The sequence below is a fragment of the Burkholderia sp. ZZQ-2 genome (assembly GCF_050768715.1).
GTDB classification, from domain to species: Bacteria; Pseudomonadota; Gammaproteobacteria; order Burkholderiales; family Burkholderiaceae; genus Burkholderia; species Burkholderia cepacia.
On the sequence record NZ_LDVA01000232.1, the window covers coordinates 1 to 40,606 of the forward strand.

The 40,606-nt window shown below is 68.7% G+C and carries 42 protein-coding genes; 22 read left to right on the plus strand and 20 right to left on the minus strand.

Features of this window, described 5'->3' with window-relative positions; translation table 11 throughout:
- Nucleotides 1–18 precede the first annotated feature (18 nt).
- From ABY44_RS15465 to ABY44_RS15500, 8 genes are all read left to right on the plus strand, one after another.
- The gene (locus ABY44_RS15465) at nucleotides 19–525 is read left to right on the plus strand and encodes an RDD family protein (protein ID WP_060086020.1); all 507 of its coding nucleotides are present in this window, start codon (nucleotides 19–21) and stop codon (nucleotides 523–525) included.
- A gap of 241 nt (nucleotides 526–766) precedes the next feature.
- Nucleotides 767–1,705, plus strand: a complete 939-nt coding sequence (locus tag ABY44_RS15470; protein ID WP_027786856.1) for a UDP-2,3-diacylglucosamine diphosphatase — start codon at nucleotides 767–769, stop codon at nucleotides 1,703–1,705.
- 31 nt (nucleotides 1,706–1,736) lie between these two features.
- Nucleotides 1,737–2,771 carry a glycosyltransferase family 4 protein gene (locus tag ABY44_RS15475; RefSeq protein WP_027786855.1) on the plus strand — a complete coding sequence of 345 codons (1,035 nt, stop codon included), beginning with the start codon at nucleotides 1,737–1,739 and terminating at the stop codon, nucleotides 2,769–2,771.
- Nucleotides 2,768–3,304, plus strand: a complete 537-nt coding sequence (locus ABY44_RS15480; protein ID WP_027786854.1) for a diacylglycerol kinase — start codon at nucleotides 2,768–2,770, stop codon at nucleotides 3,302–3,304. The genes ABY44_RS15475 and ABY44_RS15480 overlap by 4 nt, the downstream gene beginning before the upstream one ends.
- A gap of 206 nt (nucleotides 3,305–3,510) precedes the next feature.
- Nucleotides 3,511–4,269: a TetR/AcrR family transcriptional regulator gene (locus ABY44_RS15485; protein ID WP_021161119.1), complete on the plus strand. Its 759-nt coding sequence runs from the start codon at nucleotides 3,511–3,513 to the stop codon at nucleotides 4,267–4,269.
- Nucleotides 4,266–4,847 (plus strand): TIGR00730 family Rossman fold protein, encoded by a 582-nt coding sequence (locus tag ABY44_RS15490; protein ID WP_060172970.1) that lies wholly within the window; start codon nucleotides 4,266–4,268, stop codon nucleotides 4,845–4,847. Before ABY44_RS15485 ends, ABY44_RS15490 begins: the two co-directional genes overlap by 4 nt.
- A gap of 22 nt (nucleotides 4,848–4,869) precedes the next feature.
- Nucleotides 4,870–5,631, plus strand: coding sequence for an SDR family oxidoreductase (locus tag ABY44_RS15495; RefSeq protein WP_027786852.1), 762 nt, complete (start codon nucleotides 4,870–4,872; stop codon nucleotides 5,629–5,631).
- A gap of 229 nt (nucleotides 5,632–5,860) precedes the next feature.
- A complete protein-coding gene (locus ABY44_RS15500; protein WP_060172969.1) occupies nucleotides 5,861–7,753 on the plus strand; it encodes an ArnT family glycosyltransferase in 1,893 nt (630 codons plus the stop codon).
- A 186-nt stretch (nucleotides 7,754–7,939) separates the two neighbouring features.
- Here ABY44_RS15500 and ABY44_RS15505 read toward each other — a convergent pair whose 3' ends face one another.
- From ABY44_RS15505 to ABY44_RS15585, 17 genes are all read right to left on the minus strand, one after another.
- A complete protein-coding gene (locus ABY44_RS15505; protein ID WP_060172968.1) occupies nucleotides 7,940–8,554 on the minus strand; it encodes a DUF924 family protein in 615 nt (204 codons plus the stop codon).
- Nucleotides 8,551–9,282, minus strand: coding sequence for an alanyl-tRNA editing protein (locus ABY44_RS15510; RefSeq protein WP_060172967.1), 732 nt, complete (start codon nucleotides 9,280–9,282; stop codon nucleotides 8,551–8,553). Before ABY44_RS15510 ends, ABY44_RS15505 begins: the two co-directional genes overlap by 4 nt.
- A 105-nt stretch (nucleotides 9,283–9,387) precedes the next feature.
- A complete protein-coding gene (locus tag ABY44_RS15515; RefSeq protein ID WP_006398765.1) occupies nucleotides 9,388–9,798 on the minus strand; it encodes a group II truncated hemoglobin in 411 nt (136 codons plus the stop codon).
- A 42-nt stretch (nucleotides 9,799–9,840) separates the two neighbouring features.
- Nucleotides 9,841–12,402 (minus strand): ABC transporter permease, encoded by a 2,562-nt coding sequence (locus ABY44_RS15520; protein ID WP_431641385.1) that lies wholly within the window; start codon nucleotides 12,400–12,402, stop codon nucleotides 9,841–9,843.
- Between the two features lie 50 nt (nucleotides 12,403–12,452).
- Nucleotides 12,453–13,070 carry a DUF4126 domain-containing protein gene (locus ABY44_RS15525; protein WP_021161113.1) on the minus strand — a complete coding sequence of 206 codons (618 nt, stop codon included), beginning with the start codon at nucleotides 13,068–13,070 and terminating at the stop codon, nucleotides 12,453–12,455.
- A gap of 211 nt (nucleotides 13,071–13,281) precedes the next feature.
- Nucleotides 13,282–13,602, minus strand: a complete 321-nt coding sequence (sugE, locus tag ABY44_RS15530; protein WP_021161112.1) for a quaternary ammonium compound efflux SMR transporter SugE — start codon at nucleotides 13,600–13,602, stop codon at nucleotides 13,282–13,284.
- A gap of 137 nt (nucleotides 13,603–13,739) precedes the next feature.
- On the minus strand, nucleotides 13,740–14,024 hold the full coding sequence (locus tag ABY44_RS15535) for a putative hemolysin (RefSeq protein ID WP_027786845.1): 285 nt from the start codon (nucleotides 14,022–14,024) through the stop codon (nucleotides 13,740–13,742).
- Nucleotides 14,025–14,182: 158 nt separating this feature from the next.
- A complete protein-coding gene (gene kdpE, locus ABY44_RS15540; protein ID WP_027786844.1) occupies nucleotides 14,183–14,881 on the minus strand; it encodes a two-component system response regulator KdpE in 699 nt (232 codons plus the stop codon).
- Complete coding sequence (locus tag ABY44_RS15545; RefSeq protein ID WP_060193472.1) at nucleotides 14,874–17,717, minus strand: DUF4118 domain-containing protein; 2,844 nt, start codon at nucleotides 17,715–17,717, stop codon at nucleotides 14,874–14,876. Before ABY44_RS15545 ends, kdpE begins: the two co-directional genes overlap by 8 nt.
- A gap of 149 nt (nucleotides 17,718–17,866) precedes the next feature.
- Complete coding sequence (gene kdpC, locus ABY44_RS15550; protein WP_027786842.1) at nucleotides 17,867–18,448, minus strand: potassium-transporting ATPase subunit KdpC; 582 nt, start codon at nucleotides 18,446–18,448, stop codon at nucleotides 17,867–17,869.
- A 25-nt stretch (nucleotides 18,449–18,473) separates the two neighbouring features.
- Nucleotides 18,474–20,558, minus strand: coding sequence for a potassium-transporting ATPase subunit KdpB (kdpB, locus tag ABY44_RS15555; RefSeq protein ID WP_060172964.1), 2,085 nt, complete (start codon nucleotides 20,556–20,558; stop codon nucleotides 18,474–18,476).
- 46 nt (nucleotides 20,559–20,604) lie between these two features.
- Entirely contained in the window at nucleotides 20,605–22,410 is a 1,806-nt protein-coding gene (gene kdpA, locus ABY44_RS15560; RefSeq protein WP_027786840.1) for a potassium-transporting ATPase subunit KdpA, read from the minus strand.
- Nucleotides 22,407–22,499, minus strand: coding sequence for a K(+)-transporting ATPase subunit F (kdpF, locus tag ABY44_RS15565; protein WP_006752209.1), 93 nt, complete (start codon nucleotides 22,497–22,499; stop codon nucleotides 22,407–22,409). The genes kdpA and kdpF overlap by 4 nt, the downstream gene beginning before the upstream one ends.
- The gene (locus ABY44_RS15570) at nucleotides 22,496–22,618 is read right to left on the minus strand and encodes a hypothetical protein (RefSeq protein ID WP_255221841.1); all 123 of its coding nucleotides are present in this window, start codon (nucleotides 22,616–22,618) and stop codon (nucleotides 22,496–22,498) included. The genes kdpF and ABY44_RS15570 overlap by 4 nt, the downstream gene beginning before the upstream one ends.
- Nucleotides 22,619–22,808: 190 nt before the next feature.
- Nucleotides 22,809–23,783: a quinone oxidoreductase family protein gene (locus ABY44_RS15575; protein WP_059688483.1), complete on the minus strand. Its 975-nt coding sequence runs from the start codon at nucleotides 23,781–23,783 to the stop codon at nucleotides 22,809–22,811.
- 175 nt (nucleotides 23,784–23,958) lie between these two features.
- Nucleotides 23,959–24,351: a methylglyoxal synthase gene (locus ABY44_RS15580; protein ID WP_060172963.1), complete on the minus strand. Its 393-nt coding sequence runs from the start codon at nucleotides 24,349–24,351 to the stop codon at nucleotides 23,959–23,961.
- Nucleotides 24,352–24,403: 52 nt separating this feature from the next.
- Entirely contained in the window at nucleotides 24,404–25,183 is a 780-nt protein-coding gene (locus ABY44_RS15585) for an SDR family oxidoreductase (protein WP_027786835.1), read from the minus strand.
- Between the two features lie 229 nt (nucleotides 25,184–25,412).
- Here ABY44_RS15585 and upp point away from each other — a divergent pair, with 229 nt between their 5' ends.
- From upp to rng, 9 genes are all read left to right on the plus strand, one after another.
- On the plus strand, nucleotides 25,413–26,063 hold the full coding sequence (gene upp, locus ABY44_RS15590) for a uracil phosphoribosyltransferase (protein WP_011352740.1): 651 nt from the start codon (nucleotides 25,413–25,415) through the stop codon (nucleotides 26,061–26,063).
- A gap of 217 nt (nucleotides 26,064–26,280) precedes the next feature.
- Nucleotides 26,281–27,009: a YebC/PmpR family DNA-binding transcriptional regulator gene (locus ABY44_RS15595; RefSeq protein WP_011352741.1), complete on the plus strand. Its 729-nt coding sequence runs from the start codon at nucleotides 26,281–26,283 to the stop codon at nucleotides 27,007–27,009.
- Nucleotides 27,010–27,113: 104 nt separating this feature from the next.
- Nucleotides 27,114–28,391 (plus strand): phosphoribosylamine--glycine ligase, encoded by a 1,278-nt coding sequence (gene purD, locus ABY44_RS15600; RefSeq protein WP_021161100.1) that lies wholly within the window; start codon nucleotides 27,114–27,116, stop codon nucleotides 28,389–28,391.
- A 118-nt stretch (nucleotides 28,392–28,509) separates the two neighbouring features.
- Nucleotides 28,510–29,430, plus strand: a complete 921-nt coding sequence (gene hemF / locus ABY44_RS15605) for an oxygen-dependent coproporphyrinogen oxidase (protein WP_059697952.1) — start codon at nucleotides 28,510–28,512, stop codon at nucleotides 29,428–29,430.
- 41 nt (nucleotides 29,431–29,471) lie between these two features.
- Nucleotides 29,472–30,173: a nicotinate-nucleotide adenylyltransferase gene (locus ABY44_RS15610; protein ID WP_060193461.1), complete on the plus strand. Its 702-nt coding sequence runs from the start codon at nucleotides 29,472–29,474 to the stop codon at nucleotides 30,171–30,173.
- Between the two features lie 4 nt (nucleotides 30,174–30,177).
- Complete coding sequence (rsfS, locus tag ABY44_RS15615; protein ID WP_027786832.1) at nucleotides 30,178–30,624, plus strand: ribosome silencing factor; 447 nt, start codon at nucleotides 30,178–30,180, stop codon at nucleotides 30,622–30,624.
- Nucleotides 30,625–30,649: 25 nt separating this feature from the next.
- Entirely contained in the window at nucleotides 30,650–31,120 is a 471-nt protein-coding gene (rlmH, locus tag ABY44_RS15620) for a 23S rRNA (pseudouridine(1915)-N(3))-methyltransferase RlmH (protein WP_006484265.1), read from the plus strand.
- A 51-nt stretch (nucleotides 31,121–31,171) separates the two neighbouring features.
- Nucleotides 31,172–31,804 carry a Maf family protein gene (locus ABY44_RS15625; RefSeq protein ID WP_027786831.1) on the plus strand — a complete coding sequence of 211 codons (633 nt, stop codon included), beginning with the start codon at nucleotides 31,172–31,174 and terminating at the stop codon, nucleotides 31,802–31,804.
- A gap of 8 nt (nucleotides 31,805–31,812) precedes the next feature.
- On the plus strand, nucleotides 31,813–33,282 hold the full coding sequence (gene rng / locus ABY44_RS15630) for a ribonuclease G (protein WP_021161094.1): 1,470 nt from the start codon (nucleotides 31,813–31,815) through the stop codon (nucleotides 33,280–33,282).
- 17 nt (nucleotides 33,283–33,299) lie between these two features.
- On the opposite strand, the gene ABY44_RS15635 is transcribed toward rng, so the two are convergent.
- Nucleotides 33,300–33,680 (minus strand): DUF1493 family protein, encoded by a 381-nt coding sequence (locus ABY44_RS15635; RefSeq protein ID WP_060172976.1) that lies wholly within the window; start codon nucleotides 33,678–33,680, stop codon nucleotides 33,300–33,302.
- A 332-nt stretch (nucleotides 33,681–34,012) separates the two neighbouring features.
- Between ABY44_RS15635 and ABY44_RS15640 the strand changes: the two genes are divergently transcribed.
- The 4 genes from ABY44_RS15640 (at nucleotide 34,013) to ABY44_RS15655 (ending at nucleotide 37,472) form a co-directional block, all read left to right on the plus strand.
- Nucleotides 34,013–34,348, plus strand: a complete 336-nt coding sequence (locus ABY44_RS15640; protein WP_027786829.1) for a YggL family protein — start codon at nucleotides 34,013–34,015, stop codon at nucleotides 34,346–34,348.
- Between the two features lie 297 nt (nucleotides 34,349–34,645).
- On the plus strand, nucleotides 34,646–35,608 hold the full coding sequence (locus ABY44_RS15645) for a PRC-barrel domain-containing protein (RefSeq protein WP_027786828.1): 963 nt from the start codon (nucleotides 34,646–34,648) through the stop codon (nucleotides 35,606–35,608).
- Nucleotides 35,605–36,864, plus strand: coding sequence for an MFS transporter (locus ABY44_RS15650; protein WP_027786827.1), 1,260 nt, complete (start codon nucleotides 35,605–35,607; stop codon nucleotides 36,862–36,864). The genes ABY44_RS15645 and ABY44_RS15650 overlap by 4 nt, the downstream gene beginning before the upstream one ends.
- Before the next feature lie 41 nt (nucleotides 36,865–36,905).
- Complete coding sequence (locus ABY44_RS15655) at nucleotides 36,906–37,472, plus strand: FUSC family protein (protein ID WP_027786826.1); 567 nt, start codon at nucleotides 36,906–36,908, stop codon at nucleotides 37,470–37,472.
- A gap of 56 nt (nucleotides 37,473–37,528) precedes the next feature.
- Here ABY44_RS15655 and ABY44_RS15660 read toward each other — a convergent pair whose 3' ends face one another.
- Both ABY44_RS15660 and msbA read right to left on the minus strand, forming a co-directional pair.
- On the minus strand, nucleotides 37,529–37,909 hold the full coding sequence (locus ABY44_RS15660) for an RcnB family protein (RefSeq protein WP_060172962.1): 381 nt from the start codon (nucleotides 37,907–37,909) through the stop codon (nucleotides 37,529–37,531).
- A 94-nt stretch (nucleotides 37,910–38,003) separates the two neighbouring features.
- Complete coding sequence (msbA, locus tag ABY44_RS15665; RefSeq protein ID WP_060172961.1) at nucleotides 38,004–39,755, minus strand: lipid A export permease/ATP-binding protein MsbA; 1,752 nt, start codon at nucleotides 39,753–39,755, stop codon at nucleotides 38,004–38,006.
- 246 nt (nucleotides 39,756–40,001) lie between these two features.
- On the opposite strand from msbA, the gene ABY44_RS15670 reads away from it, so the two are divergent.
- On the plus strand, nucleotides 40,002–40,606 hold a 605-nt coding region (locus ABY44_RS15670; RefSeq protein WP_431641386.1), incomplete at its 3' end, for a glycosyltransferase family 2 protein.

A 40,606-nucleotide genomic window follows, 5' to 3' on the forward strand; every position in this document is an offset into this window, starting at 1 on the left:
AAGGGCTCCTGAGCGGCCGTGGCGAACGCCCGCGCCCCCGAAACCCCGGCCGCCGCGCCGTCCGTGCGGCGGCGTCTCGCCGCGCTGCTCTACGAAGGCGTGCTGCTGTTCGGTGTGGTGTTCTTCGCCGGACTCGCGTTCAGCCTCGCGACGCAGCAACGCAACGGCCTCGTCCATCACAACCTGCTCGCCGCCTGGATCGCGCTCGTGGTCGGCGCGTACTTCGTCTGGTTCTGGACCCACGGCGGCCAGACGCTGCCGATGAAGACATGGCGGCTGCGGCTCGAATCGTCGAGCGGCCGGCCGCTGAGCGCGGGCCACGCGCTCGTCCGCTATGCGCTCGGCTGGCTGTGGTTCCTGCCGCCGCTCGCGCTGCATCCGCTCCTCGGCCTGTCGGTACCCGTCACGCTCGCACTCACCGCCGCGTGGATCGTCGTGTGGGCCGGCGCGGCCCGGCTGCATGCCGGCCGCCAGTTTCCGCACGACCGGATCGCACGCACGCGCGTCGTCGCCATCCCGCGTTGACACGTTGAAGCGCTGACGCACCGCATTCTCCAGACGAAAGCACGTCGCCGAGGCGACTCCCGCCCGGCCCGACAGCCTTGCCGGACAAGCGCCTGACGTTCCGTACGGCAGGTCACACAACGTCCCGGCATTCACTGCTAAACACCTTGCAGCGGTCGTAATAAGAACGTCTCGTGACTGTCACGGCACAGTCACGCCCGCATGGCGGAATGCCGGTAATGTCAACCGGCGCGAGTCATGCATGGGCCAGAAAACGTCTGCGACCTCCCTGTTCCGTCACCCTCTCGGCGCCCGCGCCGCCACCGCATTCCTGTCCGGTTCCGCCGCAACCGACGGGCGGGTGTCGCAAGAACCGCCTGCCGGTCACGCCACGCGGCATGACGACCCCGACTCGTCCGCGCATCGCTACCGCACCATCTGGCTGTCCGACATCCACCTCGGTTCGAGCGGCTGCCAGGCGCCGTACCTGCTCGACTTCCTGCGCCACAACGATTCGGAGTACCTGTACCTCGTCGGCGACATCATCGACGGCTGGCAACTGAAAAAGGGCTGGTACTGGCCGCAGGCGCACAACGACGTCGTGCAGAAGATCCTGCGCAAGGCGCGCAAGGGGACGCAGGTCGTCTACATCCCGGGCAACCACGACGAAGGCGCGCGGCAGTTCTGCGACCTCGCGTTCGGCGACATCCAGGTGCGCGGCGAGGCGTTCCACACGACGCTCGCAGGCAAACGTTTGTGGATCGTGCACGGCGACCTGTTCGACGGCGTGATCCAGCACGCGAAATGGCTCGCGTACCTCGGCGACACGCTCTACACGCTGATCCTCGTGCTGAACCGCTGGTTCAACCGGATCCGCAGCCGGCTCGGCTTCCAGTACTGGTCGCTGTCGCAGTACCTGAAGCACCAGGTCAAGAACGCCGTCAACTTCATCTCGCAGTTCGAGACCGTGATGACCGACGAGGCGCGCCGCCGCGGTTGCGACGGCGTCGTGTGCGGGCACATTCACAAGGCGGAGATCCGCGACATCGACGGCGTGCTGTACTGCAACGACGGCGACTGGGTCGAGAGCCTGTCCGCACTCGTCGAAACGATGGAAGGCGAACTGAAGATCGTCTACTGGACGGTGATGCGCACCGCACCGTCGGAAACCACGTCGCGCAAGGCCAAGGCCACTGCCTGACACAACCCCGCACCTACAGGACATTGCCGCGATGAAGATCATGATCGTCACCGACGCGTGGGAACCGCAGGTCAACGGCGTCGTGCGCACGCTGAAGAGCACGTCGCGCGAACTCACCGCGCTCGGCCACCGCGTCGAACTGCTGACGCCGCTGGAATTCCGCACGGTGCCCTGCCCGACCTACCCCGAGATCCGCCTGTCGATCCTGCCGTACCGCAAGCTGCGCGCGCGGATCGACGCGTTCGCCCCCGACGCGCTGCACATCGCGACCGAAGGCCCGCTCGGCCTCGCCGCGCGGCGCTATGCACGTTCGCGCAAGCTGCCGTACACGACCGCGTATCACACGCGCTTTCCGGAGTACGTGCAGGCGCGCTTCGGCATCCCGCTCGCGGCGACCTACCGCTTCCTGCACTGGTTCCATGGCCCGTCGCTCGCGGTGATGGCGCCGACGCCGGTGGTCAAGCAGGACCTCGAGAAATTCGGCTTCACGAACGTCGTGCTGTGGACCCGCGGCGTCGACCTCGACGTGTTCCGGCCGATGGAATCGAAGGTGCTCAATACCGCGCGGCCGATCTTCCTCTATGTCGGCCGCGTCGCGATCGAGAAGAACGTCGAGGCGTTCCTGCGCCTCGACCTGCCCGGCTCGAAATGGGTCGCCGGCGAAGGCCCCGCGCTCGCGGAGCTGAAGTCGCGTTATCCGGAGGCAAACTATCTCGGCGTGCTGTCACAGGCCGAGCTCGCGAAGGTGTATGCTGCGGCCGACGTGTTCGTGTTCCCGAGTCGCACCGACACGTTCGGCCTCGTGCTGCTCGAGGCGCTCGCCTGCGGCACGCCGGTTGCCGCCTATCCCGTGACGGGCCCGATCGACGTGCTCGGCGAAGGCGACGCCGGCGCGATGCACGAGGACCTGCAGGAAGCCTGCCTCGAAGCGCTGAAGATCGAACGCGCGACTGCGCGCGCATGGGCCGAACGCTTTTCGTGGCGCGCGGCGTCCGAGCAGTTCGCGTCGCATCTGAAGCCGCTGCCGAAGACCGCGTACTCGCCAGCAGAAGGTGCAGCCGTTTGAAACGAGACCTGAACGACAAGTCCCCGCCCCCCGACGCCACGCCGCAACGGCACCGTCCGTTCGACGAGGAAGAGCCGCATGCCGATGCGGACGTGCACGCGCACGAGCCGCTCGGCCCCGACGATCGGCTGACGCCGCTGCCGCCGAACCCGTACAAGCGCCACCGCGGCATCACGCGCGCCTGGTATGCGCTCAAGCATTCGCTGAACGGCTTTCGCGTCGCGATCCGCGAGGAGAGCGCGTTTCGCCAGGAACTCACGCTCGCCGCGCTGATGCTCCCGATCGGCGCGTTTGCGCCGGTGCCGGCCGCCTCGCGCGCGCTGCTGATCGCATCGGTGCTGCTCGTGCTGATCGTCGAGCTGCTGAACTCGAGCGTCGAGGCCGCGATCGACCGCATCTCGCTCGAACGCCACGAACTCTCCAAACGTGCGAAGGACCTCGGCAGCGCGGCCGTGACGGTCGCGCTGTTCGCGTGCGTGACGACGTGGGCCTTCGTGCTCGGCCCGGTCGTCGCACACTGGCTGGGCTTCTAGACAAGCGCCGGGCGCACGCGCCGCGCACCGCCCGCGTGCGGCGCTGCACCATGCGCCGTGCGGGACCGCACACACGAAATGCGCCCGGTGTGGCGAAACCCCGGTTTATAATCGTCCGCTAGACATAGAACAGCAACCCGCGCCGGACGAATCACGCAGCATCGATTGCAGCGCCCGCCAGTCCGGCACACACAGGGCCGGACGACATGGAAGCGAAACCTCCCCGCCGCACCCGCGAACGGATTCTCGAGTTGTCGTTGAAACTCTTCAACGAGATCGGCGAGCCGAACGTCACGACCACGACGATCGCCGAGGAAATGGAAATCAGTCCAGGCAACCTGTACTACCATTTCCGCAACAAGGACGACATCATCAACAGCATCTTCGCGCAGTTCGAGCAGCAGATCGAACGGCGGCTGCGCTTTCCCGAAGATCACCGTCCGACGATCGACGAAACCTGGTCGTACCTGCAGTACATGGCCGATTTCATGTGGACCTACCGGTTCCTGTATCGCGACCTCAACGACCTGCTCGCGCGCAATCGCACGCTCGAGACGCACTTCAAGCAGATCATCAGTCACAAGGTGCGCTTCGCGCGCGACATGTGCGAGCTGCTCGTATCCGACGCCGAGATGGTCGCGACACCCGCCGAGATCGAGGTCATCGCCACCAACATGGCCGTCATTTCGACGTACTGGCTGTCGTATCAGTACGTGATGCATCCGCGCAAGTACAACGACCAGGACGCGATCCGCGAGGAACTGCACCAGGTCAGCATGCACGTGATCTCCGTGATGGCACCGTATCTGCGCGGCCGTTCGCGCCAGTTGTTCGACGACCTGGTCTCCGGCAAGCTGCCGAAGCGCCAGTTCACCGACTACCTGCCGCCGCGCGACGGCTCGCCGCGCCCGGCAGACAGCCCCGTCGTCACCGGGCAGGCCCCCGCCAAGGATTCCAAGCAATGAAGGCAGTCTGTGTTTACTGCGGCTCGTCGTCCGGCGTCCGGCCCATCTATGCCGACGCCGCGCGCGCATTCGGCCGCGCGCTCGTCGATGCGGGCCTCACGCTCGTCTACGGCGGCGGCCGCGTCGGCCTGATGGGCGTGATCGCCGACGAAGTGATGGCGGCCGGCGGCCGTGCGGTCGGCGTGATCCCCGAATTGCTCGTCGACAAGGAAGTCGGCCATACGGGGCTGTCGGAACTGCACGTCGTGCCCGACATGCACCACCGCAAGAAAATGATGGCCGACCTCTCCGACGCGTTCGTCGCGATGCCCGGCGGCGCCGGCACGCTCGAAGAGCTCTTCGAGGTCTACACGTGGGCGCAGCTCGGCTATCACCGCAAGCCCGTCGCGGTCTACAACATCGATTCGTTCTACGATCCGTTTATCGCGCTGCTGCGCCATACGGTCGACGAAGGCTTCATGCGTCCGGCCTATTTCGACGCGCTGTGCGTCGAATCCGAACCCGTCGAGCTGATCGAGCGACTGCGTCGCTACCAGCCGCCCGCCCGCGACAAGTGGGCGCCCGACGCAGCCAAGTAAGCGCCACCGGAACCCGCACGCGATGACCGCACCGTCCGACCGCAAGGCCGTCCTCATCACCGGCGCGAGCCGTGGCATCGGCCGCGCGACCGCCGTGCTCGCGGCCGGGCGCGGCTGGGACGTCGGCATCAACTACGCGCGCGACGCGGCGGCGGCCGAACTCACCGCGCAGGCCGTCCGCGACGCGGGCGGCCGTGCATGCGTCGTCGCGGGCGACGTCGCGAACGAAGCCGACGTCGTCGCGATGTTCGACACCGTCACGGCCGCATTCGGTCGCTTCGACGCGCTCGTCAACAACGCGGGCATCGTCGCGCCGTCGATGCCGCTGGCCGACATGCCGGCCGACCGGCTGCGGCGGATGTTCGACACCAACGTGCTCGGCGCGTACCTGTGCGCGCGCGAAGCGGCGCGCCGGCTGTCCACCGACCGTGGCGGTCGCGGCGGCGCGATCGTCAACGTATCGTCGATCGCCTCCCGGCTCGGCTCGCCGAACGAATACGTCGACTACGCGGGCTCGAAGGGCGCGGTCGATTCGCTGACGATCGGTCTTGCGAAGGAACTCGGCCCGCACGGCGTGCGCGTCAACGCGGTACGCCCCGGCCTGATCGAGACCGAAATTCACGCGAGCGGCGGCCAGCCGGGCCGTGCGGCCCGCCTCGGCGCAACGACGCCGCTCGGCCGCGCGGGCGAAGCGCAGGAGATCGCCGAAGCGATCGTCTGGCTGCTTGGCGACGCGGCGTCCTACACGACGGGTGCCCTGCTCGACGTCGGCGGCGGCCGATAATGCCGTACTGCGGCGCAGCAAAAACCGCCGCCCGAGAGGATCAGTCGTCACGACACCACAAATCTCCACAATTCCGTGACACTATCAGTAAACTCTCGTAACAATTCCATGGTCTACTAGCGGGCATTCAGACAGGCGTCATCAACACCTGTCCGTTATCCCTTGATGTGGCCCTAATCGGTCCTGCCCATGTCGCGGGACCGGCTCGACTCGACCCGAGATCTTTTCCATGCCCGGAACCGCAGCGCCCGGCCGGCGACGCACGTCTGTGCCCGCCCCGGCTCAGCACACCCGCTCGACCGCCGACACCGACCTCACTGCAACGCTCGACGTCGCCGGCACGCCCGACGCCGCCTCGACCGTCGCAACCAGCACCACGCACGCGCGCTCGTTCCTGCTCGGCTGGCGCGCATGGCTGTTCGTCGCCGCGCTGATCTGCGCGTACGTGCTGCCGGGCGTCCTCGGTCACGATCCCTGGAAACAGGACGAAACCTACACGTTCGGCATCATCCAGCACATGCTCGAGACGGGCGACTTCGTCGTGCCGACCAATGCCGGCCTGCCGTTCATGGAAAAGCCGCCGCTTTACGCGTGGGTCGCGACCAGCCTCGCATGGCTGCTGCAACGCGTGATGCCGCTGCACGACGCGGCGCGACTCGCGAGCGCGCTGTTCGCCGCGCTCGCGTTCGGCTTCATCGCGCGCACGGCGCGCGTCGCCAGCCGCGCGGACACCTGGTTCGACCTGCGCGTGATCGGTCCCGTCGTGTTGAGCGCGGGCACGCTCGTCGTCATCAAGCACGTGCACGACATGATGACCGACGTCGCGCTGTTCGCCGGCACGGCAATCGGCTTTAGCGGGCTGCTCGAACTCGTGATGCAGCACGTCGCGCGCGCGCAGCAGATGCGCCACGGGCTGCCGGTCCGGCCGTCGGGCCGCTGGGCCGCACCGATCTTCGGCGCGGGCGTCGGCATTGCGCTGATGGCGAAGGGGCTGTTCGTGCCGCTCGTGTTCGCGGCCTCGCTCGTCGGCGCGCTGGTGCTCTATCCGGCCTGCCGCACCCGCTCGTTCGCGCGCTCGATCGGCATCGCCGCGCTCGTGTTCGCGCCGTTCGCGCTCATCTGGCCGACCGCGCTGTTCATGCGCTCCGAGACGCTGTTCATGACGTGGTTCTGGGATAACAACGTCGGCCGCTTCTTCGGCTTCTCCGTCCCCGAACTGGGCGCGGAAAACGACAAGCCGTTCTTCATCCTCCGCGCGTTCCTGCTCGTCGGCTTCCCGGTCGCGCCGCTCGCGATCGTCGCGCTCGCGCGCGGCGTGTGGCGCGACTGGCGGACGCCGCGCGTCGCGCTGCCCGTCTTGTTCACCGGCATCGGTCTCGCCGTGCTGCAAGTGTCCGCGACGTCGCGCCAGCTCTACATCCTGCCGTTCTTCGCGCCGCTCGCGCTGGTCGCCGCGCAGGCCATCGAACGCCTGCCGCGTCGGCTGCATCTCGCGTGGGATTACCTGAGCCGCATCCTGTTCGGCGCGGCCGTGGCGCTCGCCTGGGCAATCTGGGCGGTGATGGCCGATCCGGCCGCGTCGCGCGCGGATCTGGCGCCGCTCGGCCGCTGGCTGCCGCTCGACTGGACGATGCCGATCGAACCCGCGCTCGTGACCGGCGCGCTCGTGCTGACGGTCGGCTGGCTCACGCTGCTGCCGAAACTGCGCGCGACGGGCCTCTGGCGCGGCGCCCTGTCGTGGGGCGCCGGCGCACTCGTCGCATGGGGGCTCATCTACACGCTGCTTCTGCCGTGGCTCGACGTCGCGAAGAGCTACCGCTCGGTGTTCGACGACCTGAACGCGCATCTCGCGCTCGAATGGAACGACGGCGACTGCATGGCGAGCCTGCACGGGCTCGGCGAATCGGAAGCGCCGATGCTGTACTACTTCTCCGGCATCCAGCACACGCCGATCGACGACGCGAAAACGACGCGCTGCACCTGGATGATCGTCCAGGGGGTGCGGGCCGTCGATCCGGCGCCGGGCAGCGAATGGAAATTGTTCTGGTCGGGCGCGCGCCCGGGCGACAACGACGAACTGCTGCGCGTGTACGTGCGCACGCCCGAGCAGCACCTGCAGTGACGGATGGCGGCACGGCGCACCGTCGTGCGTCCCCTCGTGCCATGCGGGGAACGGCGAACACCGCCGCCTGACACGCGAACAGCCTCCGGGAAACGCGCGCCGCCGACCGGCGCGCCAGGCTGACACGGGTGGCCGCGCGACGCCGCGGGGCGGCCCCCTCCCCTTATCGCGCGACTGCGCGAATCTTCAGAACGACGAACCGGGCTCGCGAAGAAACGCCGTTTCCTCGTCGCTCGACTCGCGTCCGAGAATCGCGTTCCGGTGCGGAAAGCGGCCGAAGCGCTCGACGACGGCCGCATGCAGCAACGCGAAGCGGTGGTAGCTTTCGCACCCCGCCTCGTCGCGGATACCCGCGCACAGGCGCACGGCCTCGCGCTGGCTCTCGACCGACTCGTCGTGCTCGAACGGCAGATACGCAAACGCGCGGTGATGTCCGCTCGGCAACTGCGCGTCCCAGCCGGCCGCGACCACGCGGCGTGCAAGCGCGAGCGCCTTCGGGTCGGCGGCAAACGCGCGCGGCGTACCGCGATGGATGTTGCGCGAGAACTGGTCGAGCACGACGATCAACGCAAGTGCACCCGACGGCGAACCTGCCCAGTGATCGCATCCGCCGTCGCACGCAGCGTCGAGCAAGGCGCCATAGCGTGTACGCAGCACGTCGTCGAACGCCGCCCCGCCGTTGAACCAGACCTTGCGCGCCTGCCCGAATTCGGCCGAGCCCGGCTCGCCGAACCAGAAATCCAGGATCTCCCGCGCATGCGGATCAAGCGCCGCGCCTGCGTGGGTGGTGTCGATCGTCATGCAAACTCCAGGACGAGGCGCCGGGTGCGCGCGCTCTTCTTTTCCAGTTTCGCGATTCGCAGCTCGCCGATTTCGGCCGTGTTGCGCACATGCGTGCCGCCGCACGGCTGCAGGTCGACATGCTCGATGCGCAGCAGCCGCACCCGGCCGAGGCCCATCGGCGGCTTCACGCTCATTGTGCGCACGAGGTCCGGCCGCCCGGCCATCTCGTCGTCGGTGATCCACTCGGTCGTGACCGGGTGCGCGCCGACCACCAGGCCGGCGAGGCGCCGCTCGACATCGTCGCGGTCGATCGGGTCGGACGTCGCGAAATCGAGGCGGACATAGTCGGCCGTCACGCTGCAGCCGTCGACCGCGTACGGCAGCACCGCGCACATCAGGTGCGCGGCCGTATGCAGGCGCATGTGGCGGTAGCGGCGCAGCCAGTCGATCTCCGCGGCGACGCGCGTGCCGGGCACGAGCGCCGCAACACGCGCCTCCTGCCCCGATGCGGGCACGTGCACGGCATCGTCGGGGGTCGCGCCGTCGAACTTCGCCTTGCGCGTATCGGCGATCGCGATCGTGCTGCCGTCGGGCAGCGTCAGCGTGCCGGTGTCGCCGGCCTGGCCGCCGCCGAGCGGATAGAACACGGTGCGGTCGAGCCGGATGCCGTCTTCACCGACGGCGAGAACGACCGCGTCGCATTGCGTGAGGTACGCGTCTTCGCGAAACAGCGCTTGTGTCGTCATCGGGCTAACCTCGTATCGATTGGGGAAAGCGGCCAGTGTCGCGCCACGCGGTGCGCGCGCCCAGACGCAGATCGCCCCGCGCGCGTGCAGCGGCGTACCGGTCGGTCAACCGGGCCGGTTGCGCATCCAGTCGGCCGTATCGTAGAACGAATGCATGAGCCGCTCGCGCAGCGGTTCGGGCAATCCGACATCCTCCATCGCCCACGCCATGCAGCGCAGCCACTGATCGCGCTCGACCGACGCGATCGGGAACGGCAGGTGCCGCGCGCGCAGCCGCGGATGGCCGAACCGGCTGATGTAGTGGTCGGGGCCGCCGAGCCACCCGCACAGGAACCAGAACAGCTTGTCGCGCGAACCGTCGAGCGACGCCGGGTGCAGCGCGCGAATCTGCGCGAACTCGGGCTCGAGGTCCATCAGGTCGTAAAAGCGGTCCACCATTTCGCGCACGCGGGCTTCACCGCCCACGAGTTCGAACGCCGTCGGCTGCGACGGCGCATCGTCATTCACATCGGTCATACGGATAGTCGGAAACGGGATCTTCGGGGCCGCCGGCGACGCTCATGCGTCGCGCAGCGACTGCAGCGCGGGGCGCCGCAGCACATTATGCAGGCTCAGCCAGCCGGCCGCACCGGCGCACGCGACGCCGGCCGCAATGCCGGCCGGCACGAGCCACGGATCGACGGCGAGCTGGAAGTCGAACACACGCGACACGAGCACCCAGCCGACCGCGATCGCGCCCGCCGACGCCAGCGCGCCGGCCAGCGCGCCGACCACGATGAATTCCGCGCGCTGCACCGCATTGACCTGCGCCCGCGATGCGCCCAGCGCGCGCAGCAGCGCAGCCTCGCGCACCCGCTCGTCGCGCGTGCCGGCCAGCGCCGTGTAGAGCACGAGCACACCGGCCGCGAGCGTGAACGCGAACAGGAACTGCACCGCACCGACCACCTGCAGCATCATCCGCTGCAACTGCGCGAGGATCGGCGCGACGTCGATCGCGGTCAGGTTCGGGTAGCGCGCGATCAGCGGATCGAGCAGCGCGGCGTCCGAGGCCGGCAGATGGAAACTCGTCAGGTATACGGCCGGGAAATCCTTCAGCACCGGCGGCGGCATCAGCACGAAGAAATTGACGCGGAACGAGCCCCAGTCGAGCTTGCGCACGCTCGTGATCGGCGCGTCGACCGTCAGCCCCGTCACGTCGAAGCGCAGTACGTCGCCCGGCTTCACGTTCAGCGTCTTCGCGAGGCCGGCCTCGATCGAGATCTGCGGCGTGGCCGCGGTGCCGAACCAGTCGCCTTCGACGATCCGGTTGTCGGACGGCAGCTCGGTCGTATAAGACAGGTTGAACTCGCGGTCGACGAGCCGGCGGGCCTCGTCGGACGGGTAGGCATCCGGATTCACCGGCTTGCCGTTGATCGCGACGAGGCGGCCGCGCACCATCGGCGCGGGCACCGCGTCGCGCACGCCGTGCGCGGCCAGATACGCCGCGACGTCGGCACGCTGGTCGGGCTGGATGTCGATCAGGAACTGGTTCGGCGCATCGGGCGGCGTCGACTGCCGCCAGCCCGCAACGAGGTCGTTGCGCGTGATCGCGATCAACAGCAGGCACATCAGGCCGAGCGCCAGCGCCGTGATCTGCAGCGCGCTGGCCGTGCCGCGCCGGTGCAGCGACGCGAGCGCGTAACGCCAGCCGACGCCCGCGGCCACACGCGCGTTGCGCACCGCCCGCGCGGCGGCGAACAGCACGAGCCGCGCGATCAGCGCGAAACCGACCAGCGCGCCGGCGAAACCGCCCGCGACGATCAGCCCGAGCTTCAGGTTGCCGGCGGCCACGATCAGCAGCCCCGCGAACAGCACGACGCCGATCGCATACGCGGCCCACGCGGTGCGCGACGCGTCGCCCCACTCGCGCCGCAGCACGCGCACCGGCGGCACGCGCGTGAGCGGCACGAGCGGCGGCAGCGCGAAGCCGAGCAGCAGCACGAGCGCGGCGCCCACGCCGATCAGCGCCGGCCACGGCGTGGGCGGCGGCAGCACCACGTCGATCAGTCCGCCGAGCGCGGCCAGCAACGCCCAGTGGCCGCCGTAGCCAAGCACCGCGCCTGCGGCGCCGGATACGATGCCGATGCCGGCGAATTCGAGCGCGAACAACGCGCCGAGCGTGCGGCGGCTCACGCCGAGACAGCGCATCGTCGCGCAGCCGTCGAGATGGCGCCGCATGTAGCGCTGCGCGGCCATAGCGATCGCGACCGCCGCGAGCAGCGCGGTGAGCAGCGCGACGAGCGTCAGGAAGTGGCGCGCGCGATCCAGCGTCTGCCGCACCTGCGGCTGGCCTTCCTGCAGCGACTCGAGACCGGCACCGCGCAGCTTCCCGCCGTCGACGCGTGCGTGCGCATACGCTTCGAAGCGCGCGACGGCCTGCTGGTCGCCGGCGACCAGCAGCCGGTACGTGACCCGGCTGCCGTAGCCCGTGAGCCCCGTCGCGGCGAGTTCGTCCGCGCGCATCATCAGCCGCGGCGAAAAATTGACGAACGAAAACCCGCGATCGAGTTCGCGGGAGATCGATGCGGCGACCTTGAACGTGCGCAACCCGACGCGCACCGTATCGCCCGCCTTCAGGTGCAGCGCATCGAGCAGCGCCGGATCGGCCCATACGGTGCCCGGCGCGGGAATCCCGGCCGCCTTCTGCGAGGCGGAGGCACCGGCCGGCAGGATCTCGACCGCGCCGCGCAACGGATAGCCGGGCGACACGGCCTTCACGGCCGCGAGGCGCGATGGCGCCGCGTCGGACGCCTGCCCGCCCGTGGCGGACGCGATCATGCTCGGGAAGATCGCGGTCGTCGCGGTACGCAGGCCGAGCGCGCGAGCCTGCCGGTCGAACGACGGATCGACGGGGCGGTCGGCCCGCACGACGAAATCGGCGCCGAGCATCTGGCGCGCGTCGCGCTCGAGCCCCTGGCGCAGCCGGTCGGCGAGGAAGCCGACGCTCGTCAGCGCCGCGACCGCGAGTACCAGCGCAAGGACGAGCAGCGTCAGTTCGCCCGCGCGCCAGTCGCGCGCGGTCATGCGGGCAGCCTGGCGGATCAGGTCGCGCAGGCCGAAGCGGCCGGCATGCGCACGCATCTCATGGCCGGGTTGCCCGGCGGGCGGCTGCGCCGTGTGTTGCCGCCCCTTCAATCGCGCTTCCCCCCGATCGAGTTCAGCCGCGACACCATGTGGTTCGCCATGCCGCGAAAGCCGCCCGAGACACCCCGCCACAGACGCGGAAGCGCCCACGCGGAAGCCGCGATGAAGGCGGCGAGCAGCACCAGGAAGGCGAGCGGAACGAAGAACGCGAGCACGAGCCCGCCGACCACGAGGCCGTCCTCGGTCGACGATGCGACCCAGTTCGAAATCGGTTCAGGAGACAGGTTGATCAGCGCGCGCGTGCCGGCCTTCGCCACGTGCGCGGCACCGGCGAGCGAACCGCCGGCGAGCCCCGCGACCGCGAGCACGGTCGGATCGGCATGGCCGAGCGCGCCGGCCGCGAGCACGGCGCCGGCCGGAATGCGGATGAAGGTGTGCACGGCATCCCACAGCGAGTCGAACGCGGGGATCTTGTCGGCAAGGAATTCGGTGACGGTGAGCACGGCCGCGGCGCCGATGACCCACGGCGACATCAGGACGGCCAGCGTGTCGGGCAGGTGCAGCCAGCCGAACCGCGCCAGCAGGCCGGCGATCAGCACCGTCAGGTACAGGCGCAGGCCGCTCGCCCACGCGAGCCCCGCGCCGAGCGAAATGGCTTCGATCATGGCCCTCTCCTTGCACTTTCCGTGCGCTTTGCCGATTGATCGGATCGGGTCGGACAGACCGGCCGCGTGGCGCGTGGCGACCGGCACCGCGTGCCGCGAGAAGCACGACGGTATTCAGGCCCGAATGCGTTCCATTATAGACAGGCCGGACGGGCGGCCGGCGCAATTCCGCGGCACGGCACCCGGGCGCGACCGCGCCCGGACGCGGTCGTCAGGCCGCCGACGACAGCTTGAGGCCGATCAGCCCCGCGACGATCAGCGCGGCACTCGCGACACGCGCGACGGTCAGCGCCTCGCCCATCATCACGATGCCGAACACGAACGCACCGACCGCGCCGATGCCCGTCCACACCGCGTATGCGGTGCCGAGCGGCAACTGGCGCATCGCGACCGCGAGCAGCCCGAAGCTGGCCAGCGCCGTCACGATCGTAAACACCGACGGACCGAGCTTCGTGAAGCCGTCCGACGATTTCAGGCCGGCCGCCCAGGCCACTTCCAGCAAACCGGCAATCAACAACCATACCCACGCCATCCCGACGTACTCCGTATCGGATGGGGCCGTCCCCGTTGAAGCGAATGTCCCGGGGTCGTCCCCGGGCGGCGCCGAGTATAACAAGATGCTTACGGACACGCCGGCGGCCGGCCGGGGGCGCGACCGGCCGGTCCCGGTCAGTTCGAGACGCGCTTCGGCGTCGCGCCGCCGACGCAGCGGTCGTCGCGGTACAGCGCCCACTCCTCGCACACGCGGCCGTCCTTGAACACGCACATGCCGACCTGCCCGCTCGACAGGTTGCGTACCGTGTGGTGGCCGCCGAGCTTGGTGCAATTGACCGATGCGGGATTGGCCGTCGCCTGCTGGGACGACGGCGGTTGCTGCCCGGGCGGCAGCGGTTGGGCGAACGCGCCAGACGCGGCAAGCGCCAGCGCACAGATGACGACCAGACGGACGGACATTGCACGCTCCTCGTTTTCGTTCGCGGAGCGGTCAGGATAACGGGGAATGAGCGCCGGGTGTGCAACGCGCGCGTCGGCCGCGGGACTGTCGCGCCGACGCAACCCTGCCGGCGCGCGACGTCACGCGCACGTGCGCCGCCGCGGCCCGGCCGGGCCCGTCATGCGGCGCCGACGAGCCGGTATCCGACGCCCGTCTCGGTGACGATGTACTCGGGCTGCGCCGGGTCGCGCTCGAGCTTCTGGCGCAGGTGCGCCATGTAGATGCGCAGGTAGTGGTGGCTTTCGACGTGCGACGGCCCCCACACGTCGCGCAGCAGTTGCCGGTGCGTGAGCACGCGCCCCGCGTGACGCACGAGCGTGGCGAGCAACCGGTACTCGAGCGGCGTCAGGTGCACGATCTCCCCGTCGCGCCACACCTGGCGCAGCGCGAGATCGACCGTCACGGTGCCGAAACTCACCTTCGGCGACTCGTTCGCGCCGCCCTGGTTGCGCCGACGCAGTTGCGCGCGGATCCGCGCGCGCAGTTCGGACACGCCGAACGGCTTGGTCAGGTAATCGTCGGCGCCGGCATCGAGCGCCGCGACCTTCTCTTCTTCCTGCGTGCGCGCCGACAGCACGATCACCGGCACCTCGGACCAGCCGCGCAGTTCGCGGATCACGTCGAGGCCGTCGGTATCGGGCAGGCCGAGGTCGACGATCACGAGATCGGGCTTGCGCGTCGCCGCGTCGATCAGCCCCTGCTTGCCCGTCTCGGCCTCGAACACCGCGATGTCCTCCTCCTCGAGCGCGGCGCGCACGAAACGGCGGATCTGCTTTTCGTCCTCGATCAGGACGACGGTCAGGCTGGGTTCACTCATGGTCTGGCAATGACTCGGATGGGGACGACGCACCCGGCACCTCGGGTTCGTCGTCGGATACGGCAGGCGCGGCCGGCGGCGTCTCGACCGGCAGCGTGAACCAGAAGCGCGCGCCCGTCACGTGGCCGTCGGGCGCGGTGCGGTTGAGCGCGCCGATTTTACCGCCGTGCGCCTCGACGATCGCGCGGCAGATCGCGAGGCCGAGCCCGATGCCCGGCGTCGCCGACTCCTTCTCGCCGCGCGTGAACTTGTCGAAGATCCGCGTTTCCATGCCGGCCGGCAGGCCCGGGCCGTGATCGTCGACATGCACGCGCACGAACGGCAGCCCGTCGTCGGTCACGCGCTCCGCGCCGATCTCGAGCGGCGTATCGGGCGGCGTGTACTTCGCCGCGTTCTCGAACAGGTTGGTGAACAGGCGCTCCATCAGCACCGCGTCCATCTGCAGGAGCGGCAGGTCGGCCGGCAGCACGACGCGTGCGGGATGGCGCGACAGCACGCGCTTGCATGCGGCAAGCGCCGCGCCGACGGTTTCCTCGAGCAGCGACCACTGGCGCTTGAGCTGCAGGCTGCCGGCCTGCAGCCGCGCCATGTCGAGCAGGTTCGTGACGATGCCCGTCATCCGCAGCGCCTCGTCGTGAATCGCATCGACGAGTTCGCCCTCGCGCTGCGCGAAGCGCTCGGCGGCCGCGGCGTCGCCGCCCTGTGCGGCCGCGCGTCCGTTCGCGAGCATCGACGAGAAACCGACGATCGTCGTGAGCGGCGTACGCAGGTCGTGCGAGATCGCCGACAGCAGCGAGTTGCGCAGCCGCTCGGATTCCATGTTGACGAGCGCGTCGCGCGCGATCTCGACGTAGTGCACGCGTTCGAGCGCGAGTGCGATCTGCGCGGCGAATGCGTCGAGCATCCGCTGCTGCTCGGGCACCTCGAGTTCGCGAGGTTCGCGTGACGCGACCGCGAGCACGCCGCGCGTGCGCATCGGCGCCTTCAGCGGCAGGTACAGCGCGACCGTCGCGGGCAAGGTATCCGTGCCGCGACCGGCCGGCTTCTGCTGGTCGTATACCCACTGGCCGACGTCGCTGTCGAGGTCGGCGCCCGTCAGCGTGACGGCCGCGTCGGGCTCCTCGATCTTCTGCCGCACCTTGTCCGCGCTGTCGGGCAGCAGGAACGCGACGCGCGCGCGGAACACCTCGCCGACGTGACGGCTGCCGATCTCGACGATCTGCTCGGTCGTCAGCGCCGCGCCCAGCTCGCGCGCCATCGCGTAGATCGCGCCGGTGCGGCGCTCGCGGCGCTGCGCGACGCTCGCCTGGCGCGTCAGCGTCGACGTCAGGTGGCTGATCACGAGCGACGTAAGCAGCATCCCGAAGAAGGTCAGCAGGTATTGCGTATCGCTGACCGAGAACGACATGCGCGGCGGCACGAAGAAGTAATCGAACGCGGCCACCGACAGGAACGACTGCAGCACGCCCGGGCCGCGCCCGAGCCGCACGGCCGAGAACACGACGCCGAGCAGGTACAGCATCACGAGGTTCGTGAGGTCGAGCCGCTCGGACACGAGGCTCGCGACGACCGTGATCGCCGCGCAGATCGCGGCCGCATACGCGTAGTGCCGCGGCGGCGAGCGATGCGTGCCGAACTGCGCGAACGCGTCGCGCCAGTCGCGCGCACGCGCGTCGAGCGGCGCGGCGCGCGCCTCGTCGCTCGCGGACGCACGGATCAGCATCAGGTCGACGTCGCCCGCGCGCTCGGCGAGCTGCTCGCCGAACGGCCGCGCGAAGCGGCGCACGAGCCCGACCTTCGGCGAGCCGCCCGCGACGATCTTCGACACGTTGCGCACCTTCGCATAGCCGATCAGCGCGGCGACCGCGTCGGCGCCGGCGAGCGTGGCCGTCTCCGCGCCGAGTTCGGCGGCGAGCTTCAGCGCATCGAGCGTACGCTGCCGCCGCGCGTCGGGCAGCCGCTGCAGCCGCGGCGTCTCCACATAGACGGCGATCCAGTCGGCCTTCAGGCTCGCGGCGAGCCGCGCGGCCGCGCGCACGAGCGTCGGCGCCTCGGGGCCCGGCCCGACGCATACGAGCAGCCGTTCGCGCGCCTGCCAGATGCGCTGGATCGAGCGGTCGGCGCGGTATTCGCGCATCTGCGCGTCGACGCGATCGGCCGTGCGCCGCAACGCCAGTTCGCGCAGCGCGATCAGGTTGCCCTTGCGGAAGAAGTTGCGCACCGCGCGCTCGGCCTGCTGCGCGAGATAGACCTTGCCGTCGCGCATCCGCTCGAGCAGTTCCTCGGCCGGCAGGTCGACGAGCGTGACTTCGTCGGCCGCGTCGAATACGCGGTCGGGCACCGTCTCCCACACGCGGATGCCGGTGATCGCGCCGACCACGTCGTTCAGGCTTTCGAGGTGCTGGACGTTGACGGTCGTATAGACGTCGATGCCCGCGTCGAGCAGTTCGTACACATCCTGCCAGCGCTTCATGTGACGTGCGCCCTGCACGTTCGAATGCGCGAGCTCGTCGACGAGGATCAGTTGCGGCTGGCGCGCGAGTGCGCCGTCGAGATCGAATTCGGCGAGCGTGCGGCCGCGATAGTCGATGCGCGCGAGCGGCAGCACGTCGAGACCGTCGAGCAGTGCGGCGGTTTCGCTGCGCCCGTGGGTCTCGACGATGCCGACGACGACGTCGACGCCTTCCTGCAGGCGCTGGCGCGCGGCCTGCAGCATCGCGTAGGTCTTGCCGACACCGGCCGATGCGCCGAAGAAGATCTTGAGCTGGCCGCGCCGCTGCTTTTCTTCGTCACGTTGCAGCTTGTCGAGGAGTTGGTCTGGATCGGGACGATTCATGCGTCAGAAAGGCGGAGCGCCCGGATGCGCGCGAGTACGAGCATTGTTGTTCCAAATCGCCGCAAAAGGCAAAGACGGCGCAAGCGCCGTCGGGAAAAGGCGCGCCCGGCGCGGGGCTGACCGCGCCGGGCGCCGGTTGCCGGACGCGCTCAGTGCGCGGCCTGCGCCGCGTCGAGCGCGAGGTTCAGCTTCAGCACGTTCACGCGCGCCTCGCCGAGCACGCCGAACTGGCGGCCCGTCGTGTTCGCGGCGACGAGCTGCGCGACCGCGTCGGGCGTCAGGTTGCGCGCCTTCGCGACGCGCTCGACCTGGTACGCGGCGGCGGCCGGCGTGATCTCCGGATCGAGGCCGCTCGCCGACGCCGTCACGAGGTCGACCGGCACGGGCTTCGACATGTCGGTACCCGCGTCGCGCAGCGCGGCGATGCGCCCCTTCACCTGGTCGGCGAGCGACGGGTTCAGCGGGCCGAGGTTCGAGCCGCCGGAGCCGGTCGCGTTGTACGGCATCGGCGCCGTGGCCGACAGCCGGCCCCAGAAGTACTTCGGCGCATCGAAGGGCTGGCCGATCAGCGCGGAGCCGACCGGCTTGCCGTCCTTCTCGATCAGGCTGCCGTTCGCCTGCGACGGGAACACGGCCTGGCCGAACACGGTCATCACGGCCGGGTAAGCCAGGCCCGTCACGGCGGTCAGGACGACGAAGAGCACGACGAGCGGGCGAATCAACGTTTTCATGATGTTTCCTTCAATGGCGGCCGGTTCAGGCCCAGCCGAGTGCAGCGAGCGTCATGTCGATCAGCTTGATGAACGGGAACGGCAGCAGCACGCCGCCGAGGCCGTACACCAGCAGGTTGCGGCGCAGGAGCGACGCGGCGCCGAGCGGCCGGTACGTGACGCCCTTCAGCGCGAGCGGGATCAGCGCGACGATGATCAGCGCGTTGAAGATCACCGCCGACAGGATCGCGGACGCCGGCGACGTCAGGTGCATGATGTCGAGCACGCGCAGTTGCGGGTACGTCGTCACGAACGCGGCCGGGATGATCGCGAAGTACTTCGCGATGTCGTTCGCGATCGAGAACGTCGTCAGCGAGCCGCGCGTCATCAGCATCTGCTTGCCGATCTCGACGATCTCGATCAGCTTCGTCGGGTTCGAGTCGAGGTCGACCATGTTGCCCGCTTCCTTCGCGGCCTGCGTACCGGTGTTCATCGCCACGGCGACGTCGGCCTGCGCGAGCGCCGGCGCGTCGTTGGTGCCGTCGCCCGTCATCGCGACGAGCCGGCCGGCCGCCTGGTGCTCGCGGATCGTCGCGAGCTTGGTTTCCGGCGTCGCTTCCGCGAGGAAATCGTCGACGCCCGCTTCCGCCGCGATCGCCGCGGCCGTCAGCCGGTTGTCGCCCGTCACCATCACGGTCTTGATGCCCATCTTGCGCAGCTCCGCGAAGCGCTCCTTGATGCCGCCCTTCACGATGTCCTTCAGCTCGATCACGCCGAGCACGCGCGCCGCACCGTCATGCAGGTCGGCCACGACGAGCGGCGTGCTGCCGCGGCGCGCGACTTCGTCGACCGCGCGGCGCACTTCTTCCGGGAAGCGGCTGCCGTGCGTCTCGACGTATTGGCGGATCGCATCGGCCGCGCCCTTGCGGATCTCGCGGCCGGGGATGTCGACGCCGGACATCCGCGTCTGCGCCGAGAAGCCGATGAACGTCGCGTGCAGCTGCGCCATGTCGCGCTGGCGAATGTTGAAACGTTCCTTGGCCAGTACCACGATGCTGCGGCCTTCCGGCGTTTCGTCGGCGAGCGACGACAGCTGCGCGGCATCGGCCAGCGCTTCCTCGGTCACGCCCGGCGCCGGCACGAACGTCGATGCCTGACGGTTGCCCAGCGTGATCGTGCCGGTCTTGTCGAGCAGCAGCACGTCGACGTCGCCGGCCGCTTCCACCGCACGGCCCGACGTCGCGATCACGTTCGCCTGCATCATCCGGCTCATCCCGGCCACGCCGATCGCGGAAAGCAGCCCGCCGATCGTCGTCGGGATCAGGCACACGAGCAGCGCGACGAGCGCGGTGATCGTCACGACGTGGCCGGCCTTCATCGCCTCGACCGAGAACATCGAGAACGGCAGCAGCGTCGCCGTTGCCAGCAGCATCACGATCGTCAGCGCGACGAGCAGGATCGTCAGCGCGATTTCGTTCGGCGTCTTCTTGCGCTTCGCGCCTTCGACCATCGCGATCATTCGGTCGAGGAACGCCTCGCCGGGGTTCGCGGTGACCTTGACGACGATCCAGTCGGACAGCACGCGCGTGCCGCCCGTCACGGACGAGAAGTCGCCGCCCGATTCGCGGATCACCGGCGCGGATTCGCCGGTGATCGCCGATTCGTCGACCGACGCGACACCGTCGACCACCTCGCCGTCGGCCGGGATCACGTCGCCGGCCTCGACCAGCACGACGTCGCCACGGCGCAGCTCGGTCGCGGTCGTGATGCGGATCGGCGACTTCGGATGCGGCTCGTTGAGCTTCTTCGCCATCACGTCCTTCTTCGCACTGCGCAGCGACGCGGCCTGCGCCTTCGAGCGCCCTTCGGCGAGCGCCTCGGCGAAGTTCGCGAACAGCACGGTGAACCACAGCCACAGCGCGATCGCGAGGATGAAGCCCGCGGGCGCCTCGGCCTGGCCGGAAAGCGCCGCGATCCACAGGATCGTGGTCAGGATGCTGCCGACGTACACGCAGAACATCACCGGGTTGCGGAACTGCGTGCGCGGCGTGAGTTTCTTGAACGAGTCCACGATCGCCGGGCGCAGCAGCGCCGGATCGAACATGGACCGTGTTGCGGAATGTTGAGTCATTGCGATCTCTTCAATCTCTTGAGTCTTTTCAACGTGTCGCCGCGCGTCATGCGCCCAGCCACATCATCAGGTGCTCGACGCCCGGGCCGAGCGCAAGCGCCGGCACGTAGGTCAGCGCGCCCACCAGCAGCACCGTGCCGAGCAGCAGCACGACGAACAGCGGACCGTGCGTCGGCAGCGTGCCGCTCGTCACCGCGATGCGCTTCTTCGCGGCGAGCGAGCCGGCGATCGCCAGCACCGGCACGATCGTGCCGAAGCGGCCGAACCACATCGCGATCGCGGTCATCCAGTTGTAGAACGGCGTGCCGACCGTCAGGCCCGCGAACGCGCTGCCGTTGTTGTTCGCGGCCGAGCTGAACGCGTACAGGATTTCCGAGAAGCCGTGCGGGCCGGGATTCGAGATGCCGGCCTTGCCCGCATCGGCGAGCACGGCGATCGACGTGCCGACCAGCACGAGCAGCGGCGTGAGCAGCACGACGATCGACACCATCTTCATCTCGTACGCTTCGATCTTCTTGCCGACGTATTCCGGCGTGCGGCCGATCATCAGGCCGGCGACGAACACCGCGAGCAGCGCGAACACGAGCATCCCGTAGAGACCCGAGCCGACCCCGCCGTAGATCACCTCGCCGAGCTGCATCAGCAGCATCGGCACGAGGCCGCCGAGCGGCGTCAGCGAATCGTGCATCGTGTCGACCGCGCCGCACGACGCGGCCGTCGTCGCGACCGTGAAGATGCCGGTCTGCGCGATCCCGAAGCGCGTTTCCTTGCCTTCCATGTTGCCGCCCGGCTGCAGCGCGCCCGTCGACTGGTCGACGTGCAGCGCGGCGAGCGTCGGGTTGCCGCCCTGCTCGGCGCTCACCTCGACGCCGATCGCGAGCACGAACGCGACGGTCATCGCCGCGAGCACCGCGATGCCCTGCCGGCGGTCGCCGATCATCCGGCCGAACACGAGACACAGCGCGGCCGGGATGATCAGGATCGAGAAGATCTGCAGGAAGTTCGCGAACGGCGTCGGGTTCTCGTACGGGTGCGCGGAGTTCGCGTTGAAGAAGCCGCCGCCGTTGGTGCCGAGCATCTTGATCGCTTCCTGCGACGCGACCGGGCCCATCGCGAGCGTCTGCTTCGTGAGCGGGGTCGGCACCGTGACCGCGTTGCCCTTGTCGTCCTTCACCGGATTGCCCTGCGCGTCGAGCTTCGGCGCCGCATAGGTGCTCGCCTGCAGCACCGGCACGTCCTGGTACGCCTTCATGTTCTGGATCACGCCCTGGCTCATCAGCAGCGCGGCGACGATCATCGACATCGGCACGAGCACGTACATCGTCACGCGCGTGAGGTCGACCCAGAAGTTGCCGATGGTCTGCGCGGTATGACGCGCGAAGCCGCGGATCAGCGCGATCACGACGACGATGCCGGTTGCCGCCGACAGGAAGTTCTGCACGGTCAGGCCGAGCATCTGCGTCAGGTAGCTGACGGTCTGCTCGGGCGTGTAGTCCTGCCAGTTCGTGTTGGTGACGAAGCTGACGGCCGTGTTGAACGCGCCGTCGACCGTCATCGCGCCGAATTGCTGCGGGTTGCCGGGCAGGAAGCCCTGCAGGCGCAGCAGGCCGTAGAGGAACAGCGCGCCGAGCGCGTTGAACGCGATCGTCGCGATCGCGTACTGCTTCCAGTTCATCTCGCTGCCGGCATCGACGCCGGCAATGCGGTACAGCGCGCGCTCGAGCGGCCCGAACACGCGCACGACGCGCGAACTGCCGTCCATCACCGCGGACAGGTAGCGCGCGACCGGCACGGCCGCCGCCAGCAGCACGACGACGAAGAGCAGCGTCTGAAACAGGTTGTTCGCGTTCATTCGATGTCCTCCGCGCGCAGCAGCGCAAAGACGAGATACGCGAACAGCAGTGCCGTCGAGGCGCCCGCCAGCCAGAGCATCCAGGTCATGCTCGCCCCCCGCGACCGTATTGCACGAGCTTGTCGCAACCGGCAACCAAACCGAGGATCAGCGTGGTGAAGAGCACCAGTGCGCCGATGAAAACCCCATCCATTTTTCTGTTCTCCATCGTCGAAATCAGACGACTAGAACCTTATGGGAACGCACGTAAAGGACGGGTCAAAGGTATCGGGGCGGGTATAAAAAACGTGTAAACGCGGGCGGCGGAACGGCGGGCGGAACGATGGGCAGGACGGGCGACACGCCGGTGCCGCCCGCCGGGAGGGCGTGCCGACATGATGCCGGCACGATGGGATGTATCAGGGAACGAGGATCGTCGAGCCGGTGGTCTTGCGCGACTCGAGGTCGGCATGCGCGCGGCCGACTTCCGCGAGCGGATAGCGCTGGTTGATGCTGGTTTTCACCTTGCCCGACAGGATCACGTCGAACAGCTCGGCGGCCGCGGACTCGAGATCGGCGCGCTTCGCGATGTACGAGAACAGCGTCGGCCGCGTGAAGAACAGCGAGCCGCGCGACGAGAACTCCTTCGAATCGATCGCCGGCAGCGGGCCCGACGCGTTGCCGAAGCTGACGAAGTAGCCGAGCGGCGCGAGGCAGTCGAGCGAGCCGATGTAGGTGTCCTTGCCGATCGAGTCGTAGACAACGGGCACGCCCGCGCCGTTCGTGATCTCCTTTACGCGCTGCGTGAAGTTCTCGCGCGTGTAGACGATCGGATGGTCGCAACCGTGCGCCTTCGCGAGCGCGGCTTTCTCGTCGGAGCCGACCGTACCGATCACGGTCGCGCCGAGCGCCTTCGCCCATTGGCACACCAGCAGGCCGACGCCGCCGGCCGCCGCGTGGATCAGGATCGTGTCGCCGGCCTTCACCGGGTACGTGCGGCGCAGCAGGTAGTGCGCGGTCAGGCCCTGCAGCATCACCGACGCCGCGTCGTCGTAGCTGATGCCGTCCGGCAGCTTCACGAGCCGCTCGGCCGGCATCACGCGTTCCTGCGCATACGCGCCCGGCGGCTGCCCGACGTACGCGACGCGGTCGCCCGCCTTGAGCGCGGTCACGCCTTCGCCGACGGCCGTCACCTCGCCCGCCGCCTCCATCCCGAGACCGCCGGGCAGCGGCTGCGGATAAAGGCCGGTGCGGAAATACACGTCGATGTAGTTGAGCCCGACCGCGTGCTGCCGAATGCGGACTTCACCCGCCTTCGGCTCGCCGACCTCGACATCGACCCACTTCATCACGTCCGGGCCGCCCGGCTGGTCGTATCGGATTGCTTTCGGCATCGTTTCGCTCCTTGTCTGTCTGTCGGTCAGGGAAATGGTCGGATCGCCGACGCACAGCGCCGACCGATGCAGGCAACAGCCGGCGGCAGGCGCGTCGCGACGCACGATTCTCGCCCGACGCCGCCGTCCGTGCATGGCCCTGCCCGCAACAGGGGCAATCGGGCCACGCTGCGGGCTAGCAGCGGTCCTGCATGTTCCGCGCCAGATCGTCGAGCAGCATCCGCGCCGTCGCAACGTTGGTCGCGACCGGCACGTCGTGCACGTCGCACGCGCGCACGAGCGCGGTGATGTCGGGATCGTGCGGCTGCGCGGTCATCGGGTCGCGCAGGAACACGACGATGTCCACGCGGCCGTCCGCCAGTTCCGCGCCGATCTGCAGGTCGCCGCCGAGCGGCCCCGACAGCTTGCGCTCGACCTCGAGCCCGTGCGCGGCGGCGATCCGGCCGCCCGTCGTGCCCGTCGCCACCAGGCGGCATTGCGCGAGCGTCTCGCGATACTGACCCGCGAGCGCGACGATCTCGTCCTTCTTCGCGTCGTGCGCAATCAATGCGATGCGGGGTTTGCTCATCTCCAGTTCCTTCGTCGTTCGGTTGTTGTCGTCGTGAATCGAAAAGCGCGGGTCAGAACGTACCCGGATACGCGCCGCCGTCGAGCAGCCAGTTCTGCCCGGTGATGTAGCCGGCATGCACGCTGCACAGGAACGCGCACGCCGCGCCGAACTCTGCGCGCGTGCCGAGGCGGCCGGCCGGGATCTCCTTCGTGCGCCGCGCGCGCATCTCGTCGACCGTCACGCCCTGCGCCTTCGCCGACGCGGTGAGCGTGGTCGCGATCCGGTCGGTGTCGAACAGGCCCGGCAGCAGGTTGTTGATCGTCACGCCCTGCCCCGCGACCTTGCGCGACAGCCCCGCGACGAAGCCGGTCAGCCCCGAGCGCGCGCCGTTCGACAGCGCGAGCACGTCGATCGGCGCCTTCACGGCCGAACTGGTGATGTTGACGATCCGGCCGAAGCGGCGCGCGATCATCCCGTCGAGGGTCGCGCGGATCAGCTCGATCGGCGTCAGCATGTTCGATTCGAGCGCACGGATCCAGTCGTCGTGCGAGAAGTCGCGGAAGTCGCCGGGCGGCGGGCCGCCCGCATTCGTCACGAGAATGTCCGGCTGCGGGCACGCGGCGAGCGCGGCCGCACGCCCGTCCGGTGTCGTGATGTCGCAGGCGACCGCGGTCACCGACACGTTCGCGCCGGCGCGGATCTCCTCCGCGGTTTCCTCCAGCGTGTCGCGCGTGCGCGCGACGATCACGAGGTTCACGCCCTCCGCGGCCAGCGCTTCCGCGCAGCCGCGACCGAGCCCCTTGCTTGCCGCACACACGAGCGCGGTCTTTCCTTCGATGCCGAGATCCATCGTCGATTCCTTGGTGGCGACACGCGCCGGCGCGGCCCGGCTGCTTCGGCGCCCGGACCACGGGCGGGCCAGGCAGGCGAACGGGCGGGCGCAGGCGCGCGGATTGTCGTGAGACGTCGATATTATCCGGATCATGCGGCGCGCCTTGGTAAAATTGCGGACATAAGCGCGCGGCCGGCTTGCGCCCGCCCCCGCCCCCGATCCTCTTTTGCCGCCAAGGCGCCCCGTCATGAAACAGGACAGCCGTTTCCCGAATCTCTTCATCACCGATCACCCGCTGATCCAGCACAAGCTCACGCACATGCGCGACAAGGACACGTCCACCCGCACGTTCCGCGAGCTGCTGCGCGAAATCACGCTGCTGATGGGTTACGAGATCACCCGCAACCTGCCGATTACCACCAAGCGGGTCGAAACCCCGCTCGTCGAGGTCGACGCGCCGGTGATCGCGGGCAAGAAACTGGCGATCGTGCCGGTGCTGCGCGCGGGCATCGGGATGTCGGACGGCCTGCTCGATCTGGTGCCCTCCGCGCGTGTCGGCCATATCGGCGTGTACCGCGCCGACGACCATCGCCCGGTCGAATACCTGGTGCGCCTGCCGGATCTGGAAGACCGCATCTTCATCCTGTGCGACCCGATGGTCGCGACCGGCTACTCGGCCGTGCACGCGGTCGACGTGCTGAAACGCCGCAACGTGCCGGCCGCGAACATCATGTTCGTCGCACTGGTGGCCGCGCCCGAAGGCGTGCAGGTGTTCCAGGACGCGCACCCCGACGTGAAGCTGTTCGTCGCGTCGCTCGATTCGCACCTGAACGAGCACGCGTACATCGTGCCGGGCCTGGGCGACGCGGGCGACCGCCTGTTCGGCACCAAGAACTGAGCCCCGGCACGGCCGCGCGGCGCGCGGCCCGGCTCGCGGCGGCCCACCCGGCCGTTCGGCCATGCGCGGCGGCCCCGATCCGGCGGTCGCCGCGTGATAAAATCTCGATCCACTCGACACGCGCGGCCCCGCGGCTTCATGCCCGCCGACACGGCCGCCGACTCAACGACACATTGAAACAATCGCCCGCGCTGCGCGCCCGGGCACGGAGAAAGGTATGGCTGGTCATTCGAAATGGGCCAACATCAAGCATAAGAAGGCAGCGGCCGACGCGAAGCGCGGCAAGATCTGGACCCGCCTGATCAAGGAAATCCAGGTCGCGGCGCGCCTCGGCGGCGGCGACGTCAACTCGAACCCGCGCCTGCGTCTGGCGGTCGACAAGGCGGCCGACGCGAACATGCCGAAGGACAACGTCAAGCGCGCGATCGATCGCGGCGTCGGCGGCGCGGACGGCGCGAACTACGAGGAAATCCGTTACGAAGGCTACGGCATCAGCGGCGCGGCGATCATCGTCGACACGCTGACCGACAACCGCACCCGCACGGTCGCGGAAGTCCGCCACGCGTTCTCGAAGTTCGGCGGCAACATGGGCACCGACGGCTCGGTCGCGTTCATGTTCGATCACGTCGGCCAGTTCCTGTTCGCCCCCGGCACGTCGGAAGACGCGCTGATGGAAGCCGCGCTCGAAGCCGGCGCGAACGACGTGAACACGAACGACGACGGCTCGATCGAAGTGCTGTGCGACTGGCAGGCATTCTCGGCGGTGAAGGACGCGCTCGAAGCCGGCGGCTTCAAGGCCGAACTCGCCGAAGTGACGATGAAGCCGCAGAACGAAGTCGAATTCACCGGCGACGACGCAGCGAAGATGCAGAAGCTCCTGGACGCGCTCGAGAACCTCGACGACGTGCAGGACGTGTATACGAACGCCGTCATCGTCGAGGAATGAGATGCCGGCCGCCGCGCACCCTTTGCGGCGGCGGCCCGATCGAATCCGCGGCCGGCGCGCCTGAGCGTGCCGGCCGCCCTGTTTTCTAGTCTGCGGGGAATCCCATGAAACTACTCGTCGTCGGTTCCGGCGGCCGCGAACATGCGCTGGCGTGGAAGCTCGCGCAGTCGCCGCGCGTCCAGATGGTCTACGTCGCGCCCGGCAATGGCGGCACGGCACAGGACGAGCGTCTGAAGAACGTCGACATCACGGCGCTCGACGAACTCGCCGATTTCGCGGAAAGCGAAGGCGTCGCGTTCACGCTCGTCGGGCCGGAAGCGCCGCTCGCGGCCGGCATCGTCAACCTGTTCCGCGCACGCGGCCTGAAGGTCTTCGGCCCGACCCGCGAAGCCGCGCAGCTCGAGAGCTCGAAGGATTTCGCGAAGGCGTTCATGAAGCGCCACGGCATCCCGACCGCCGAGTACGAAACGTTCTCCGACGTGGCCGCCGCGCACGCGTACATCGACGCGAAGGGTGCGCCGATCGTCGTGAAGGCCGACGGCCTCGCGGCCGGCAAGGGTGTCGTCGTCGCGATGACGCTGGAAGAAGCGCATCAGGCCGTCGACATGATGCTGTCGGGCAACAAGCTGGGCGACGCCGGCGCGCGCGTCGTGATCGAGGAATTCCTCGACGGCGAGGAAGCCAGCTTCATCGTGATGGTCGACGGCAAGCACGCGCTGGCGCTGGCTTCCAGCCAGGACCACAAGCGCCTGCTCGACGAGGATCGCGGCCCGAACACCGGCGGCATGGGCGCGTATTCGCCCGCGCCGATCGTCACGCCGCAGATGCACGCACGCGTGATGCGCGAGATCATCATGCCGACCGTGCGCGGGATGGAGAAGGACGGCATCCGCTTCACGGGCTTCCTGTATGCGGGCCTGATGATCGACAAGGAAGGCAATCCGCGCACGCTCGAGTTCAACTGCCGGATGGGCGACCCGGAAACGCAGCCGATCATGGCGCGCCTGAAGAGCGATTTCTCGAAGGTCGTCGAGCAGGCGATCGCGGGCACGCTCGACACGGTCGAGCTCGACTGGGACCGCCGCACCGCGCTCGGCGTCGTGCTGGCCGCGCACGGTTATCCGGACGCGCCGCGCAAGGGCGACCGCATCAACGGGATCCCGGCCGAGACCGAACAGGCGGTCACGTTCCATGCGGGCACGACGCTCGACGGCGACAAGCTGACGACGTCCGGCGGCCGCGTGCTGTGCGTGGTCGGCCTCGCCGATTCGGTGCGCGAAGCGCAGCAGCATGCGTACGACACGATCAACCAGATCAATTTCGAAGGCATGCAGTACCGCCGCGACATCGGCTTCCGCGCGCTCAACCGCAAGAGCGCGTAACGTTGCAACCGCCGCCCCGCCCTCGCGCGGCGGCGGGTCCTCTGCCGGGGTTCGATAGAATGCCCGGCAGATGCCTTTTTTACGGCCCCCGCTTCGCACGGGGGCACCCAGTCCAGACATGACCGATTCGACCTACGACGTGACGCGCGTGCGCACGTACCTCCAGGGCCTGCAGACACGCATCGCCGACGCGCTCGGCGCGCTCGACGGCACGCCGCTCGCGACCGATGCGTGGCAGCGCGGGCCGCAAGAGCGCCTGCGCGGCGGCGGCTGCACGCGGATTCTCGAAGGCGGCCGCGTGTTCGAGCGCGCGGGGATCGGTTTTTCCGACGTCGCGGGCGACGCGCTGCCGCCGTCGGCGAGCGCCGCGCGTCCGCAGCTGGCCGGTCGCGGCTTCGAGGCGCTCGGCGTGTCGCTGGTGCTGCACCCGCGCAATCCGTACTGCCCGACCGTGCACATGAACGTGCGGATGCTGATCGCGACGAAACCCGGCGAGGCGCCGGTCTTCTGGTTCGGCGGCGGGATGGATCTGACACCGGTTTATCCGTTCGAGGACGACGCGCGGCATTTCCACCAGACCTGCAAGGACGCGCTCGATCCGTTCGGCGCCGAGCTCTATCCGCGTTTCAAGACGTGGTGCGACGAGTATTTCTTCCTGAAGCACCGCAACGAGACGCGCGGCGTCGGCGGGATCTTCTTCGACGATTTCTCCGAGCCCGGATTCGAACGCTCGTTTGAGATGATGCAAAGCGTCGGCGACGCGTTCCTGAACGCGTACCTGCCGATCGTCGAGCGTCGTGCCGCGCTGCCGTACGGCGAGCGCGAGCGCGACTTCCAGGCTTACCGGCGCGGCCGCTACGTCGAATTCAATCTCGTGTTCGACCGCGGCACGCTGTTCGGCCTGCAAAGCGGCGGCCGGACCGAATCGATCCTGATGTCGATGCCGCCGGTCGCGAACTGGCGCTACAACTGGCAGCCCGAGCCGGGCTCGCCGGAAGCGCGCCTGAGCGAGTTCCTCGTGCCGCGCGACTGGGTCTGAGCCCGCCGCGCCCCGCCGCCCCAAGAACAGGACACGTTTTTCTGGACACCATCGCCCGCCCCGCCCCGCTGCCGCGTCGTATCGGCCTGCTGGGCGGCACTTTCGACCCGATCCACGACGGCCATCTCGCGCTCGCGCGCCGGTTCGCCGGGCTGCTCGGCCTGACCGAACTCGTGCTGCTGCCCGCCGGGCAGCCGTACCAGAAGCGCGACGTGTCGGCCGCCGAGCATCGGCTCGCGATGACCCGCGCGGCCGCCGGCTCGCTGTCCCTGCCGGGCGTGACCGTGACCGTCGCCACCGACGAGATCGAGCACGCCGGCCCGACCTACACGGTCGAGACGCTCGCGCGCTGGCGCGCGCGGATCGGCCCGGACGCGTCGCTGTCGCTGCTGATCGGCGCCGACCAGCTCGTGCGCCTCGACACGTGGCGCGACTGGCGCACGCTGTTCGACTACGCGCACATCTGCGTGTCGACGCGCCCGGGCTTCGATCTCGGCGCGGCGCCGCCGGACGTCGCGCGGGAAATCGCCGCGCGGCAGGCCGGCGCCGACGTGCTGAAGGCCACGCCGGGCGGGCACCTGCTGATCGATACGACCCTTTCGTTCGACATCGCCGCGACCGACATCCGTGCACACCTGCGCGAATGCATCGCGCGCCATGCACAAATGCCCGACGCATCGGCCGAGCATGTGCCGGCCGCCGTATGGGCCTATATTCTTCAACATCGCCTCTACCATTCCTGAATCCATGGATATTCGCAAACTGCAGCGCGTGATCGTCGACGCCCTCGAAGACGTCAAGGCGCAAGACATCAAGGTGTTCAACACCAGCCACCTGACCGAACTGTTCGACCGCGTGGTGGTCGCTTCGGGCACCTCCAACCGCCAGACCAAGGCCCTCGCGTCGAGCGTGCGTGACAAGGTCAAGGAAGCCGGCGGCGACATCGTCAGCTCCGAAGGCGAAGACACCGGCGAATGGGTGCTCGTCGACTGCGGCGACGCGGTCGTGCACATCCTGCAGCCGGCCCTGCGCCAGTACTACAACCTCGAGGAAATCTGGGGCGACAAGCCCGTGCGGATGAAGCTCGGCGGCGGCAAGGGGAACGGCTTCGCCACGGCCAGCGAAGGCGACGAGGACGAGGAAGAAGCCGCGCCCGCACGCCCGGCGCGCAAGACGGCCGCCCGCCGCCGTTGAGCCCCGAGTCGTTACGCGTCTCCCGATGAAGCTTTTCATTCTTGCGGTCGGCCACAAGATGCCGGGCTGGATCGCGTCCGGCTTCGACGAATACACGAAGCGGATGCCGCCGGAACTGCGCATCGAGTTGCGCGAGATCAAGCCCGAACTGCGTTCGGGCGGCCGCAGCGCCGAGAGCGTGATGGCGGCCGAGCGGCAGAAGATCGAGGCCGCGTTGCCGAAGGGCGCGCGCCTCGTCGCGCTCGACGAGCGCGGCCGCGACTGGACCACGATGCAGCTCGCGCAGGCGCTGCCCGGCTGGCAGCAGGACGGCCGCGACGTCGCGTTCGTGATCGGCGGTGCCGACGGACTCGATCCGGAACTGAAAGCGCGTGCCGACGTGCTGCTGCGCATCTCGAGCATGACGCTGCCGCACGGGATGGTGCGCGTGCTGCTCGCCGAACAGCTTTACCGGGCGTGGAGCATCACGCAGAATCACCCCTACCACCGCGCATGACGTGTCGTCCTCGAGACGCGCGCCTCGCGCGCTCACCGAGATAACGACACCATGCCGTCCAGCACGTCCCCCGCACTTTTCCCGACCCTTTACCTCGCTTCACAAAGCCCGCGCCGCCAGGAGCTGCTGCAGCAGATCGGCGTACGCTTCGAGCTGCTGCTGCCGCGCCCCGACGAGGACGCCGAGGCGCTCGAGGCCGAACTGCCCGGCGAAGCCGCCGATGCCTACGTGCGGCGCGTGACCGTCGCCAAGGCCGAGGCCGCGCGTGCGCGCCTCGTCGCGAGCGGCAAGCCGGCCTCGCCGGTGCTGGTCGCCGATACGACCGTCACGATCGACGGCGCGATCCTCGGCAAGCCGGCCGACGCCGACGACGCGCTCGCGATGCTCACCCGCCTCGCGGGCCGCGAACACGAAGTGCTGACGGCCGTCGCCGTGATCGATGCCGACGGCCAACTGCTGCCGCCCGCGCTGTCGCGCTCGTCGGTGCGCTTCGCGGCCGCGTCGCGCGATGCGTATGCACGCTACGTCGAATCGGGCGAGCCGTTCGGCAAGGCCGGCGCGTACGCGATCCAGGGGCGCGCCGCCGAGTTCATCGAGCGAATCGACGGTTCCCATTCAGGTATCATGGGTCTGCCCCTTTTTGAGACCGCGGCGCTGTTGCGCGCCGCGCGTGTCGCCTTCTGAATCCCACCATGAACGAAGAAATCCTGATCAACCTCACGCCGCAGGAAACGCGGGTCGCACTCGTCCAGCAAGGCGCGGTGCAGGAGCTTCACGTCGAGCGCACGCTGTCGCGCGGGCGGGTCGGCAACATCTATCTCGGCAAGGTCGTGCGCGTGCTGCCCGGCATGCAGTCGGCATTCATCGACATCGGCCTCGAGCGCGCGGCGTTCCTGCACGTCGCCGACATCTGGCATCCGCGCCTCGCGGGCGAGCCGCAGTCGGGCACGCCGCACCAGCCGATCGAAAAGACCGTGTTCGAGGGCCAGACGCTGATGGTCCAGGTGATCAAGGATCCGATCGGCACGAAAGGCGCCCGGCTGTCGACGCAGGTCAGCATCGCGGGCCGCACGCTCGTCTACCTGCCGCAGGAGCCGCATATCGGCATCTCGCAGAAGATCGAGAGCGAGGCCGAGCGCGAAGCCGTGCGCGCACGGCTGACCGCCGTGATCCCGCCGGACGAGAAAGGCGGCTACATCGTGCGCACGATCGCCGAGGATGCGACCTCCGACGAACTCGCCGGCGACGTCACGTACCTGCGCAAGACGTGGGCGACGATCGTCGGGCAGGCGCAGCGGCTGCCGGCGACGAGCCTGCTGTACCAGGATCTCGATCTCGCGCAGCGCGTGCTGCGCGATTTCGCGAACGACGACACGACGCGCATCCAGGTCGATTCGCGCGAGACCTACCAGCGCCTCTCCGAATTCGCGGCCGAGTTCACGCCGGCCGTGAGCCCGAAGCTGCACCACTACACGGGCGAACGGCCGCTGTTCGACCTGTACAACATCGAGACGGAGATCCAGCGCGCACTGTCGCGCCGTGTCGACCTGAAGTCGGGCGGCTACCTGATGATCGACCAGACCGAGGCGATGACGACGATCGACGTGAACACGGGCGGTTACGTCGGTGCGCGCAACTTCGACGACACGATCTTCAAGACCAACCTCGAGGCCGCGCACACGATCGCGCGGCAACTGCGGCTGCGCAACCTCGGCGGGATCATCATCATCGACTTCATCGACATGGAAAACGCCGAGCATCGCGACGCGGTGCTGTCCGAGCTGAAGAAGGCGCTGTCGCGCGACCGCACGCGCGTGACGGTCAACGGCTTCTCGCAACTCGGGCTCGTCGAGATGACGCGCAAGCGCACGCGCGAATCGCTCGCGCACGTGCTGTGCGAACCGTGCCCGACCTGCCAGGGCAAGGGCCAGGTGAAAACGTCGCGTACCGTGTGCTACGACATCCTGCGCGAGATCCTGCGTGAGTCGCGGCAATTCAACCCGCGCGAATTCCGCGTGATCGCCGCGCAGCAGGTGATCGACCTGTTCCTCGATGAGGAATCGCAACATCTCGCGATGCTGATCGACTTCATCGGCAAGCCGGTGTCGCTGCAGGTGGAGTCGAATTTGAGCCAGGAGCAGTACGACATCGTGCTGATGTAACGGCCGTTCGAGTCCGGTTATTTCGTGTGAGCGGTTAACGTTGCGGCCGGTTCGATCGCATTGCTGTCCCAACGGCCGAGCCGCATCGCTTCCTCCAGCATGCCGAGCGTCAACGACACGCGCGGTGGTTTGCGATAACGCTCGGAAAACATCGCGAGAAACGTCGTCACCCTATCCTGTTCCTCCGGGCCGAAATAGCGGCCGCAGGGAAAATCGCCGGCCTGCACGCCAAACGTTTCGGCCCACTTGTCGATAAATTCGATTGCGTCGATTCCGGTCACATACAGATCCTCTTCGAGGCGTGACGACGGAGCGATCTTCAGTTCGCCGCCGAACAACGGGCGACCCAGTTCTTCGCGCGTGAATGCGGCCAGCTTTTCCCACGTATCGGTCGGCATTTCAGAACACCGGAAAAACAGGCCGCCCGCCTCGAAATCGATACGTCCAATGAACGCATTGCGATCGTCCGACATGCGACCCTCGTTGTCGTTCGAGTAGCCGCCGACCATAGCAAAGCCGAGGCAGCCCGCCGTCCCTGTATCATTCGGTCATGCGCGCGATGAGCCGCCGGGCCAAGCCGCATCACGAAACGCCCATCGCGTCAATGTTCACGAATGGTTTCACGATCGCCTCCGCGATGACACGCGATCGAGACGGCGCCATGCGTCATCCTTTCGCTGCCGCCTCCGGCCGCACGATCCATTCCCCTCTCATTCACTCACCACACACCATGAGCCAAGGCCACAACCGCCGCCAGCGCAAGAAACTCCACATCGGCGAATTCCAGGAACTCGCGTTCAACGCAACCGCCCACTACCGCAACGAACTGACCGACCTCGAACGCGGCCAGCTGATCGACGCGTTCATCGACTTCGTCGAAGCGAACGGTCTGCTGACCGTCGCGTCGGCGGACGAAGGCATCGGCGCGTACGTGATCTCCGGCGCACCGCGCGGCACGACGACCGACGCCGATCGCGAACTCGTGCGCGGTTGGCTCGCCGCCCGTCCGGAACTGACCGACGTGCAGGTCAGCGAATTCTCCGACGCGTGGTACCCGGAAGCCTGACGCCCGGTTTCCCCCTGCTTTCATGCAGCGCCCGAGCCTGCCCGCCATGACGGCGGCAGGCCGGGCCGGCACCCATGCGCACGGCCCCTCGACCGGTCGCTTCCCCGTCGCCCCACCGCGACGCGACCGCCGCCGATCCCTACCTTTTCCCGACAGTCCGCCTCCAGCAAGCCGTCGAAATCGGCCCTGAAAGGAAGACACGTTAAAATCTCCCCTCGCGTGGTGCGCCGCCCGCACCCGCCATCCATCGCCAGCCGCGTGCCCTCGGGCCGCCCCCGACCCATGGAGTGAGTGTCAATGAGCGGCGGACTTCCGTTTCCCGCATCCCGCAAGTCGTTGCCGTCCTCGACGGTCTTCCTGATTCTCGCCGCCGCCGCGCTGCTGTCCGGCTGCGGGCTGCTGCCGGTCCAGAATCCGCCCGCGCCGATCAGCGAGGCGCTCGTCGAGCCCATCCAGGAAACCGCCGGCGAACCGCTGACGATGCCGCCCGTGCCGGCGCCGACGCAGCCGGAAGGGCCGGAAGCGCCGAAAAAGCCGCACCGCGAAGTCACGCGGCCGAAGCCCGTGCAGCGCCCCGAATCGCCGACTCCGCCGCCGCCTCCGCCCGCGCCGATCGTCGCGACGCGCCCGCTCGACCGCACGCAGATCCATGCGCTGCTCGACAGCGAAGTCGCGCGCCGCAACGGCAAGGTGATCGGCCGCGCGGTCGACATGGTGACCGACGCGAGCGGCAAGCCGCGCGAGATGGTCGTCAACCTGCAGGGCTTCATGGGCGTCGGCGACCGCAAGGTCATCTTCCCGTGGAACGTGTTCCGCTTCACGCCGGGCGGCAAACAGGAGCCGATCGTGCTCGACGTGCCGTCGGGCGACCTGCCGCCGGCCGCGCGGCCCAAGGCCGTGCCGCTGTCGGGTTCGGCCGCGGCCTCGCCCGCGACGCGCCTGCCATTGCTCGACAGCGACGTCGAGCGCCCGAACGGCACGAAGATCGGCCGCATCGTCGACGTGCTGATCGACCGCGCGTCGCAGCCGCAGGCTGTCGTGCTCGACCTCGGCGGGCTCGTCAATACCGACCGCCGTTCGATCGCCGCGAGCTGGGGCGCGCTGCGCTTCGTCACGCGCGACAAGGCGCTGCGTCCGCAGCTCGACCTGAACGACGCACAGATCAAGGCGTCGCCGCCCTACGCGGCCGACAAGCCGATCGTCGCGGTCTACCCGCCCGTTGCCCCGGCACCGGCTTCGTCTGCGAGTGCGACCCGATGACGATCAAGCATTCCGTCAGCGTACGCAGTCTCCGGTCCCTCGACTGGCTCAACTTCTTCGTTGCAAACGTTCAAACAGGGTTCGGTCCGTTCATCGCGTCCTACCTCGCGTCGCACAAGTGGACGCAGGGCGAGATCGGCATGGTGCTGTCGATCGGCACGATCAGCGCGATGGTCAGCCAGGTGCCGGGCGGCGCGGCCGTCGATGCGCTGAAGAACAAGAAAGGCGCGGCCGCGTGGGCGATCGCGGCCATCATCCTGTCCGCGGTGCTGCTCGCGTCGAGCCCGACGATCGTGCCGGTGATCGCCGCCGAGGTGTTCCACGGTTTCGCGAGCTGCATGCTCGTGCCGGCGATGGCCGCGATCTCGTTCTCGCTCGTCGGCCGCGCCGACCTCGGCGACCGGCTCGGCCGCAATGCGCGCTGGGCATCGATCGGCAGCGCGGTCGCGGCGGGCCTGATGGGGCTCACAGGCGAATACTTCTCCGCGCGTGCGGTGTTCTGGCTGACCGCCGTGCTGGCATTGCCCGCGCTGTTCGCACTCGCGATGATCCAGCCGACCCACGAAGTGATCCCGCAATCGTCGAAGCCCGACGACCACGACGAAGCCGGCGAACGCGAGACACTGCTCGAACTGCTGCGCGACCGCCGGATGCTGATCTTCGCGGCGTGCGTCGTGCTGTTCCACCTGTCGAACGCGGCGATGCTGAACCTCGCGGCCGGTGAGGTCACGGCCGGGATGGGCGAGAACGTGCAGCTCGTGATCGCCGCGTGCATCATCGTGCCGCAGGCGATCGTCGCGATGCTGTCGCCGTGGGTCGGCCGCTCCGCGCAGCGCTGGGGGCGCCGGCCGATCCTGCTGCTCGGCTTCTCCGCGCTGCCGGTGCGCGCGCTGTTGTTCGCGGGCGTGAGCAGCCCGTACCTGCTGGTGCCGGTGCAGATGCTCGACGGCATCAGCGCCGCCGTGTTCGGTGTGATGCTGCCGCTGATCGCGGCCGACGTCGCGGGCGGCAAGGGCCGCTACAACCTGTGCATCGGGCTGTTCGGGCTCGCGGCCGGGATCGGCGCGACGCTCAGCACCGCGGCTGCCGGCTACGTCGCCGATCATTTCGGGAATGCCGTCAGCTTCTTCGGGCTCGCGGGCGCCGGTGCGCTGGCCGTGCTGCTGGTCTGGCTCGTGATGCCCGAAACGCGCGTCGAGAACGGCGACGCGGCAGCCGACGAACCGGCCGCCGCGTCGCCCGAACAGGCGCACTGACGCCCGCGCGCCGCCGCTACCCGCTTCCAGGTCAACGCATGATGGATACGATCAGGACACTCAACGAAGCCCGCCAGCAGATCCAGCAGTCGATCTTCGATCTGTTCAAGGGGCTGTCATTCAGCGAACGGCTCGCGCAAGGCGGGCTGATGGCGCTGCAGGCCGTGTGCAGTGCATGCCTCGCCTACGTGATCGGCCGCGCGATGCATACCGAGCAGGCCGTGTGGGCGGCGATCACCGCGATCGCCGTCACGCAGCACAACTACTCGGACACGATGTCGCTGTCGCGCGACCAGTTCATCGGCGCGATGGTCGGCGGTGTGCTCGGCTTCGCCGGCGCGGCACTCGGCGGCGACCGCCTCGTCGCGTATGCGATTACCGTCGCGGTCGTGATCGTCTGCTGCTGGTGCCTGAACGTCGGCAGCGCGGCACGGCTCGGCGGCGTAACCGCGACGATCGTGCTGCTGTTTCCGGGCAACGGCCCGCTGTGGGACGTTCCGCTGATGCGGCTCGGTGAAGTGACGCTCGGCACCGTGTGTGCGCTGGGCGTGTGCTGGGTGATGTCGAGAATCGAGCGCCGCTGGTTCCGCCACGCAGCGGCAAAGTGACGCGGCTGCCCGGCGCGCATCGCGGCATCGCGATACGCGCCGGGCGAGCGGCAAGGTCAGCCGCCGATCCGCAGCACGATGCCGGAACCGATCTGCACCAGCAGGTGATCCCCGCCGACGCCGACCCATTGATAGCCGCGCGGCGGCGGGCTCAGGTGATAGCCGCGCCAGTCGTCGATCACGTACTGGCGATCGCGGAACTCGGGGGGAAGCCGGTCGCCCTTGTGCCACTCGCGGCGCGGCTGGTCGGCCCAGCGCGGCGGCACGTCGTCATCATGACGCATCTGGCCGGGCGGCATGTGTTTCGGGCCGTGGCCGTGCTGCATGCCGTGGCCGCCCTGATCGTGGTGGTTGTCGTGGTCCTGCGCCATCGCGGCCGGTGCGGCGAAACCCGCCGCGATCACCGCGGCCAGCATCATCCCGTGCATCTTCTTCATCGTGCGTTCCCTCCGTGTCGTCACGTCGAACGAAACCACTCGAACTGCCCGATGAAGACTAGCACACGGTATCGCGCGGCTACGTAACCGCGCGTTACGCCGCCTGCTGCTGGTACTGGATCCGGTGCAGGTGCGCGTAGAGGCCGCCGTGGCGCAGCAATTCGTCGTGGCTGCCCTCTTCGACGATCTTGCCGGCCTCGAGCACGAGGATGCGGTCCGCGCGCTCGATCGTCGACAGCCGGTGCGCGATCACGAGCGTCGTGCGGCCTTCCATCAGCCGTTCGAGCGCGGCCTGCACGTGGCGCTCCGATTCCGAGTCGAGCGCCGAGGTCGCTTCGTCGAGAATCAGGATCGGCGCGTCCTTGTAGATCGCACGCGCGATCGCGAGCCGCTGGCGCTGGCCGCCGGACAGCCGCATCCCGTTGCCGCCGACGAGCGTGTCGAGCCCGTCGGGCATCGCGGCGACCGCATCGGCAAGGTTCGCGGCCTCGAGCGCGGCCTGCACGCGCGCGCGGTCGGGCGTCTGCCCGTACGCGACGTTCGCGGCGATCGTGTCGTTGAACAGCACGACGTCCTGGCTGACCATCGCCATCTGGCCGCGCAGCGCGTGGAGGTCGTAGTCGGCCACCGGCACGCCGTCGACCAGGATCGCGCCGTCGGTCGGGTCGAAGAAGCGCGGCAGCAGGTTCACGAGCGTCGTCTTGCCGCTGCCGGACGGCCCCGCGAGCGCAATCATTTCACCCGGCGCGACCTTGAACGAGATGCGGTCGAGCGTCGGCCGCTCGGTCGCGCCGTAGTCGAACGACACGTTGCGGAACTCGATCTCGCCGCGCGCATGCGGCAACAGCCGGCCGCCGCCCTGCGGCTCGGCCGGCTCGTCGATCAGCCCGAAGATCAGCTCGGCGGCCGTCATCCCGCGCTGCAGCGGCTGGTTGACGTCGATCAGGTGCTTGAGCGGCGAGATCACCAGCAGCATCGACGTGACGAACGCGACGAAGCCGCCGACCGTCGTCTGGTCGTTCGACGACTGCACGACCGCGATCGTGATCACGACCGCGAGCGCGATCGACGCGAGGAACTGCGTGAGCGGCTGAGCGAGGCCGCCGGAAACCGTCATGCGCATCGCGTAGCCGCGCAGGCGCTTGCTCATCTGCGTGAAGCGGTCGATCTCGTACGCTTCGCCGTTGTGCACCTTGACGACCTTGTAGCCGCCGACCGTCTCCTCGACGATGTACGACAGCTCGTTGGTCAGCGTCTGGTGCTCGCGGTTCAGGCGGCGCAGGCGGCGGTTGATCTTGCTGACGAGCCAGCCGATGCCCGGCAGGATCACCGCGACGATCAGCGTGAGCCGCCAGTTCAGGTAGAACAGGTAGCCGAGCAGGAAGACCACCGTCAGCGAATCGCGCACCAGCGTGACCATCACGCCCGTCAGCACCGACAGGATCTGGTTGACCTCGAACACGATCGCGTTGATCACCGTGCTCGCGGTTTCGCGCTGGAAGAACGACGCGCCGGTATGGATCATCCGCTGGAACATCTCGAGCCGCAGTTGCAGCAGGATGCGGTTCGATACGTAGTTGAGCAGGTAATTCGACGTGTACTGGGACACGCCGCGCACGAGCGCGAGGCCGATCACCGCGATCGGCACGTACCATTTCGCACGGTCGCTGCCGTGCGCGCCGAAGCCGTGGTCGAGGAGCGGCTTGAGCAGCGCCGGGATACCGGCCTCGGTGGCCGCGACGACGCCCATCGTCATCACGGCGAGCACCACGATGCCGATCAGCGGCCGGATGTACGGCCACAGGCGCTTGAGGACCGTCACGGGCGAGGTGCCCGTGCCGTCCATCGGTTTGCGAAGAGTGTTCTGGGTTTCCAAGGCAATCCTTCTTGAGCCGCGAAGCGGCGCCCGGGCATGGCCGCCCGGGAGGTCGCCCCTGTCGGGCGGGTGCCGAAAAGGGCTCAACATTATAGCCGCACCGCCCCGGCGGGCACGGTCATGGCCGACACGGGGCCGACGCAGGGCCGACGCGGCCGGCGGCCGGCCCGCGGGTATACTGCCGCTCACCGTTTTCTCCGCCTTTCCGACGATTTCATGGCTGAACCCTCCCTCGGCGTCGCCCTCATCGCCCTCAACGCGTCCGCGCGACTTGCGCAGTGCCTTGCCGCGCTGTCGTTCGCCGACGACGTCGTCGTCATCGACGGCGGCAGCACCGACGATACCGTCGCGATCGCGCAGGCGCACGGCGCGCGCGTGATCGTCGAGCGCGACTGGCCGGGCTTCGGCCCGCAGAAGAACCGCGCGCTCGACGCGCTCGACACCGACTGGATCCTGTCCCTCGATACCGACGAAGTCGTCACGCCTGAACTCGCGCAGTCGATCCGAGACACGATCCGCACACCGAGCGCGCAGGTCTATGCGGTCGACCGGCTGTCGAGCTTCTGCGGCCAGTGGATCCATCACAGCGGCTGGTATCCGGACTGGGTGCCACGCCTGTTCCGGCGCGGCTGCGCGCGCTTCTCGGACGATCTCGTGCACGAGCGCCTCGTGTTCGATGGCGCGGCGCAGCGCCTGTCCGGCAAGCTGATGCACTACTCGTACGAGGATTTCGAAACCGTCGTGCGCAAGCTCGACGCGTATTCGACGGCCGGCGCGCGCCAGCGCCGCGCGGCCGGCCAGCGCGGCGGCTTCGGCAAGGC

Bases quoted from the DNA above. Each gene is read 5' to 3' on its own strand.
- ABY44_RS15490 (WP_060172970.1), top strand. From the start codon at position 4,266: ATGAAGGCAGTCTGTGTTTACTGCGGCTCGTCGTCCGGCGTCCGGCCC.
- ABY44_RS15575 (WP_059688483.1), bottom strand. From the start codon at position 23,783: ATGCCGAAAGCAATCCGATACGACCAGCCGGGCGGCCCGGACGTGATG.
- purD (WP_021161100.1), top strand. From the start codon at position 27,114: ATGAAACTACTCGTCGTCGGTTCCGGCGGCCGCGAACATGCGCTGGCG.
- ABY44_RS15515 (WP_006398765.1), bottom strand. From the start codon at position 9,798: ATGACCGATGTGAATGACGATGCGCCGTCGCAGCCGACGGCGTTCGAA.
- ABY44_RS15495 (WP_027786852.1), top strand. From the start codon at position 4,870: ATGACCGCACCGTCCGACCGCAAGGCCGTCCTCATCACCGGCGCGAGC.
- ABY44_RS15500 (WP_060172969.1), top strand. From the start codon at position 5,861: ATGCCCGGAACCGCAGCGCCCGGCCGGCGACGCACGTCTGTGCCCGCC.
- ABY44_RS15485 (WP_021161119.1), top strand. From the start codon at position 3,511: ATGGAAGCGAAACCTCCCCGCCGCACCCGCGAACGGATTCTCGAGTTG.
- hemF (WP_059697952.1), top strand. From the start codon at position 28,510: ATGACCGATTCGACCTACGACGTGACGCGCGTGCGCACGTACCTCCAG.
- rsfS (WP_027786832.1), top strand. From the start codon at position 30,178: ATGGATATTCGCAAACTGCAGCGCGTGATCGTCGACGCCCTCGAAGAC.
- ABY44_RS15650 (WP_027786827.1), top strand. From the start codon at position 35,605: ATGACGATCAAGCATTCCGTCAGCGTACGCAGTCTCCGGTCCCTCGAC.
- ABY44_RS15580 (WP_060172963.1), bottom strand. From the start codon at position 24,351: ATGAGCAAACCCCGCATCGCATTGATTGCGCACGACGCGAAGAAGGAC.
- rng (WP_021161094.1), top strand. From the start codon at position 31,813: ATGAACGAAGAAATCCTGATCAACCTCACGCCGCAGGAAACGCGGGTC.
- ABY44_RS15520 (WP_431641385.1), bottom strand. From the start codon at position 12,402: ATGCGTGCGCATGCCGGCCGCTTCGGCCTGCGCGACCTGATCCGCCAG.
- ABY44_RS15635 (WP_060172976.1), bottom strand. From the start codon at position 33,680: ATGCCGACCGATACGTGGGAAAAGCTGGCCGCATTCACGCGCGAAGAA.
- msbA (WP_060172961.1), bottom strand. From the start codon at position 39,755: ATGGACGGCACGGGCACCTCGCCCGTGACGGTCCTCAAGCGCCTGTGG.
- ABY44_RS15625 (WP_027786831.1), top strand. From the start codon at position 31,172: ATGCCGTCCAGCACGTCCCCCGCACTTTTCCCGACCCTTTACCTCGCT.
- upp (WP_011352740.1), top strand. From the start codon at position 25,413: ATGAAACAGGACAGCCGTTTCCCGAATCTCTTCATCACCGATCACCCG.
- ABY44_RS15660 (WP_060172962.1), bottom strand. From the start codon at position 37,909: ATGAAGAAGATGCACGGGATGATGCTGGCCGCGGTGATCGCGGCGGGT.
- ABY44_RS15505 (WP_060172968.1), bottom strand. From the start codon at position 8,554: ATGACGATCGACACCACCCACGCAGGCGCGGCGCTTGATCCGCATGCG.
- ABY44_RS15475 (WP_027786855.1), top strand. From the start codon at position 1,737: ATGAAGATCATGATCGTCACCGACGCGTGGGAACCGCAGGTCAACGGC.
- ABY44_RS15585 (WP_027786835.1), bottom strand. From the start codon at position 25,183: ATGGATCTCGGCATCGAAGGAAAGACCGCGCTCGTGTGTGCGGCAAGC.
- ABY44_RS15525 (WP_021161113.1), bottom strand. From the start codon at position 13,070: ATGATCGAAGCCATTTCGCTCGGCGCGGGGCTCGCGTGGGCGAGCGGC.
- ABY44_RS15535 (WP_027786845.1), bottom strand. From the start codon at position 14,024: ATGTCCGTCCGTCTGGTCGTCATCTGTGCGCTGGCGCTTGCCGCGTCT.
- kdpA (WP_027786840.1), bottom strand. From the start codon at position 22,410: ATGAACGCGAACAACCTGTTTCAGACGCTGCTCTTCGTCGTCGTGCTG.
- sugE (WP_021161112.1), bottom strand. From the start codon at position 13,602: ATGGCGTGGGTATGGTTGTTGATTGCCGGTTTGCTGGAAGTGGCCTGG.
- ABY44_RS15570 (WP_255221841.1), bottom strand. From the start codon at position 22,618: ATGGAGAACAGAAAAATGGATGGGGTTTTCATCGGCGCACTGGTGCTC.
- ABY44_RS15640 (WP_027786829.1), top strand. From the start codon at position 34,013: ATGAGCCAAGGCCACAACCGCCGCCAGCGCAAGAAACTCCACATCGGC.
- kdpE (WP_027786844.1), bottom strand. From the start codon at position 14,881: ATGAGTGAACCCAGCCTGACCGTCGTCCTGATCGAGGACGAAAAGCAG.
- ABY44_RS15470 (WP_027786856.1), top strand. From the start codon at position 767: ATGGGCCAGAAAACGTCTGCGACCTCCCTGTTCCGTCACCCTCTCGGC.
- ABY44_RS15595 (WP_011352741.1), top strand. From the start codon at position 26,281: ATGGCTGGTCATTCGAAATGGGCCAACATCAAGCATAAGAAGGCAGCG.
- ABY44_RS15645 (WP_027786828.1), top strand. From the start codon at position 34,646: ATGAGCGGCGGACTTCCGTTTCCCGCATCCCGCAAGTCGTTGCCGTCC.
- kdpB (WP_060172964.1), bottom strand. From the start codon at position 20,558: ATGACTCAACATTCCGCAACACGGTCCATGTTCGATCCGGCGCTGCTG.
- ABY44_RS15655 (WP_027786826.1), top strand. From the start codon at position 36,906: ATGGATACGATCAGGACACTCAACGAAGCCCGCCAGCAGATCCAGCAG.
- ABY44_RS15510 (WP_060172967.1), bottom strand. From the start codon at position 9,282: ATGACGACACAAGCGCTGTTTCGCGAAGACGCGTACCTCACGCAATGC.
- ABY44_RS15545 (WP_060193472.1), bottom strand. From the start codon at position 17,717: ATGAATCGTCCCGATCCAGACCAACTCCTCGACAAGCTGCAACGTGAC.
- kdpC (WP_027786842.1), bottom strand. From the start codon at position 18,448: ATGAAAACGTTGATTCGCCCGCTCGTCGTGCTCTTCGTCGTCCTGACC.
- kdpF (WP_006752209.1), bottom strand. From the start codon at position 22,499: ATGACCTGGATGCTCTGGCTGGCGGGCGCCTCGACGGCACTGCTGTTC.
- rlmH (WP_006484265.1), top strand. From the start codon at position 30,650: ATGAAGCTTTTCATTCTTGCGGTCGGCCACAAGATGCCGGGCTGGATC.